Origin of the sequence: Peloplasma aerotolerans (assembly GCF_030012175.1) — a bacterium.
GTDB lineage: Bacteria > Bacillota_I > Bacilli_A > Acholeplasmatales > Acholeplasmataceae > Peloplasma > Peloplasma aerotolerans.
In genome coordinates, this window is record NZ_JASCXW010000002.1 from 1 (window position 1) to 57,671 (window position 57,671).

Consider the following 57,671-nt stretch of genomic DNA (forward strand, 5'->3'; position numbering starts at 1 on the left):
TAATACAAAATTAAAAAAACTATTATTGATTTTATTATCAATTATTGAAAAACAAAATGATTCATTTTTATCTATTATCGACGTAACAACATCGATTAAATCAAAATCATTTATACTTGAAACTATATAGTTATCTGTATCTTTATTAGCTTTTTTAATATTTGGTTTGTGCTTCTTTTCAAAATTATGCCAGTGTATTATTTTGTCATAATTTTCATCTTCAGTATAACTATATATATAATATTTAATATTAAAGTCTACATTAGAATATACTTTTTGTATAAATGTTTCTTCAGTTTTTTCAAACATCTTGTAGAGTTTATTGCTAAGTGGTTCATTTTTGCTTACACAATAATAATGATCAAAAAAATCAAAGTCCAAAAGTATAGTTTTATATCCTTTTGCTGAAAAAATTCCTTCTAAATTTAATTCCTTGATATATCGATACTCAAAGTAATTGAGGGATATTGACCCCTCTTTTTCAGTCTCATTCAAAGCCTGCTTCAGTATATCGGATTGTTTTACTTTTTCTATCTTATCAATGCTAACATTAAGCGGATTCGGGAAAAAATCATCTACTTGATAAAATTCTCCTCCTTTTATCACATACAATGATTTTTCACTGTTACTAATCTTGACGTTTCTAAGAAACGCATCAAATATTTTTTTCATTCTGTATACCCCCTTTTTTATTAAACAAACATAACAACTTCTTCGTCTAATATTGCTTTACGATCTTTCCAATCTGGCATCAGCACGGTTAGCAAATTGTAGAACTTTGAATCATGGTTCCTATGTACAAAATGTATAATTTCGTGTGCTACTACATAGGAAATACAATGTTTTGGTGCTTTAATGAGTTCATAATTCAAAAGAACTGTGTTTTTGCTTTTAAGACAAGACCCCCATCTTTTTGTCATAACCTTTATTTCTAGTGATGGTTTGGGTTTAACTACATTTTCAACTAATGGATATATTTCGTCCATCACTTCTTGAAAAACGATGTGTGCACGAGTTCTGAACCACTCATTTAAAAGATTTTCTTTGCGTTTTTTATTGTCCTTCTTTTTTACATTAATCGTTATATAACCTGGTTTCATTGTAACATATTCTTTGCTGGTTGTTTCTTCAATCTTTAATCGGTATTGCCTTCCTAGATATTTGAATGTTTCCCCACTTACATAATCCTTTTCCCCATTATGTATTGGTTTTGTTAGATCAAACCCCTTAAGTTTTTTCAAGATCCAAGAGGCTTTTGATTTAACAAAACTTTCGATTCTATCTATCGGTGTATTTAGCGGTACTGAGATATGTATGCTCTGATCCGGTTTAATGCTTAAGTTTAAGTTCTTTATGTTTTTGTATTCAAGATCAAACCAGATTTCTTTTTTCGAATACATTACCTTATGTTTTTCCATGATGCTCACCTAGTATCTTCTAAGTGCGACTGTTTTTAAATCCGCAATAATAGTATCGATTTTTGAATATGTCAATGATATAAAATACTTTTTCTTGTATTCATAAAAAAGCTCATTTAGATCTTTTGATATCTTATTATGAACTTCTTGATTATCATGCCAATCCACTTTACTATTCTTGCCGATGACATCCTCTATTCTTATTGAAAGTTCACCTATGATATCCTCATAGTCTTCAGCATCAAATTTAGAGACAATCTCACTAATCTTATCGATTTCATCTTTAACAACTCCAAAGAATGCCTGTGCATGAGGGTGATTTTTGATGATTTTAGGAAAACTTGTCCCAGAATAGCCTTGTCTAAAATCATTTTTGACTTTATTGAGTCTATCAAAATAGTCACCATCTGAAATACGTTTTTCTTTATATAGATCTAAAATTTCTTGAATACGCTCAGAGAACTTCTTATAGTATGCTGGATTTTCATCATATTTTTCTGATATGCGTTTTGTCATACGTGTGCGTATGGCATCAGCTTTCGCTCGACTGGATCCAAGTTGACCCACTTCATATTCAAATTTTTCTTCATTTAATATATCAACTGGTGCGGTTATCTTATAGACGTTTTCTGCAGCGATGTAATTATCCATCAGATTACGCATCTTAGGTTCATACTCTTTATGGTCTATTGAATCACTATAGCGAAGTTTAACTGATGCTCTTAGTTCTTGGAAGAACTTAAGTTCACGTTTGTATTTGTTTAGTTCATCTTCTCCCAAAGCATTGTAAACATGTTCTGACTCTAGTGCAATACCCATGAATTTTCCAAACAGTGATAGTGCATTGTAAAAATCATTTCTCTTTTCATCATCTTCTAATAGTATTTCATACTCTTCATTATCTCTTTGGTTTTTTATTGATTTAAAGATGTCAAGAAGTTGTGAGTATGCTTCACGCAATTTGCCAATAACGCTAATTACATCTACAAGTGCCCCTTGAATATCTTCAGGGTCATAGTTTTCTAGGCCTGATCCTGAGTATGTTTCCATTGCACTATCTAGTTCATCAATTAATCCACGATAGTCTACGATTAACCCATAATCTTTTCCTTCATATATGCGGTTAACTCGCGCAATTGCTTGAAGTAAGGTATGATCTTTCATTGGCTTATCCACATATAGAACGCTAGCTCTTGGTGCGTCAAACCCTGTAAGTAGTTTATCTACAACAATAATGATATCTAGGTCATCACCATTGACGAACTCATCTTTAATTATGTCGTCATATCGTTGAACATCAGAGTAACCTTCAAGCATTTTATTCCAAAACTTAAGAACTCTATCTTTTGGTTCGCCTTCTAAATCTTCATATCCTTCTCTTTGGTCTGGAGGAGATATGACGACAGCTGTATTAAGATCTTCATATTCATCAAAAGCTTCCTTATAGCGAATAGCATCAAACTTTGAGTTTGTCGCTAGCATCGCTTTATAGGGAGTACCTTTATAAAACTTAATAAAATGCATGTAAATATCATCAGCAATTAAGCGGATGCGTTGTTCGCTAGATGCAATATTTTCAAACTTAGCCCATTTTTGCTTAAGTAAGACTTTTTGCTTATCATTTAGATTTCTTGTAATCATTTCTATACGTTTGTCTATCGCAAGTCGATTAACTGTTTGATCTACAAACCGTCCTTCATATAATAGTGGTACAATTGTTCCATCGTTTACACCATCTTTAATTGTGTACTTATGTATCATTCGACCAAACTTACGCATGGTACTCTTTTCTTTTTTCATCAGTGGTGTTCCAGTAAAGCCTAAATAACAAGCATTAGGAAATACTTGTTTCATTTTGATATGGAGTTCCCCATATTGAGTTCGATGTGACTCATCGACTAAGACAAAGACATTCTTATCTTTGACTGGATCTTGATTTTTAGATGCTGTATCAAATTTATGTACAAGTGTCGTAATGACATCGGCTTTTTTATTCTTAATCAAATGGACTAAATTTTTCCCACTTGTAGCACGTGCAGCTTTTAATCTCGAATGATTAAAGGTCTTGTGAATCTGTGAATCCAGCTCAATTCTATCTGTAACAACGACTAACTGTGGATGCTCTTTTGCTAAATCACTTAAAAGATACTTGGCTAACATGACCATGGTAAGGGATTTACCTGATCCTTGTGTATGCCAAATCACACCTGATTGTCTGTTGCCTTCTTTATCAGTTTCTTTGATGGTTTTCATGATTTCTTTGATAGCAAAGAATTGTTGATAACGAGCAATCTTTTTCTCATTACGATCGAATAGTAAGAAATACGGGATGATATCAAGTACACGCTTTGGATGAAATAGAGAAATGATATTTTGATCTTGTATGGTTGGGATTCTATCTGTTACAGTACTAGATAATACACTTTCAAACCATTCAAGTTCATCTGATTGTTTATCTTCTTTCCAAAAGCTCCAAAACTTAGCTGGTGTCCCAACGGTTGCATATTTTGTTTCATTTTTATTTGTAGACATCACGATTTGTGCAAACTTAAAGAGCTGTGGTGCATATTGAATACCTTGATTTCTAAGCATCTGACTAATACCTTGGTTAAGCGAAACAGATGCCTTTTTACATTCAATCACAGCAAATGGAATTCCATTAATAAAAAGAACGATATCTGGACGAACATGTCCTTGACCATCTTCTCTTTCTACTGTGAATTCTTCTACAGCATGAAAAACATTATTTTCAGGATGCTCATAATCGATATAGTTCATGTTAAAAGAACGAATGCCATCTACTTTAGAGACAACCTCTTGATAGCTTTTCCCTAATGTTAGTACATCGTATATTTTTTCATTTGTTTTAATCAGTCCATCAGTTAAAGCCATATCAATATCTTGTATAGCTTTTTGAATGTTGGTAGCTGAAAAATGATGCACTTGATCTTTATACTCATATGAATTGATTTTTTCTAGTTGTGCTTGTAGTATGGGTTTCAATATCACATTATATAAATTTCCTCGAATACTTTCAGCTTCTTCGGGTTTTATAATTTCATAGCCAATACGCTCTAGTATTTCAAGTGCTGGCATCTGAGAAATATTTAGTTCATCATATCCTTGTTTATTCATACTGTTCACCTCGATTTGAAGTAGAGTGCATCATTATGACTGTACTCTTATCTTTCCGGTTAATAGTTGTTGCATAAGTCCTTTTTTCTGATTATTCAGATAATATTGCTTGGTTTCTAATAATTTAATTTTATCTTTTATTGCATCTAAAACTTTCCCGTGTTTCTTTTGATAATAAACGCTTGGTAAATAAATTTCAGCTTCTAAAAAATCATCAATACTCAAGTTTTTTCTTACAACACTTGCTCCTTGTATGGACATTGAATCAATCAAGTTTATAAATCGTTCGGTCTTGATAAGGTGTTTTACATAATTCAACTCACATCCATTGATTACAAAAACTTTATATGACGGTGAAACAATTCCGATTTCAAAGTCACTATTGTAATTTATATTTCCCATCCATGCATTTTGAGGACTCATGACAATTCGATCTTTTTTTAATATCTTATAACCGATATTATTCGCACTTGCTATTTGTCGATTAAAATAATCACTCTGTTTCACTACATTTTCTTTAGTGCTTGATAAAACATCATATTCACTATTTTTTGTTGTTTTTAAGACTTCTTCTTTTAATATATCTTTTATTTGGTAACGATAGTTTGTGTCACTTTTTAAATAGCAATTTACGTATATCAGCCTTGAGACAATTTGGTAAATTTTTTTTGTGTTCAAAATATAATCATTGTTTAAATCTATAGCACGATCCCAAGTTGCTAGAATGTTAGCTATTTTCTTTTGTTCTTCAAGAAATGGAACTTTAAATTCAATATCTCTCAGTAAAGTCCAGTCAGCACGAGGCATTTTAGATCCAGTTGAAAGATTTGAAAATCTTATGAATCTACTGGTTTGTACTAAGTAAAACAAATAATGATTATCAATAATTCTCTTATTTGCTTTCAAAACCCATATTTCCGATGAACACACTCCTTCAAAACTAGGATATGCGTATTTTCTCAAATATGGTCTTAGTTTTCCAAAAAGAACATCATTAACTTTAAACTTATTTTTGATACTCTTAAGATTTTTTGACTCAGTATATCCTATAATTTTACCGGTCTCTTGTTCTATATGTTCAAGTTCAATGCACTTATAATCTAAGTTTTCTTTTAAAGGATTATATTTTTCATTTGAAATACTTATTAGCTCATTTAAAGTGTAATAGTTCATAAATTCACCTACAACCCTAGTTCTTCTAAATACTTCTTCATCTCAGCTTCCAACTCTTCTAGCTCTTCTTTGATTGATTCAATATTTTCTTTTACTTCTTCTAAGTCAACAAGTTCTTCTTCTTCAAATGTATCAACATATCTTGGAATATTGAGATTATAATCATTTTCTTTGATTTCTTTCTTAGTTGCCACATGAGTAAATTTTTCTTCTGTTTCATACTTTTCATATGCTGCAGTAATGCGTAAAATATCTTCTTCTTTTAGTTTATTCTGATTTTTTCCTTTTTCATACATGCCATCTTGAGACGCATCAATGAATAAGATATTATCTCTAGTTCTATTTTGTTTAAAAACTAATATCGTTGCGGGAATACTTGTACCAAAGAATAAATTAGCCGGTAACCCAATAACCGCATCTAGTAAGTTCAAATCGATTATCTCTTTTCTAATTCTTCCTTCGCTTGCTCCACGGAATAAAACGCCATGCGGTAAAACAACTCCCATGCGTCCTCCTTCAGCTAGTGAATGAAGCATGTGCTGAACAAATGCATAATCCCCTTTTGATTTTGGAGGTACACCCCAATCAAAGCGTTTAAATGGATCAAGTGATGATTCCATCACAAAGTCACCATTTGATTCCCCAGAAAAACCAGATGCCCATTTATCAAGTGAGAATGGTGGATTGGCTACTACAACTTGGAACTTCATCAGTTTCCCATTTTCGATATGTAGTGGATTAGCAATTGTATCTCCCCATGCTATTTTAGCATCATCGATACCATGCAAGAACATGTTCATTCTAGCTAAAGAATGCGTCTGTCCATTTCGCTCTTGTCCATAGATTTGCGCCTTCTTTGAAGGAACTTTATCAAATGCTTTAATCAATAATGAACCAGATCCACAAGTAGGATCATAAATTCGATCGTTCTCTTCTGGTTTGACAAGTCTTGATAAGAGTTCTGACACTTCAGATGGTGTGAAGAATTCCCCACCTTTTTTACCAGCATCAGATGCAAAATTCGAGATCAGATATTCATACGCGTTTCCAATCACATCTTCTCCTAATAAACGTGATGGACGTAAATCGAGCTTACTGAAATCTTCAAGTAAATCTTTTAACATTGTATTACGTTCTTTTGTATTACCTAATATAGATTCTGAATTAAAATCTATGTTCTTAAATACACCACGTAGTTTTGTTTTGTTCGATTCTTCTACATCTGCTAGTGCTTTATTGATGATTTCACCTATATTGGAAGCATTACGATTTTGATATAGATCATCAAATGATGATGCGTCATTTAAAGTGAATCTATCTAACTTAATCTGGCGATCAGCCATTTCTTTATCACCATCATACTTTTCTAATAATTCTGTATAATGTTCTTTATATACATCACTAATATACTTCATGAAAAGCATAACTAAGATATAGTCCTTATAGATTGATGAATCAATCTTCCCCCTGAATGTATCACACGCACGCCATAGTGTTTCATTTACTTCTTTTTGAGTCCATTGTTTATTTTGCATTTTTATTTCCTCCCTTTATGATTCTTTTTGTTAGTTCCTTATTATATAATTCTTTTTCTAAAGTCAATTGTTGATGCAGCCTTTTTTCTTTAATCATTAAATCACTTATTTTAGATATTGTATGTTGTTCGCTCGTTGAAACCAATGGAATTTGAGTTTCTCGAATAGTTTGCATTCTAATCACCGGTATGGTTATTCCCATAGCGTTTTTAAAATATGACTGCTTAATCGTATCGCTATTTAGCATGAAACTTAAATAGCCAGAATCAATTTCTTTTTGATTCAGTCTAACTATTGCAAATAATGATGGTATCACAAAGCCTGCCTGTTCGGCTTTTACTTGAATAGCCGTGTATGGATTACTAAGACGTATTAGTATATCGTTTTCTTTGGTGATGTAGCGATCATCAAGCAGTTCAATACTGTTATAGTCATCTAAATATTCTAGATTTATCCATCCATCATCTTCAAAACTCTTTAAAGTGATCACTTTGTAAACTTTAGCTATCTCGTTTTTGGTTTGAGCTTCTTTTCTTCTAAGCACCAATCCTGCACTGATGTCACAAACATTTGATAGTTCAATCAATCTTTCCATCTTTTTTCACCTCCGATATGTCATTTATCATCTACAACAAAATTATATCATCATCGAGAACACTTTGTCAAGCACAATTTTTTTGTTGCAGTTATAAAATGACAATTGTCACAAAAATGAAGATTTGGATAAACTGTCTATCTCTGAAATAGCATTTACCACATATACCACGCGTACCACGCCTAAAAGATGAGACAGCCTCTAAAACTTATATCAACATAAGTTGGGATTTTTATACCCTTCTTAAGACTTCTCATAAACTTCCTTTTTTGGGTTGTAATTTTGCTTATGTTGCCATAAGTTTTGTAAAAACAGGCGTTGACACCCTAAATTAGGAAAAATGAGATTAATTTTTGGTTTTTTGCTTGCTCAAATCAATGATTTTGTACCAGCAAATGCTCTTAGCTTCTAACTCTTTTAATGCCTTTACAAAGACAAAAAAAGCCCCTATCTCTACTTGAGATAAGGACACTGATAGCGATGGTGACCCGTAACGGTTTCGAACCCCTATCTATTTTATTTATTATACTGCATTTCTAACAATTCTAAACCCAACATTGATTGCTGTGCGATCTTTATAATATGTATGCGTTTGACCTGCTTGGATATAATAGATGTTCTGGATTGTAATGTCAAAACTACCACTTCTTACAACTTTAACCCATCCATAGGATGTAAATGCCCACTCAAAAACATTCCCACTCATATCATACATACCCAAGTGATTGGGTAGGAGTTCACCAACTGGATGTGTTGTTCCATTTGAGTTTAAGCCATACCAAGCAACTGCTTGGGTTGCTTCTTCGTTGCTTGTATTTGCGGTTGCACCACTGGCATAATTACCTGGTGTCCAATAACGTCCACCGACTAAAATGGACCCGTCAGTAGATTCTATATCATTTTTCCATCTTGCTGCCATTTCCCATTCGGTATTGGTTGATAGTCTAAAACCATTGTTATTGGTTTGAATAGCTGAATCAACGACTGCTCCGTTTGTATGCCTTGAATCTTTAATGATTAGTTCACTTGGTGTTCTATAAACAGGTTCAAGCTCCATCATTTCTGAATAGGCATTTGTCCACACAACCACATCACGCCATGACACACCTGTTACAGGTTCACGCATGCTTTCAGTAGGCTCAGCACCCATCATACCATCATGTCCTTCTCTACCTTGATTTTGGAAATAGTAACCGTTTGCTTCAGCCCAAATACGTACTTCATACCATGCCTCATAGGTGGTCGCGTAAATGGCCATCTGATAACCACCTGCAACGGTTGCTCGGCCGTAATCATTTGTACCCACGGGTATTAGATAGTCAACGCCTGGTTCACCAACCGTAACCATTGGTAATAATGCTTCGTCCTCCTTAAGTGCTTCTCTGACATAATTAAACAAATCATTATCTACATGCTCTGGAGGCATCACACCTCTTTCAATGAAATTTTCAACCACTCTGTCCCAGCCTTTATGTCTTTTTTCCTCTTTTTCTCTAGGTTCATCAACGGTGTCTTGACTTTGCGGCTCTTCTGCTTGTCTTTGTTTAGCTTCAACAGAAAAGCCCTCTAAAACAAAAAATACCATCAATAGTAAAACCATGATGAAAAATCTGGTTGCTGCCATTTTGCCTTTTCTCATGGAGCATCCTCCTTTTTATTTAATTTGATATGTATACGTTTGTGTTCACCTTATAATTATCATATAGTGTACTGTTTGTCAACTTTTTCTATAAATCATTCTGGTGCTAAGCTAATGTAAAGTTGCTGTTTTTTTAATTCGCTTAAAATGAGATAAAACTTAGATCAACATAAGTTGGCATTTTTACACTATTTTTAAGACTTTATATTGAAATCCTTAGTTGAGTTTTAATTTTGCTTATCTTGTCATAAATTTTGCAAAAAAAACATTGACTCCATAAATGGTTGTTATGTGTAAATTTTAGGTTATTTTACCGGATGTAAACTCTGGTTTGAAACACTATAAACATGATTGGAATTTCAATATATAAAGCGCTTTACAAAGATAAAAAAAGCCCATCTCATTGAGGAGATGGACGACACTAAAATTGTTGGTGACCCGTACGGGGTTCGAACCCGTGAATGCATGCGTGAAAGGCATGTGAGTTAACCGTTTCTCCAACGGGCCTAAAGGTGGCGGAGTAGGAGAGATTTGAACTCTCGCGCCAGTTTCCCGACCTACACCCTTAGCAGGGGCGCCTCTTCAGCCACTTGAGTACTACTCCATAACCTATTCTATATGTCGCTTTCGCGCTAATATAGAATAGCGTATTTTTATCTTATTGTCAACCTATTTATTATCTTTTAACATCGTTAATCCGACTTTTCCTCTGTTTAAATCAATATTCAATACATAGACAGTAACAATGTCCCCTACATTTAAGACATCCTTTGGATGTTTAATGTAATGTTTTGCTATTTTGGAGATGTGTAATAACCCATCTTCTTTTAATCCAACATCGATAAATGCTCCAAAGTCTACAACATTTCTAACGGTACCTTGAAGTTCCATTCCAACACTTAAATCTTCAAGTTTTAAGATATCACTTCTAAGAAGTGGTTGTGCGAATTGGTCTCTAGGATCTCTTAATGGTGCAATAAATGCATCCAAAATATCATCTAGAGTATACTTATCAACTTTAAGTTCATCTTGAAGTTTTTTTCTATCGATACCGTCAATTAACAATTTAACGATATCCTTGCCAAACATATCACCAGTAATTTTATACATCTTCATAATCTGTTTAGCAACACCATAACTCTCAGGGTGAACTGCAGTCATATCAAGTGCTTCATCACCTTCTGGAATTCTTAAGAATCCTGCGGATTGTTCAAATGTTTTCGCACCTAATTTGGGTACACCTAGGATATCATTTCTATTTCTAAATTTACCTAATTTATCTCTATATTTAACAATATTCTGTGCACTTGTTTTGTTTAACCCAGAAACATACATTAATAATGCTTTACTTGCTGTATTAACATTGACGCCAACTTGGTTAACTGCTTGAGTAACCACAAAGTTTAAAGAATCATTTAATTTCTTAGGTGCAACATCATGTTGATACTGACCAACACCAATACTCTTAGGATCTATTTTAACCAATTCTGATAATGGGTCTTGTAGACGTCTTGCTATGCTTGCTGCTGATCTTTCTTCAACAGAAAAATCAGGGAATTCTTCTCTTGCAAGTTCACTTGCTGAATAAACAGATGCTCCAGCTTCATTAACAATAACATACTGAACTTTCATTTGTGTACTCTTCAAGAGTTCAGCAACGAAACTTTCAGTTTCTCTACTAGCTGTACCATTACCGATTGCAATGATTTCTACTTTATATTTATGAATAAGTCTAATCAGTTCTTTTTGTGAATCTATAATTTGTTTATCACTAATAGATCCTCCCATGGTTTTCTCATGTGGGTAGATCACACCTTTTTCCATCACTGTGCCTTGCTCGTTGACAACACTTAATTTACAACCTGTTCTAAATGCCGGGTCAATACCTAAAACGACTTTACCTTTTAGTGGTGGTTGTAATAAAAGCTTTTGTAGATTGTTTGAAAAAACTTCAATGGCTTGTTCTTCGCCTTTTTCAGTTAACTCACTGCGAACTTCTCTTTCTAAACTCGGATAGATAAGTCGTTTTAGTGCATCCTCAATAGCTTCTTTCATATAAGGGGTAACTGGTGAGTTTTCATTTCTAATTAATTGTCTTTCTAAAAACGCAGTCATTCTTGTTTTATCAACATCAATTTTACATGTAATGACCTTTTCGTTTTCAGCTCTATTAATCGCTAAAATACGATGAGGTTTCATTTTGCTTACAGGTTCATTGTAATCATAATACATCTCATATGTTTTTCTTTCATCAACTGCATTTTTCTTAACACTTGTAACAACAAGTCCTGAATTTTTCATTTCTTCTCTTAGTGCTTTTCTATAATCCGCTTCATCTGATATAAATTCAGCAATAATATATTTAGCCCCTTCGATAGCTTCTTCAACAGTTGGAACTTCTTCTGTGATATATTTCTTAGCTTCTTCAACGACATCATCCATTAAAAACATCATCATCCAGGTTGCTAGTGGTTCAAGACCTTTAGCAATCGCTTCTGTAGCTTTTGTCTTTTTCTTTTCTTTATATGGTCTATACAAGTCTTCAACTTCTACAAGTTTACTTGCTTGCATAATTTCTTGTTTCAAATCATCTGTCAACATGCCTTTTTCATCAATTAAGCGAACGACTTGTTCTTTTCGATCTAATAGATTATTTGCGTACTCCCAAGTCTTAAAGATCTCATTGATTTGCTCTTCATCAAGACCTCCAGTCGCTTCCTTACGGTATCTAGCAATAAAAGGAATCGTATTGCCTTCATCTAACAAATTAAGGACTGAAACGATTTGTTTTTCAGAGATTCGTAATGCTTTCTTTATTTCTAAAATAATTTGTTCGTTCATTTTTCTCTCCCTTTAATAGCACAAAAGGGCAATGCCCTTTTTTATGATTAAGCTTATGATTGAAGCTTATTGACTTCAATAACGATATGGTTAGTTAAAACCCATGTTTCGAATTTATTATCATCAGCTTCAACTTCAAAGATGACGAGCATATTATCTCTATTTTGTTCTAATGCTAAATGTGTTAACTTAGGTTGCTCAAATAAATTAGCATTACCGGTTGCATCCATATCAACAAATAGGAATGCTGTATTTTCTAAATCATCGACACTCATAACTGCTTCATAGATTGGATTACTAATTTTACTGCTTCTATAAAAATAGAAATATATATGTGTTTCACCATCAATTAATGCCTTAAGGTCTTCATATTCTGCTTTTCCATCAAGTTGTGAAAAATCTCCATAAACACCGTGAACTTCATCATATCCAGCAAGAATAATTAGTTCAGTTGCTGTAATATGCATATAATCATCATAGGGTCCTGCTTCTGGTTCACGATTCATAAAATATTGAACAATGAAAATGATAGTAACGACAACAATTGCAATAGCAATAATTGAGATGCCTAATCTAAAGAATAAGATTTCATTTTTAGTTGCTTCACGCTTTGGATTTGTCTTTGCAAGTTCTGTTTTGCTTTTAGCATTTTTTTGTGATGGTTGATTAGTTTTTTTCTTCTTTGGTTGTACCTTTTGTACACGCGCCATAATGTCACATCCTATCCATTAGAATTATACCGAATTACCCATAAAAACACAACACTATGGATAAATATGTTAAAGTTTCTCAATCATCACGTATGCAATGGCATGCATATCGGTATGTGTGATGGTGATATGAATAATTTCTTGATTTGAAAAGTACTCGGTTTTAACAAACGGTGTCCCGTTTTCTTCATTTAAAATAGAGAAGTCTGTATAATTTGTCTTACCATGACCTTTACTAATTGCTTTAAACAAAGCTTCTTTTGCTGCAAAACGACCTCCAATAAATGATAACTTCGTGTTTTCTGCAGCGATATTCTCATATAACTTTTTTTCTTCAGGGCTCAAAATACGATCAATAAATCGGTCACTGAGTAGTTCTTTAATTCGATTTAAATCAACTAAATCTATACCTATGCCTAAGATCATCTTTATTTTCTTCCTTCCCTGATTTGCTCCGCCATTTGCTTAATTTTAACCAACCGGTGATTAAGTCCTGACTTACTAATGGTTTCACCATAAGTTTCTTCATATATGTCGGTTAGTTCTCTTAAACTGACTTCTGGATTATCTTTTCTTAATTTCATAACTTTTTTGATTTTTTCATCAATATGATGTTCAGGAATAAATTTCTCTATGACTTCAATATCTTCTAATTGCTCATTTGCAGCAATAAAGATTTTCTTCTCATTTGCAATCTCACAATTCATAATTCGATTGATTGAATTATTAAAGTCTCTTTTAATTCTAATATCTTCAAACTTAAAGACTGAGTTTTGTGCTCCCATAATTTGAATCAAATCACTAATACCTTCAGCATCTTTTAAGTAAACAATATATCCATTTCGTCTTTTTGTTATTTTCGCATTTAAATCAAAACTATTCATGAGTTGTTGCATAAACACAATTTGATCTGAGTTTCTTGCAAATATTTCTAAATGATATTCAGCAGTTTTAGGATGGTTCACTGAACCTCCTGATAAAAATGCTGCTCTTAAATATGCTTTTTTCGTTTCAGGAGATTGTGTAATCAGTTCTTGACTTTCGACTGGATTTTCAAAGTAACCATGTTCATTCACAATATCTTCTACTTTGGATTCAATTCTAACAATAATGGTTTGCCTTTGTTTGAGTTTATTTTGTTTTTGGGTAATAAGACTTGTCTTTGCTTGATAAAGGGTTCTTACAAGCTGTAAAAACCGTTTAGCAACGGTTGGATTGTTGGTTTTGAAATCAAACATCTTTAGTTTGTTTTCAATATGAAATTCGGTATTGAGATTTAAGAACGCAGAAAACTCTGCAAGTTGTTCTTCAAACCCAACCGGAATGGTTACCAATTCCTCTTTTACAGTTCTAGCAAAACTCATATTACTCCCAAGATTCTATATATTTTAATGCATTTTGTGCAGCAACTGCTCCGTCACCAGTTGCTGTAACAACTTGACGAATTTGTTTTACAATCACATCACCAGCTGCATAAACACCTGGAACTTTCGTTTCCATTTTTTCGTTGGCAACGATATATCCATAATCATTTGTTATACCTAAATCTTTAACCATTTCAGTTACAGGTATTAAACCAACATATTCAAAGACACCATCGGCTTCAATTTTCTCTTCGTTACCATCTTTATCAGTAATGATAACACCTGTAAGTCCTTTTTCATCACCTAAGAATTTTTTAACTAAAGAACTATATCTAAAATCCACATTTTTAAACTTTCTAAGAATATCTTGTGATTTTTTATCTGCAGTTAAATCCTCTAAGTTTTGTACAACAGTGACATGCGTTGTAAAACTTGCAAGGTATGAAGCTTCTTCAACTGCACTGTTTCCGCCACCAACAACAATAACTTTTTTACCTTTATATAGTGGTCCATCACAAATTGCACACCAACTAATACCATTCATTGCAAATTGATCTTCATTTTCAACACCTAGTCTTCTAGGTACAGTACCAGAAGCTACAATAATAGCTTTTGTTTCATAAGTTTGATTATCTGTTGTTACTTTTTTAATATTGCCGTCTAATTCTACTTTCGTGATTTCTTCATAAATCACTTCAACGCCTATATCATAAGCATGATCAATCATCATCGTAGCAAGTTCATAACCTGCCATCTTTTTTGACCCTGTGTAGTTTTCAATTTCATTGGTGTTCACAAGTTGTCCACCTGGAGCTCCCTTTTCAAACATAGCAACTTTCAAGTTTGCTCTTTGGGCATAAATACCTGCGGTGATACCTGCTGGGCCAGCACCAATAATTAATAAGTCATATAACATTTTTGCTTCTCCTTTTTATACGAAATCTTTTAAGTTAGTTAGTTCATCGATGACAAATTCTGGTTGCTCATTAAGACATGCTTTTAAACGGTGACTATAGGTCACTGCACATGATGAAATACCAGCCTTTTTTGCTGCGATGATATCATTTTCATGATCTCCTACATATACTGTGGTTTTTTTATCTGCATTAAATAATTCCAATGCTTTTTCAACGGGTTCAGGATTTGGTTTATGATGAATAACATCCTCATATCCAATTAAACCATCAATATAATCAATCAATCCTGTAAGTTCAAGATGATAAAGTGCAACTTTTCTCATCTTGGATGTAACAATGCCTATTGTACAGTTTTTACTTTTTAAATACTTCAAAGTTTCAACTGCGCCAGGATAAGCTTTCAATCCATTTTCTATTTTTTGATTAGATATAAGTCTATAGTGCTCAACTATTTTATCAACTTCATCTTGATCATCCGTATAAAACCCAAATGTTTTATACAAGGTTTGTCCTAATAAGTTTGTAAGTTCTTCATCTTTTAATTCGAGATGTGGAAAGAATTTATCAAGTGTTTCTTTAAATGTGTCTAATATAATTTCGGTGGTTTGAATGAGTGTTCCATCTAAATCAAGCAGGATTGTTTTCAATCTTAACCTCTTCTTCAATTAATACATCCACATAATAAGGTTGATCTATATAATAGTATTTCTTCGCTACAATAATTGCAACACCACCAAGCATAAATAGCGTAAGCGATAAAACGATATTTGCAGGTAATCCAAACATTCTTAATGCATCACCTGGATGTCCCCCAGTTCTAAGTGGTTCAATTATTGCTCCACGTCCTAATCCATACCAAATCAAATATAAACCGATGGTATCACCAATCCTAAACCATCTTTTTCTTCTTGCAACAAGTAAGAATACAAGACCCATAAAGTTCCAAATACCTTCATACAAAAATGTTGGATGATGATAGTTTCCAGCAATAAACATTTGTTCTTTGATAAATCCTGGTAATATGTTTAAAATAAATTGGCTTTCAATAATTGGTCCGTACGCTTCTGCATTCATAAAGTTTCCCCAGCGTCCAACAATTTGTCCGACAAGAAAACCAATTGCTAACATATCGGCCAATATCCAAAAATTAATCTTCTTTTTCTTAGTAAATATAACCACAAATATGAATGCGGTGATAACGGCTCCATGAATAGATAGTCCACCACTTGTTATATTGATAACATCAATAAATGAATTATAATTAGGCGTTGGATCAAAGATAACATAATATAATCTAGAACCTATAATTGATAATGGAACTGCATAGAGTAATGCATCAAATAAAATCTCTGTATCCCAACCGACTCTTTTAAATTCCCAATAGGTTAAAAACGCTCCTAAAGATATTCCAGTTAAAATAAAGACAGCATACCACGCGATTTGAGCAAATCCCAAATCGACAGCTATATTATTATAAGGCGTTCCAGTTTGTGTTGCAACAGCTAATATAATCATTAGCATGAATACAGCAAACGCACCTCCATAAATGTAAAAAGCTTTTTTGTTTTTCTTAAAGTAATCAATCATCTTCGTCCTCTTCCCTTCCTAGTCCGCTTGCCTTAAGGGCAACCGCTTGTGTTAATTCGAATGCTGCATTATAACCTAAGAATTTTAGTTTTTGATTCATTGCTGCACTTTCAACAAGTGTTGCAATGTTTCTTCCTGGTAATATTGGAATTGTTATTTTAGCAACATCAGTATTAAAGATTTTAATCGTGTCCGTTTCAATACCTAAACGATCATAATCTTTAGCTTTTTTCCAATGTTCTAGTTCAACCACTAATTTAATTTTTTTGTTTTCACGATAAGCACCGGCACCAAACATGGATACAACATCAACAATACCGATGCCTCTAACTTCAATAAACTTTTCTAATATTTTTGGTGCACTACCAATTAAAACACCTGGTGCTGCTTCAAAAATATCAACTCGATCATCACTGATTAAAATGTGTCCACGTTTAATTAATTCTAAAGCTGTTTCACTTTTACCGATACCACTTTTTCCTGTAATTAAAGTTCCCATACCATGAATATCTACCAAGACACCATGTAAACTTGTTCTTGGTGCTAGTTTACTATGAAGATATTGATAGAGTTGTCCACTTAAAGGTGTTGTTCTCACCTTGCTCTTCAAAATCGCAACATCATAACGGTTTGCTAATTCAAGAAACATTTCTTCAATCTCAACATTGATTGAAAAGATGACCCCTGGAGGTTTCTTCATAAAAATATCTTCAATTCTTTGTCTTCTGATATCGTATGGTAACAACTTCATGAAATGATGTTCTTTTGATCCGATTAAAATCATACGGTCTGAATCAAAGAAGTCAAGAAACCCTGCAAGTTCAACACCTGGTCTACTTAACATTTCAGATTTAATTTCACGGTTTAATGCTTTTTTATCTGATAAAAGCTCGAGGTCTAAATCTTGTATCAAATGTTTGATTTTAAGTTTCATTTTTTACCTCCACCTAAAAATATAATTCTATCGTTATACAACCATCTTCTTAAGTAGGTTGCAAAAACAAGTCTTAAGATTGAAAATGAGAATGCGAATATAATAATATTTTCTACGTTCGTAAAATGAAATCCATCAACTATGATCATATCAATCATATATAAGATTAATATTTGAACGGTAACAGATAATAAGCCCATTGATAAAATCATTGCTCTTGCTAGATATTTAAATAATAAAATCTTAGCAAAGTTCTCAATAAGTGTTAGCAACATGAATGCCATAATAAATCCTGTGACATTCATTGCAACTAAAGGTTGATTAATCCCAATTGTTAAACCAAAGACTACAGCTGCTATCAAAAAATTTACACCTAAAGATAAAACCATATGAATCATATAATTTCTATGCAACAGAAAACCAAGGCTAACCGAAACCTTTTTAGAATGCTTTCTTTTCTTTAGTTCATCTAGCAAAGCTAGCATTTCTTCTTCATCAAGTTTATTTGGATCTTTATCCTTATTGTCATTTGAACTCATAGACATGCCCCCAACATCATTTATTATAACAAAAATAGTTTAGTTTTTGTTATTTTAAAGCATTTATTAAATACTGCCCCGTATAACTTTTCTTTACTTTTGCGACTTGTTCAGGTGTTCCCAATGCAATAATATCTCCACCTGCATCGCCACCTTCAGGTCCAAGGTCTATAATATAGTCTGCATTCTTTATGATATCAAGGTTATGCTCAATGATAACCATCGTTGCACCTTCGTCAACAATTTTATGCAATACTTTAAGTAATCTCTTAATATCATCTGTATGTAATCCTGTTGTTGGTTCATCAAGTATATAAATGGATGATGAAGTAATTCTTCGATATAACTCGCTGGCAAGCTTAACACGTTGAGCTTCACCACCAGATAATGTAGTTGCTGATTGTCCCAAAGTAATATAGTCTAATCCAACATCAAATATTGTTTGCAATTTTTGATGTATTTTAGGGTGATTCTCAAAGAAATGCAATGCTTCATCAATCGTCATTTCTAAGACATCTGCTATATTTTTGCCTTTATATTTGATTTGTAAGGTTTCATGGTTATATCTTTGTCCACCACATACTTCACAAGGCACATAAACATCTGGTAAAAAATGCATAGATATTTTTTTTAATCCATCCCCACCACATGCTTCACATCTACCACCTCTTACATTAAATGAAAAACGTCCTTTTTTATACCCTCTAGCTTTTGCTTCATTGGTTTGTGCGTATAAATCACGGATATCATCAAACACACCTGTATAAGTTGCCGGATTACTTCGAGGTGTTCTACCAATAGGTGATTGCGAAATATCAATAACACGATCAATTAAGTTATGATCGTTAATCGCTGTATGTTCTCCTGCTTTATCTTTTGTCTTATAATACTTTTGTTGCAAACCTTTTAGAAGTATCTCATTAACTAAAGATGATTTTCCAGATCCTGAAACACCAGTGACAACGGTTAGTTTTCCAAGTGGAAAACCAACACTAATATCTTTTAAATTATTAGCTTTCGCTCCCATAACTAAAATATCTTGGCCTGTACCTTCTCTTCTAGTTCTTGGAACTTCTACTTTTTCTAAACCTTTTAAATATCTTCCTGTAATACTATCAGGGTTATCCATAACTTCTTGTGGTGTACCAGCAGCAACCACTTTTCCACCATGTTTACCCGCTCTAGGACCAATGTCAATTAAGTAATCACTTGCAAGCATCGTTTCATGATCATGCTCAACAACGATTAAAGTATTTCCTAAATCTCTCATTTTCTTTAAAGTTTCAATAAGCTTTGCATTATCTTTTTGGTGTAGACCTATTGAAGGTTCATCAAGAACATATAATACACCAGTAAGTTTAGATCCAATTTGTGTAGCAAGCCTGATACGTTGAGCTTCACCACCAGATAATGTACCCGCTTGTCTAGAAAGGGTTAAATAACCTAAACCTACATCTTGTAGGAAGGTTAATCTTGAAATGATTTCTTGAAGAGCAAGTTTAGCAATTTGTTGCTGCTCGTTATTTAGGACTACATTTGATAAAAAAGTGATTGTATCATCTATGGAAAGAGATGTAAGTTCATACATGTTCTTTCCACCAATTTTTACTGATAATGCAGCTTCATTAAGTCTTGCTCCATGACAGGTTGGGCAAACAGATTCAGTCATGAAGTTTTCAATCCATGTTCTTACCCAATCGCTTGTAGTTTCACGGTATCTTCTGGTTAAGTTAACGATTAAACCTTCATATTTATCGACTTTCTCATGAATTCTTCCCGAAGTAGATTTCAACCGATAATGTATTTTTTCTCTAGACCCATATAAAATCATATTCAAATGTTTTGGATTTAACTCTGAAACTGGAATACCCATATCAATCTTATGATAACTGCAAAACTGTTCAAGCATAAGTGTATTTAAGTTACCGTCATCATTATTTTTATAAGGAATCAATCCTCCGTCACTTAAGCTCTTTGAGGGATCAACAACTAAATCGGGTGAAACTTCTAGTTTTAATCCTAATCCATTACAATCAGGACAAGCACCAATCGGTGTATTAAAAGAAAAAAGCCTTGGTTCTAAGTCTGGTATTGTAAAGTTAGAATCATTACATGAATAGGTTTGTGAAAAATGGAGCATTGCATCATCATTGACCATAACTCTTGTTTTTCCATTGGCAAATTTTGCAGCCAGTTCTAAAGCATCATATAAACGACTTCTTAATCCATCTTTTATAATCAAACGATCGATAACTAAAAAGAAGTCATGATTCTTATTTTTATCCAATTCAGGCATTTCTTCTAATAAATAGTTTTCTCCATCAATATATGCTCTAGTAAAACCTTCTTTCATATATTGTTCAGAAAGTCTTTTGAATGTCCCTTTTTGTCTTTCAATAACAGGGGACATGACTAGAATACGACTGCCTTCTTTAAGATTTAAAACACGAAGTGTCATTTCTTCAATCGATTGTTTTGTTAAAGGTTCGTCAGTACCAGGACAATAAGGCGTTCCTACTCTAGCATATAACAAGCGAAGGTAGTCATAAACTTCTGTTACTGTACCTACAGTAGATCTAGGATTATTAGATGTCGTCTTTTGATCGATACTTATTGAAGGTGATAGTCCTTCGATACGATCAACATCTGGCTTTTCAAAATTACCTAAAAATTGTCGTGCATATGCTGATAAAGATTCCATATAACGACGTTGTCCTTCTTGGTATAGTGTATCAAACGCTAATGAAGACTTCCCGCTACCAGAAATACCCGTCATGACGACGAGTTTATTTTTTGGAATATCAATATCTATGTTTTGTAGATTATTTTCTCTAGCACCATGTACTTTAATTAGATCCATCAATCATCACCTTGAATTCTTCTTCATCAATAACTTTCACATTAAGCTCTTTTGCTTTTTTAAGTTTGGATCCAGCATCCTCGCCTGCAACGACAAAATCAGTCTTTGCACTGACAGAGGAACTCACTTTCCCCCCTAATTTTTCGATTAGATCGGCTGCCTGATCTCTTGTAAAAATAGAAAGCTTTCCAGTTAATACGATTGTCTTATTGTTAAAAATATGTTTTATAGTCTCTTCTTTTTCATATGTCATATTTAATCCGAGTTCTTTAAGTTCGTTAATCATTTCTTGATGTTTAGGATTTGCAAAATAATCAGTGATGCTCACTGCGATTTGCTCACCAATTTCATGGATGTTCATCAAATCTTTTATTTTCGCATCCATTAAATCTTCGATGGTTGGATAGTGTTTAATTAATGTCTTAGCAACTTTTGCACCAACATGTTTAATACCTAACCCAAAAAGTAGTTTGTCAAAACTTTGTTTCTTGCTATCTTCAATCGCTTGAATCAACTTCTCTACTTTCTTATCCGCAAAACCTGGTAAATCTTTTAATTCATTTTGATAATTATGTAATAAATAGATATCAGGTATTCGATTTAAGTATCCTAAGTCGTGCAATGTCTCAACAACTTTTTCTCCTAAAGTATCTATATCCATAGCAACTCTACTTGAAAAATGTATTAAGCTATTAATATTTTTACCTGGACAATCAGGATTGCTGCAATAATGATCTGCTTCTCCTAGTTTCCTAACAACAGGTGCCCCACACACTGGACAATTATGAATCATTTCAAAAGGTTGTTGTTTTACTCTTTTTTCTAAAACGACATTTAAGACTTCTGGAATAATTTCTCCAGCTTTATGTACAATGACTGAATCGCCTACACGAATATCTTTAGCCAGAATATAGTCTTCATTATGAAGTGTTGCACGTGCAACAGTTGATCCAGAAATAGAAACAGGTTCCAATTCTGCAACAGGAGTAACAACACCTGTTCGACCAATTTGGAAAGTTATATCTTTTAAAACAGTTTCAACTTGTTCTGCTTGAAACTTATAAGCTGTTGCCCATTTTGGAAACTTAGAAGTAAAACCTATGCGGTCATATAAATCAAACTCATTAACTTTAATAACGACACCATCAGTTTCATATGGTAGCATTTTTCTTACTTCATCATATTTTCCAATTTGAGATATCAGTTTTTCTATAGTGTTTACATGTGAATAGTTAGGATTCACTTTAAACCCTAATGTTTTCAAAAATGATAATACTTCTGTTTGAGAACTCACATACCTAGAGGCCTCAACAATCATATATACAAAGATATCTAAATTTCTTTTCGATACAACTTTAGAATCCAATTGTCTAATCGTTCCTGCAGCTGCATTTCTAGGGTTAGCAAACAATGCTTCATCGTTTGCCAATCTTTGTTCGTTTAACTGTTTAAAACTTTTGTGTGGCATAAAAATTTCACCACGCACTTCGATATCAATAGGTTGAGTCAAACGAATCGGTAAACTCTTTATAGTTTTAACGTTATCGGTAACATCCTCACCTACAACTCCATTACCTCTGGTTGCTGCACGCACAAAAAGACCATTCTCATATACGAGACTGACCGCAAGTCCATCTATTTTTAATTCCGTAGCGAATGAATAGTTATCAACGACTTTTTTAATACGTTCATCAAATTGTCTTAACTCATCAAAGTTAAAGACATTAGAAAGACTCATCATCGGAATGCGATGTGTCACTTTTTGAAATCCTTCTAAAACAGCTCCACCTATCTTTTGGGTAGGTGAATCTACTTGTTTATTTTCAGGATATTTTTCTTCGAGCATGATAAGTTCTTTTAAATATTGGTCATATGCTTGATCTGATATTTTTGGTTGATCTTTTGTATGATAATCTTCGTTTGCTTGGTTAATAATCTGAATCAACTCAGTCATTCTTTGTTTGATGTCCATTGAAATCACCCAATGATATTATACCATTATTACGGTTAATTTTGATGGTTTTGACGCCACTTTCTCGAATAAATATAGATGATGTAAAACTGTGGTAATCACTGTTTGTTTTAACGCTTGTCAAATATAGATAATGTCTTGCTCTTGTCATAGCAACAAACATTAATCTTCTTTCTTCATCTAGTTGAGTTTGATCATATTTTCTAAGCGATGGAAGAACACCATGTTCTAGCCCAATAACGATGACTGCATCAAACTCTAATCCTTTAGCTTTATGTATCGTCAAGAGTTGAACACCTGATTTAGTATGTTCATTGTTTTCATCATAAGTTTGGTATAAAATATCATTTTCATCTAAAACTTTTTGAAGTTCATAAGATCTAAAATGGTTCCGATATAGGACTGCAATTTCTTCATCTTGTATTTTTTTTCTTCTTAAATTTTTAATCACTTTTAGTATAGAAAATGACTCTTCAATTTGATTAAAAAAAATAAGATGAACAACGAAATTTTTAGATATATTGCTTGGAATCAACTCTTTTTTATACTTTCGGTTATTTCGCCTAATCAGGCGATTTGCATGGAATATAATATTTTGATTTGAACGATAATTAATTGATAATGTATATATTTTTGCGCGAAATTCTTTTACGAATTTATAAATGATTTTACTGTTTGCTCCACGGAATGAAAAAATGCTCTGATCCGGATCCCCAACAGCTAAGATGCAAGTATGTTTTTTAACAAGTGTTTTCAACAGTTGGTACTGCAATAAGTTGGTGTCTTGAAATTCATCTATAAATATATAGTTATAATCATATGAATGACTCTTATGGCTAATTAAGTTATAGAAATCTATGAGCAAGTCATCAAAGTCTTTAGCATTGTTTTCTTTTAGTTGGTTTTGATATATCTCATATTTTGCTGGCTTTTTGTTTTGGAATAAACTGTTTTTATATTTTGTGATTTCAAGCAACTCATCTTTTCTAAATGATATTGAGTCTTCATTGATCATCATAAAATTTTGTTGATAGTCTTCTATTAATTTCAAATAACAAAATTGATGAAACGTATGAATATGGACATCAATATTGTGAAGTCTTTCTTTCATCTCAAAAGAAGCTTTTCTCGTAAAAGTGATTGCAAGTATTTTATGTGCAGGTGTTCCTTGGTCAATTAAATGTTTGATACGTTCAACAATAACTCTCGTCTTACCACTTCCAGCTCCGGCTAATAAAAAAAGAAAGCGTTCATTTGTATAAACCACTTTCTTTTGTTCTTCGTTAAGTTCCATCATATCACCCAACTTATATTAGTTAGATGGTATTGTATTTACTTCATTATTTTTCGAATTGCTGGATGGCTTTCGAGAATTCTCTTAATACCGTGAGGCATCGCAAACGCTATGGTTGCGATGTCATCATCTACCCGAATCACGACACCGATTCCAAAGACATTATGTTCAACTTTATCTCCTTGCTTAAGTAAGTGAGATACATAATCTCCTTCATATATTGTTTTAGGTTGATCTAGTTTAACTCTAGATTCTTGAATAAATCTAGAAGGATAACTATAACGCATCGAACCATAAACCATACGCTTATCAGCATATGACATATATAACTTTTCTTTAGCTCTTGTAATTCCAACATAGGCAATTCTTCTTTCTTCCTCAAGTTCTGCAGGTTGCATCAGTACTCGATCACTTGGAAAAATATTTTCTTCCATAACAACCATAAAGACAACTTTAAACTCTAGTCCTTTAACCTGATGGTATGTTGAAAGTTTCACATGATTGAATTCTTCGACATCTTGATCTTGGTCAGTATATAACGCAATTTGATCTAATTGTTCAGTAAGTTTTTCAACAAAAGATCCTTCGTAATAAATATCTCCTCTAGTAAATACGGATTGAAGTTCTCTTAAGTTATTGATTCTATCATCACTGATTTCACTACCTTCAGCTTTAAGCATTTCAAGATATCCAGTTTTTTCCATAAGATATGGCGTGATTTGTGATAACTCAACCATATCGCTAAAATCCCGACTCATTTCTAGAATGAGTTTCTTAAACTCTAGCAAACCACCTTTAGCTTGAGGTGTGACTTTAACATAATCAATCGCATCAAACATGGAGACGCCTAGTTCTCTTGCTTGTTGTTCTAGTTTTTGTAAACTAACTAAACCAATGGATCTTTTTGGAACATTAACAATCCGTTTTAAGTAGAAGTCCTGAGATTGATCTAAAATGACGCGGATATACGCAATCGCATCTTTAATCTCTTTTCTTTCATAAAATGATAGTCCACCATATATGATATATGGAATACTTGATTTAATAAATGAATCTTCAAATAATCTTGATAGTGCATTGTTTCTGTATAAGACTGCAATATCATCATATTGATAACCACGTTGAGTTAGTTTATGTATTTCATTAACAACAAAAAACGTTTCTCTATAATCTGATTCTGCATGATGATATATGGGTGGTTCTCCAACACCTAAATCACTTTCTAGATTTTTAGCACTTGGTCTATCAAAATTGTATTGTATCAATTGGTTTGCTGCTTTTAAGATCTGATTGGTTGAACGATAATTTTGTTCTAATATAATCTTTTCAGCACCAAAGTCTTTTTCAAAGAGTTTTGCATTTTCATAATTCGCGCCACGAAATGCATATATACTTTGATCTGGGTCTCCAACTACAAATACATTTTTATGTTTTGTGCCTAGTATTTTTAATATTTTATATTGTATAGCATCAGTATCTTGAAACTCATCAACTAGTACATGTTCAAAGTGAGATTGATATCTTTCTCTAACTGATGGTATTTCTTCTAATAATTCTAATGTATATAACAACAAATCATCAAAGTCTAATAATTGATTTTCTTTTAGATAATCTTGGTATTTTTGATAGATCTTTTCTTCGTCTGTTCTTTCGAATCCATCCATGCGATTACTTTTGTATAAAGAAATAAGATTTTTAAGAAGTCTAATCGAATACTCTTTTGTGTCTAATCCAAGCTCCTTGATTTGGTCTTGTATAATCTTTTTTCCGTCATCTTCATCAATAACAGTAAAATTGGGTCGATAACCATATGGTAGTTCAGCAATATGATTTCTTAAAATTTGTAGTCCGAAAGCATGAAATGTGTATAACCATACGCTCATTGCGTGTGGACCTGTCATTTCAATAACTCTTTGTTTCATCTCTCTTGCCGCTTTATTTGTAAAAGTCACTGCTAAAATACGTTTAGCTTCAACACCATTCATGATTAAATATGCAATTCTTGATGTTAATGTCTTTGTTTTACCTGTACCAGCGCCGGCAACAACAAAAAGCGGTCCACCCGGGTGGATCACCGCTTTTAACTGCGATTCATTTAAAGTAGCTAGCCAATTCATGGCGCACCAACTTCCTTATTTGTAAGAACTCTTTAATGGTACAGTTTCATTAAATATGAGATCATCATCTTTACTTTCTTTATCTGTACAAAAATATCCATTTCTCATAAATTGAAATTTATCAAGTGGTTGAGTTGTTAACAATGCATGTTCCACATAACCTTTTTTAACTTCCCAAGAATCATCGTTAAAACGATCTAGTAAATCCATATCGTCATCACCTTCAATCATTGGTCCAAAGAAATTAAAGGTTGCTTTATTAGCTGTAGTAGCTTCGACGAAATGAATCGTTCCATTAGGTTTTCTTTCATTAAATCCACTACCACTTCTCGTATTCACATCATAAGTTGCTAATACTTCAATAACTTCTCCATCTTTATCGAAGACAACATCATTAGCTTTAATAAAATATGCATGAAACAATCTAACTTCATCACCAACTGATAATCTTTTATATTTATTATTAGGTTTAGTGACTACAAAATCATCTTTTTCAATATACAAGTGTCTAGAAAAAGGAATTTTCCTTGTTCCCATTTCAGGATGTCCTTGGAGGTAATCAACTTCAATAAGTTCGACTTTATCTTCTTCGTAATTTGTAATCGTTACTTTAAGTGGATCTATAACTGCCATGACACGTTTTGCTTTTTCTGCTAAATCGTCACGGACTGCTGCTTCAACCATATCATAACCAGCCGTTGAATTAACTTTTGATAATCCTGTTGATAAGATAAAATTCTTAACAGCTTCAGGTGTAAACCCCCTTCTACGCAATCCCGAAAGCGTAGGCATTCTAGGGTCATCCCAACCAATGACTTTATTGGTTTCAACAAGTTCTCGTAAAAATCTTTTACTCATAATAGTATTTTCTATATTTAGACGACCAAACTCAATTTGTCTTGGTATGTTAGGCATTTCTGTTTCTTTAATAAACCAATCATATAGCGGTCTGTGGTCTTCAAATTCTAAACTGCATAAACTATGTGTAATTCCTTCAATTGCGTCTTCTAGGGGGTGTGCATAGTCATACATGGGATATATACACCAATTCTTGCCAGTACGGTGATGTTCAGCAAATGATATTCTATAAATCGCTGGATCTCTCATGTTCATATTTGGAGATGCCATATCAATCTTAGCGCGCAAAACACATTCACCTTCCTTGAATTTCCCTTCCTTCATTTGATGGAACAATTCAAGATTCTCTTCAACTGTACGATTTCTGTATTTAGAAGGTTTACCAGGTGTATTGATATTACCTCTATCTTTAGCCATTTCTTCAGCTGTTGAGTGGTCAACATAAGCTAACCCTTTTTTAATTAATATAATTGCTCTTTCATACATTTCATCAAAATAATCAGAAGCAAAAAATATGTTTTTAGGCTCATAACCCAGCCATTTGATATCTTCGATCATCGATTGAACATAAATATCATCTTCTTTAACTGGATTTGTGTCATCAAAACGAAGGTTAGTATAACCTCCGAAAGTTTTAGCAAGCTCAAAATCGGTCACGATAGCTCTAGCGTGTCCGATATGTAGAAAACCATTAGGTTCAGGTGGAAATCTTGTTATAATCTCAGTGTGTTTTCCACTAGCTAAATCTTGTTCAATGATTGTTTTAATAAAGTTGGAATTGTTTTCCATAAAATTCACCTCTTTGTCTTACTTATTATATGGTGAACTACTCCCACCACTTAATGAAAACCATTAGAAGTGGGGGCTTCTTGGGTAAAACAGACCCGTGTCTATTAATTTACCAAGCTATTGCGTCTGTTCCATACGCTTTTGTTACATATGCTATTAGACCTTGAACACCGATGTTAATCGCTGCATTTAGGTCTCTATCCATCTTTTGTCCACATACACAAGAGTATGTGCGTTCAAAGAGTTTTATATCTTACTCTTCGCCACACTGACTGCAGGTCTTTGTTGATGGATAATATTGATCAATCTTGATTAAGGTCTTTCCTAAATCCTTTGCTTTATACTCAAGATATCTTGTGAATGTACCAAATGATGTATCATAGATGGACTTTCGTTCTAAAAGGAGTAGATTCCACATTTTTCTGACACATCCAAATGTTTGGTTGATCAGATAAGTTTGTTTTTTTGTAGGTTTAAGTCTATAGACATAACCTTTCATGGTTTCATTCACGTTACCCACCTCCTTTTACATCGATAATCTATACTTATATTATATCATGTAATGATATACGAGGGCATGTTATTTATAGATAATTTAAAGAAAAAATGTGAGTTTCATTCATCTTTCACTTAATGCTTTGAAGAGGGAGTTTTCTGAAACATGTTAGATAAAAAATCGGCTGAATGTTTCAACCGATTTTTATTCTAGTTTAATTGATTACGGATTGATACCAAATATGTCTTCATAATCTAAATCTGTTCCTTCAAACGCTTCAACCAAATCATCAAACAATTGTTGTTGTTCTTCATCAGATAATCCTTCTAATGTTTCAAGGAAATCTTCAATAGCTTGTTCTGGGTCACCTTCAGGATCATTTAAATTATTGATAACATCATTGATTGCGTCATTCAATTCTGGTGAATACTCTGGATTATCAACGATAGCATCTAATACATCTTCAATTGCATTTTGGATGTCTTCTAGTGGTATTCCATCATTAAGTGTTACATAAATTCTTAATTTGGAATTAACCATTACGACATTTTCAATTGACATACCTGCAGCACTCATTTGTTCATCAAAATTTTCAAAAACAAATGCACCATCTTTAATCATTTCGTTATCGCCTAACATTGTAAGGATATTACCGATATGTTCTTCAGTAAGCGTAACCTCTCCAGCAGTTAATGCATTTAAATTAATCTTTAAGTCATTGCCATCCATTTCTGGAGTCGCATCAATTTTGATGATCGTCTGGAATCGCTTGGTGTTATCGCCAATATCTTCAATAATCAAAGGTATATTGATTGTAAACACATCACTCATTGTGACGTATGGAACTAAAGCTGACATCTTATAATTTTCAAACAACTCTATTTCTTGCATAACTCCACTGCTTACTTGTTGCTCTCTTAAGAAATATTCAAACATACGATTCAATGTAAATGCATTTAATTCAATAAATGGACTAGTTGTTGTTGTTAGTGATGATAAAATAAGTGCATTTGCTTTAGATGCTAAAATTGCTTGTAGGTGAACATCATCAATAATTTTGTCCAGTGTATTTAATACAAATGGAGGTGTGTCATCTTTTGTTTTACCTAAAGCTAATGAAGCTCTAAACTCTTCATCTTTAAACCCAATATCCAACAGTTCGTTTTCTTCAATAAACGCCATTAATGATTTAATCATTGCTGCTTGTTGAGGATCTGATACTTGTTGTTCAATCAAATTTTTGACATCTATCCTAATTTCTCTTTGTTGAGGATCGAATGTAGCAAGCCCATCTAATTGATCATCTATAATACCTTTGATGTCTTGTCCTGTAATTTGCTCAGCAGCCCAACTCACAGTACTAAATAACCAAGCTAGTGGCATATTACCAACTGTAAGTTTATCTAATTTTAAGACAACTTCATCTGTATCAGCGGTTAACTTGAATGCAATAAGTACTCTTGTTTTATAAGTAAAGTTTGATACAAAAATATGCATCCCGGATTCGATTTCGATAATATCATCTTCAAATCGTACCCAAGAACCCTGATAACCAAAAAAATCTTCTTTCAATACGTAATTTTTTTCATCATCTGATGCATTATCATTTAAGTAATTTTCGTTAATTCCAGTAAACTGTGCTTTTAGTAATCCATTAGCGTTAGATTGTGCAATTCCTACACCAACCGTTGAATCAGTATCATTGGAAATTAAGAATGTATCCATTTCTTCTTGGATCATGCCTGTTAAGGAGACACCATCACCAATATCTTGAAAGTCTTCAACCGGTATTTCAACGCTTTTGTACAATAATGCTAAAAATATAGCTGGTACAGCTAACATGATCAGTATTGGCATTACGATTAATTTAAATAGGAATTTCATGTGTATCACTCCCTTGTATATATACTATATATTAATCTATTGTTTGAAAAAACACAATGCTTTCGCAATCATATTGTATTTTATAAAAATAGATTAAAGGAAAAAACTCTAATCTTTGTTTTGGTTGGTTTATTGGTCTTCGATACTTAATGTGGAATCCCCACCAAGAAGATAATTAGGTAGTGCTCCTTTTAGTAAATACTGATGATAAGCTGCTGCACCAATCATCGCTGCATTATCAGTACAAAATTCCATACTTGGTATAATAATTTCTTTTTCTGGAATTTCATTGAATATTCTATTTCTTAAACCTTTGTTTGCTGCTACTCCACCAGCAACGATAATCTGACTGACATTATAGTTAGTAGCTGCTAATTTGGTTTTTTCGATAATTACATCTAAAACACTTGCTTGAAATGATGCACACATATTCGGAATATTAATGGCTTCATTTCTTTGTTGTGCATTGTGCACCAAATTGATGACTGCACTTTTTAAACCTGAGAAACTAAAATTATATTCGGTTCGATCAAGAAAAGGTCTTGGTAAATCATAAGTGTCCTTACCTTGCGAAGCTAGTTGATCAACTATTGGTCCCCCAGGATATGACAATCCTAATGTTCTAGCAACTTTATCATATGCTTCACCAACAGCATCATCTTTTGTTGTTCCTAAAAGTCTGAAATCCATATGTTCTTTCATGTATATTAGTTCAGTGTGTCCACCACTAACTAATAAAGCAAGTGCAGGAAACTTGATATCATGCTCAATGTTTGCTGCATAAATATGTCCAACAAGGTGATTCACACCAATGATTGGTTTTTGATGCGCAAACGCAAATGTTGTTGCTGCATTAATACCAACTAGTAAAGAACCAATCAATCCCGGGCCTTTTGTTACAGCCACTAAATCTATATCATCTATTTTAATGTTTGCATCAGTTATCGCTTTATCGAAAACACGTGTAATGTGCACAACATGGTTTCTTGATGCGATTTCAGGGACTACGCCACCAAACACTGCGTGAATATCTATTTGAGATAAAATAATGTGTGACAACACTTCTTTACCATCTCTTACAACAGCAACACTTGTTTCATCACAACTACTTTCAACGGCTAATATTACCATGTTTACACCTCCTTTATATAGACGATTGCATCTTCTTTTTCATAATAATTTTTGCGAATATGAGATTGGATGAATCCAAATTTTTCATAGAACTCTATAGCATTTTTGTTACTCTTTCTTACCTCTAGAACAAGTGTCTTTACACCTAAACTATTCAAATGCTCAAGACCAAATAACAAAAGTTTAGAACCATATCCTTGATGTTGATGCTCTGGATCAATAGCAAAATTCATCATTTCCGAATTTTCATCAAACGCTCTAAAACCTATGTATCCAATGAATTGATTGTGTTCCTCAATTACAAAATAATGAGAGAATGGATTTAACATAAATTCATCATATAAAAAGGTTTCACCTAGTGTCTGAGTGAATACTTTATTTTCTAGATTAACAATATGAACGATATCGTTAGGTATTGCTTTTCTGATCATGTAAGGTTTCCGCTTCTGTTCTTCTAAGATAATTAGGTGTTAAATCATCTATATTATCAACTATTGTTGAATGCTCTATAATTCTTTTTGGGTTTATTTCAAAATGTCTATCATCAATAAAAACAGTTCTTGCAAGTTTATATTCTGGTAGTTCAGATAAATCACTTAACCTGCGATATCCATCAGGCAAGATAACTTTGCCATTCTTGTAAACTGCAGAAAAAACATGACCTCTTCTTGCGTCAATTAACGCTACAACTTTACCCTCATAACCACTTGTCATAAAATATAAACTACTAACTGTTCTTAAAGTTATTTGTTTTGTATAAGCAAGCATTTTACCAACAGTGACTGCAATCCTTAATCCTGTATAAGATCCAGGACCATATCCAATGATAATTTCTTGAATATCATCTATTTTAATTTTATTGCGTCTTAATACTTGGTCGATGCGATCAACCAAGTATTTTGCATGATCTCTAGTTGCTATTCGAATACTAAAATCAATTAAAATATCGCCTTTTGAATATCCAACAAACATAACATTGGTCGATACATCGAATAATAATCTTTTCATATATAATCCACCGCTCTTTTGCAAGGATATCCAACACAAGTCATCGTAAACTCTCTTTCATAATCTGATGTTTTGTTTATTTTGACTAATAAATAATCTCTAGGTAATAAGTCTTCAACTTGAAATGGCCATTCTACAACAATCATGCCTTGGCCGTCAATATATTCTTCTAAATCAAAATCACTTCCTACACCATCAAGACGATAAAGGTCTAAATGATAGAACGTTCTTTTATAATCATTTGTCTTATATTTTTTCATAATCGTGTATGTTGGACTATTAACGATTTGGGTTACACCATAAGCTTTCGCTAAGCCTTTTGTAAAAGTTGTTTTACCAGATCCCAATTCACCGTCTAACAAAATGACTATTTTAGGTTCATTCTTTAAAAGTAAACCAAGCTCATATCCCAGAGCTTCGGTTCCTTTTTCTGAATTACTGTTTTTTATCTTCATTTGATCCCTACTTTATAATGTTTTCGTATCCTTTTTTCCCTAATAAAGCAAACATGTTCTTTTTATATGCCTCAACGCCAGGTTGATTAAATGGGTTTACGTCGATTAGATATGCTGACATTGCACAAGCTTTTTCAAAGAAATAGATAAGGTATCCAAAAGTAAAACTATCAAACCTTGGTATGTTGATTAATAAATTGGGTACCATACCATCTTTATGGGCCATCATGGTTCCCTTTAGTGCTTGTTCGTTAACATATGATAATTTTTTACCCTTAAGATAATTGAGTTCATCAAGATCTTGTTCTTCTTCAGGAATCAAAATATCTTTGCTAGAATGTTTAACTTGAATGACAGTTTCGAATAAATGACGTTCACCATCTTGGATATATTGACCTAGTGAGTGAAGGTCAGTAGAAAAACCAGCACTTGCTACAAACAAGCCTTTATGATCTTTGCCTTCTGATTCTCCAAATAGCTGTTTCCACCACTCGTTCAAGTATAGCAAATTAGGTTCATATCCAACAAGCATTTCGACCTTTTTATCTTGTTGATATAACAAATAACGAGTTGCAGCGTATAAATATGCTTCGTTAGTCGTTAAGCTTGGATTCATAAAACGATCATAGGCTTCTTCTGCACCTTTTAACAATTGATCAGTATTAATACCCGCAGCTGCTAGCGGTAATAACCCAACAGCAGTTAATACGCTAAATCTACCACCAACATCATCAGGAATAATAAACATTTCATATCCATTTTCTTTAGCAACAGTATATAAAGCACCTTTTTGTCGATCTGTAGTTGCATATATTCTTTCTTTTGCTTCATCTTTACCATATTTCTCTTCTAATGCTTTTTTGAGTATTCTAAATGCGATTGCTGGTTCTGTGGTTGTTCCAGATTTCGAAATGACATTAATCGAAAAATCTTTATTTTTTAGATATTCAAGTAGATTAGCTAAGTATATTCCAGACATTTGATGTCCAGCAAATATAATTTCTAACTGGTTTTTCTTAAACGGTTCGTTTAAAAATTCTAGTCCTGCTTTAGCACCAAGGTAAGAACCTCCAATACCAATAACAACTAAAACTTCGCTTTGTCTTCTTATTTTTTTAGCTGCTTGAAGAATTCTTGCATACTCATTACGATTATAATTGATTGGTAAATCTAACCAGCCTAAAAAATCATTACCTGCGCCTAATTTTTCGTGGATAACATGATGTAATTCTGTTATTCTTCCTTGTAAACTTTCTGGTTGCTCACTCAAAAATGAGCGTGCATCATTTAATAATAATTCAATGTGTGCCATGCTCCTAACCTCTATTCTTTGTTTTTTCGATCCAATGTGGCAATGCCTTGGATAACGAATGAAATCCTTTTTTAATTTTTACCATCTTTTGTATTTTCGGATGGACTGGGTGTGCCTTTTTATAGCTGAGTTTTAATCTTTTGTTTTCTTCATCAATTTCCAATACACTAACTTCAACTTCTTCACCCACACATAAAATTTCTTCTATGGATGATACAAATTGATCAGATAATTCAGAAATATGAATGAGTCCACTGTACTCACCATAAGAAACAAAGACACCATAGGGCTGAATACCCGTTATTTTGCAAATAATTTGATCATTTATTTTCATATCAAAAACCTCGTCAACATTATATCATATTTTGAAATGTGGTATAAGAAAAAAACGCGTTGTTCGCGTTTTATTCGTAAGCTAAATAAATGCCCAAACCGCCGAGTCCAACATGAGCTGAGACAACAGGACTGATGACCCCTGTAATCTTAACATCTACGTTTTCTCCTAGTTGGAAAATTTCATGTTGTAGTTCTTTTGCTTGTGCGCTTTGATCTACATAAGCAATTCTGACAACGACTTTTCCAAAGTCCATAAGTTTTTTAGCTTCATTCACTAAATAGAGCATAACGTTTTTTGAACTTCTAACTTTATGTTCTAAATCGAGAACGCCTTTTCTAAACCTTAAAATCGGTTTAATCTTTAAAATGTTGCCTATAGTAGCCTGAACGCGACCAAGTCTACCATTTGCTACAAGTGTTTGTAAATTATCTACTGTAAATATAAGTGATCCTTTGTTTTTCAGTTCTTCAAGATACACCAATGCATCTTGAACATTGTGTCCTTCATCAAGAAATTCGATTAACTTTTCAGTTAGATACATACCACCATTAATGTTTGTTTCACTATCAACTACATGAATTTTATTGTTTTCCATAATGGTTTTGCCTAAATTCGCACTATTGTTAGTTCCGCTTAAAGATTTAGCAATTGTTAGACATATAACTTCATCGTAGTTAATAAGTTGTTTCTCATAAGCTTGCATAAAGTGCTCTGGAGAAGGTTGACTTGTTTTGATTGATTTCTTGCTTTTTAATGCATCAACAACTTGATTAGGTGCTAACTGACCATCAATAAATTCTTTTCCGTCAATAATAACTTTTAAAGCAACAACTGATATATTGTTTTCTTTAACATATTTGCTGTCCAATCCAAATGTTGAATCGACAACTAGTCCTACTGTTCGTTTCATTTTCCCACCTCATATTATATTATTTTTTGAAGTATTGAAAAAAAACGACATGAGCCGTTTTTTAACTTAGTCTACAGTTACCACAGCAATCACACCAGGAACATTTTCTAATAACATGGTCTCGATGCCTTGTTTTAATGTTACATCAAGCGCCATGCATCCATCACATGCTCCAAGCATTTTCACATAAACGATGCCGTCTTCGACATTGATGACTTCAATGTCCCCGCCATCTCTTTGTAAATACGGTCTTACTTTATGTATCAAGTCTAAGACTTGTTGTCTTGTATCATCCATTTGATTCACCTATCCTTTTTCGTCTTCAGTATATAATATTTATGCTCTTTATTCAATCAAATACACTTTATTTCTCTTTAATTCTCTTTAGCACATAATGCCCACAATTCATGTTGCACGATTCATTTAAGTAGTCCGGGATTCTTTTGTATCCATTTGGACTTTTAGGATCTGAATTAAATCCTTTGATACGTAACATACTTGATGACATATCACCAACTAAATAAGTGTAGCGATCAAAAGCAACATCGACATAGCGTTCTTGAAACTTAAGTAAATCAAAAGCATCCCGATGATTCTTTATGAGTTCAAATTGTCCGAATTCTGTATCTATAATCATTTTTTACACCTTCTTTAGCAAAACAACTGCTTCTGCAGCGATTGCATCTTCTTTACCTATTGCATCCATTTTTTCATATGTGGTTGCTTTTACACTGACTTGATCTGGAGATATATTAAGTGATTTAGCAATATTTTGTTTAATCTCTTTGATGTAAGGATTGATTTTGGGTTGTTCTGCATAAATCGTCGTATCTATATTACCAATTTCATAACCCTTTTGTCTAATCATATCATAAACTTGAATCAATATTTTCATTGAACTGATGTCTTTGAACGTCGAACTCGTGTCTGGATAAAACGTACCAAGATCTCCTAGCCCTAATGCACCAAGCATTGCCTCGGAGATGGCATGTAATAAAACATCGGCATCACTGTGTCCTAAAAGTCCTTTATGGTGTGGTAATTGAATACCTCCTAAAATAAGCGATCTATTATCAACGAGTTGATGAATATCGAAACTATGTCCAATTCGCATAGGTTCATCTCCTTCTAAATGTAGTTTAACATATAAGAAATCTTGTGGGTAAGTCACTTTAAGATTCGGTTCTGTATTAAATACAACATATATTTTCTCTTCTGGATAGAAAGCTTGGTACAAAGAAATATCATCATCATATGCTAGATCGTTTCTAATATACGCATATCTTATTTTCTCTGTTAGAAATGCTTGTGGTGTTTGAGACAACAGATATTCATTACGATTAAGACTTGATGTAACCTCGCTTTGCTCGTATTTTTTAAGCGCACTCGTTAATTTTTCTGCGAGCAATACAGCATCATGATATTCTAAAGCTTTTTCAACTTCTAATACCATTTGCTTAGAAATGAGTGGTCTTGCTGCATCATGAATGTAAACGTATGGTGTTTGGACTTCTTTCAACCCCAACATAACACTTTCACTTCTTGTTTTTCCACCGATAACTAATTTGATGTCCTCTGAAACATATTGTTTGATATCGTTGATGTCATCTTTTGAAACGACTAAAACGATTTTATATCCTAAGGATAAAAAAGTCTCTAATGAATACATAAACAGAGGCTTGTTGTGAATCGGATATAAAATTTTCGATTGACTGGTTCCAGCCCTGCTGCCGGTTCCAGCAGCAACTATAAGTGCAGTATTCATTTTTACCCCTTGATGTATCTATCTAATTTTTGATCATGTTCATTGATACTAAAGTCATCAATTTCTTGGAAATCATAGATGACACCAACTACATGACTTGGACGATGTTTCGCTAAAAAATAATCGTAAAAACCTTTTCCATATCCTACGCGATATCCTTTTTTCGATATTGCTAAAGCTGGTGTAAGGATATAATCGATTTGATCGTCAATAATATCTCCATTAATAGGTTCTGAAACACCAAAACTACTAGCAGCAAATTCTTGGTGTGGATAATATTTAATGAAATGCATACCATCATCCATAATTTTAGGGAATGCAAATGTTTTTTTAAGATTTAACAATTCAAGCAAATTGACTTCATTTCGCATAGGATAAAAAATAGCAACACATTTTGCGTCTATATAATCTTTATCATGTTTGATTTGTTGGATGATATGACGGTTTTTCTTTATCATTTCTGAGCGATCAAACTTACTTCTCATCTCCAACATTTGTTTTCTTATCTCTTTTTTTGTCATGACACAATATCCTTATAGTAACAACCATGCGCGCTAAACTGTGGGTTCTCAGCAATTTTCAATGCTTGTAGAGAAGCTTGGTATAGTTGATGCTCATCATGCGCATCACTACCACCAATTGCTATACCTGCAAACACTTCAAGTTCAGCAGAAATCGATCCATATTGCATTGTTAGGTTTAAGAATGTCTTATTTGATTTAATGCCATTTGCTAGAACATCCATTTTTCTTGGATCAGTAATTGTAATGGCAAACTCAATACCTGACACTCTAAAAATATCTCCACTTTCAGTAACAAAGGTTGTTCTTAGTTTCTTAATATATTCAGCCATCAGCATATTTCCGACTTCACGTCCATGCGTTTCATTAATCTTAGGCATATTTTTTAATCTAATCAAAACCAATTGGAAATATCTATTATCTTTGAATAACTTATTCATCGATACCATCATTTCATTATGGTCTTTTAATTTGTCTAACTCATCTATATTACTTGCTAAATAATGCTTTGTCTTCATTGGATTTAATGTACCCATAATAACAGCACTATGTTGGTCTTCAAATAGTCTTATACCTTTTTCTTTAAACCACATATAACGGTTATTAACCATGATGCGATAAGATGTAGAATACTGTTTTTTATTGATGCTTAAATCGCCTATCAAAGCCAAATACTTCTTCAGGTCCTCCGCTTCAATCATACGTCGAAAATCTGTTAAATCTAAGGTGTTCCCAGGAAGATTAAGCATGCGAACTAATGCATCGCTTGCCCAAATTGTTCTTTCATCTAAATCTATATAAAATAAACCTTCTTCGCTAATTTGAAGTGTTGCTATAAACTTGTGTCTAATACTTTCTAATTCGGTGCTTCTATCATTCAACTCTTTTTCAACAGCTAGTAGATCAAAATCCGTTTTCTTTTCACCAACACAAATTCTGCCCTTATATTTCCCTAATGCATAAACGGGTTGCATCACCATATGTAAAATGACAGGATTACCATCAAAATTTAAAAATGTCAATTCTTGAACTTCGCTATCACCAGCTTTTGCATTTTCTTTATATTCTAAAAAATAATTTTCTAAGGCTCTGTTATTTATGTCATTTCCATTAAACTTTGTAAATCGTATAGACTTATTCAATACACTAAAAAACTTTTTACCAATGATATCTTCTTTCTCCAAATTAAGTTCATGTAATAAACTTGAAGACATATCACGGACACGTTCTTTTGCATCAACAACATAATAAGCATTCCATCTGCTATTTTTAATTGATTTAACGAATAACTGATAATGGTTCGCTTTTAAAGTAGCGGTCTTAAATGTCGAATAAAGTACTAATAAAAATACGAAATAGACAAAGAAGTTGAACCCTACATATATATTCTCATACATGGAGTTACCAATAATCATAGATTCATATATAACAAAAACCATCACTGCGATGGTAATGTTAAAAAAAGCGAGTATGAGTCGGTTTTTTAAAACTTTTTCACTTTGTATACTTTGAATAATTACAAGAAACAATGTGAAGAAGGTAATGATTAATGGATATATAGGATGTTGTAAAAGCATATAATCACCACGCAATATTTGGAAGTACATAAGCAAAGAACAAAATGATTAATGTAATAATCACAGATACTACATACGTAAACCATTTGTTTTTACTAAAATATATAGAAACTTTTTCTGCAAAGTTTCTGTTCGCAAAAGCCTTCAGAGGCTCTAAAAATATATTCATTATTCTCTTCATCATGATACCCTCATTTCATGAACATATTGATGTATTCCATCAATTTGTCGCGATCATTGATTTTTAGCATGATGCCTTCAACTGCTATTGAAACATGACCTGTCTCTTCGGAAACAATTACCGTTAAACTATCTGTCATTTCACTAATACCTAAACCAGCACGGTGTCTAGAACCCATCGTTTTATCGAAGTTTTCATTATCAGATAATATAAAGTATGCTCCAGCACACAAGATACTATCACCACGAATAATGACACCACCATCGTGTAATGGTGTATTAGGTGTAAATATATTGATTAAAACTTCTTTAGATACTTCACTATTCATCATAATTGCACGATCAGCATATTGATCAAGTGTATTATGTTTTTCAATCGTAATTAAAGCTCCAATATTTTGACTTGATAAATACATCGCTGCGTCAACGATTGATTGCTTTGTTTTTTCACTACCCATGACGAGTGTTTCAGATCTTGCATCTGCTTTCCAAACAACTTCTAAAGATCTTCTTATATCCGGTGCCATAATAACAATCATCAAAATAGGCATCCATTCAGCCAAATATGTTAAAACAGGTGTACTAATTAACAAATTAAACTGATTCGCAAAATACGCAAGGATATACACAAACAAAAAGGAGATTGCTATAGATAGCATTCTTTTGTTACTTACTAATACTTTGACTAGGAAAAAGACCAATACCCAAACGATATAGGCATCAACAATCACTTTCCAAATTGGAATTCCAAATATCATACCATCGCACTCCTTTTAAACTAACTTTATTATATCACAACATCAAAGTGCTATAAAAGAAAAATGGGTTTAATTTTTACATCAAATGAATTATTAAAATCTAATATCCAAAGCCTTAATAAACAGTTTGTTATTGCATATTTTAGCGTATCGAACTATAATAAGAATGATATTAGTGTATTCAACTTATCCAATTTTTACTTTTGAAAGTCATTTGAATACATATGAGGAGGTATCAACATGATTAAACTACGAAATGAAGTTGAGATAAACATTGTTTAAATGCCCCCTAAGCAGATAATTATGATTCAAAGCAATTGAAACATTAACAGATCCTTAGGCGCATTTCATATGGTCTTATTGTATAAGGCAGAATGAAAAGCACTTTTTTTATAGGTGCAAGACTTACGCCTATCAGCACGATAGAGAAACATGAGGTATATATGGATCAAGCATTATTAGTTGGTTTAAGTTATAAAGAAACCACAGAACAAACATTAAATTCATTAAACGAGCTAGAGCATTTGGCTTTAGCATTAGACATTCAGACAAAAGATAAAGTTATTCAAAATGCAAAGACAATATCATCGAGATTTTATATTGGTAGTGGTAAAGTACAAGAAATCAAAAAAATGATTGAAGTCCTGGATATTGATATCGTTATTTTTGACGATACACTGTCTCCTGCACAATTGAAAAACTTAGAAAAAGAGTTAGAAATACAAATCATTGATCGAAGTTTTTTAATACTTTCAATATTTGCCGAAAGAGCTCAAAGTAAAGAAGCTGTATTAGAAGTATCACTAGCACAAAAAATGTATATGTTACCTAGACTTGTAGGATTAAACAATTCACTTTCAAGACAAGGTGGAGGTAGTTATAACGCAAAGGGTCCTGGTGAAACAAAACTTGAATTAGATCGTAGAAAATTATTAAACGATATATCTTTAATTAAGGCTGAACTAGCAAAAATCAAAGCTGAAAAACAGATTTCTAGAAAGCAACGTATAAAAAATAGAATACCTGTGGTTGCCTTAGTAGGATATACGAATGCAGGTAAATCATCTATTATGAATAGCTTAAGTGATTACTTACATCATGACTCAGAACATGTATTAGAAAAAAACATGTTGTTTGCTACATTAGACACAAAAGCGAAAAGACTTCAAAAAGATAACAATCAACCATTTATATTAGTTGATACAGTTGGTTTTGTTTCAAAACTTCCACATGAGTTGATTCGGTCATTCGAATCAACATTGAGCGATGTTGTTAGTGCAGATCTACTACTTCATATCGTAGATGGTGCCTATTTCAATCAGTTACAAATCGATACTACAAAACAAGTATTAACCGAGATTGGTGCTGACCATATTGAAAGATTATTAGTTTTAACAAAAAAAGAAATTGCATTGAGCACTCCGCAAATACAAGAAGATTACATTTTTGTGTCCAATCGAACAAAAGAGAATATTGATGCTTTGGTCGATGCAATTTATGGTCATATTTACAAATCAAATCGTATTCAATACTTAAGAATTCCTTTTGATAAAGGACAAATTTATTCCCAAATAAAAGAAAATAATACTGTTTTAGAAACAAAGTATGAAGAAGACGGTACATATGTTAAGGCTATTTTAACGCCTGAGCAAACGGATTTATTGAAGCAATATATTATTAGTAAAGATTAAATTTAATATGTGCTAAAAGAGGTTATTAACTATGAATAGCCTCTTTTTTTATGTTTATATATGTGTTTGTGCTATTGAAAGTCTCTTCCAATTGATAAATGCGTACGCATCGTGAACTAAAAATATAACAAAACAAAGAAATATTGGGACATATGATATATCAGTCAATGATGTTATTCCCCATAAAACAATGAGTACAAGATCGTTTGCTATATAAAAAAGTGCATAAAATCTTGATCTAAAAATCATAAACATGGATGCTAAAAAACTTGTTACTATTGAAAGCGTACTTATAAAAATATATGGTGTTTGAAAATAGTTAAGTATGAAATAGAAAAGAGTTGTTACCAAAGGTGTAATGACAATTAGAAAAATAATGTGTTTTCTTTGAATGTGCCCCACTGATACAGTTGCTTTGTCAACATGATAGGGATGCTTCATCCATGATATGAATGCAACCAGTGCACTCGGCAAAGTCATGAGTGCATAAGTTATTGTTTCACTGTAATATCTTAGCTGCAAAGAAACCAGAGAATAGCTTAAACTAAAAATCACTACTAAAATTTGACCAAGTGGTTCTCCTTTAGCCAAATATAAAAGTGCGGTCACACCAATGATAGTTATACCTAAATAAAGAAGATTCGATCCACTTATTATAAAAGATAAAACTAATACTATTACTGAAATTACCCACAAAATAACTTCTGACTTTTTAAATGATACCCTATACAATTTCTTCATCTTCTATTTCCCCATAAAAAATAAGCATCACTTCTATACATCTTCTAAGACCTAACGATGTATAGACTTAATGCTTATCGCACGAACTACCCGGTGGCAGTTCTTTTTTTCTTCAATTTTATTTTTTTACTTATTCAACTTGTTTTGGTTGCTTTTTAAGATTCAGTAAGCCTAATGCAAGTAGGAATAAACCTGGTGCTAAAAATATAAACAATAATACATGAATAAGCATTTCATTTGTTATCAGATTGGATGCGAATATGAACACTCCAATAGACACAAATAGTAGTGATAAGAAAAATAACCACATTTTTTGTTTCTCAGCACTGAAATAACCACCTATCAAACCAACAACCCCGTGAACATAAATAACAAGACCTATCCATAATGAAGGACTACCTCCTGTATTGGTTATAAACATAATACTTACTAATAAACCGATTATTAATTCAAGGATTAATAAACTTAGAATTAATTTTGATTTAGGTTTCTTGAGTCCTGGATAAATGAGTAAAACAACAATAGCTAAGATCATTAAACCAATTGCGACATTTTTGATGTTTTCACCAATATCTGGTTGAATAAAAACAAAAACAATACCTAAAACGATGAGTATAACTCCAATGACAATATTTACGATTGGAAATTTTTTCATTTGATCTAACATGAATCATCCCTCCTTATATACTTATTATAACACTTACTAAATTTCTTTATTTAAAATGTTTCTTAATGATATTCATTCACATCATTTCACTTAAATAATTGTTTTCTTTTAAATCAATTAAAACCTTGAGTTCTCTTTCAATCCAAGTTGCTTGGTCCTGAAAATGACTTAAAGCTTGTTTATTATTTTCAATGGCTTCTTCTAATGTAACGAAACATAAATGATATCCATATTCAACTTCATAGTCATCTAATTTTGTTTTGCTGATATCTGATGAGACATTGCAAGTGTAGTATTTCGATTCCATATGAAATACTTCTTTATCATTAAAAGTAGACTTTCGTTTTTCTATGTACATTCCATAAGGTTTTACTGATTCTTTGATAATATTTAATCCTGTTTCCTCAGTGGTTTCTCTAATCAGAGCATCAATTTCAGACTCTCCATCTTCAATACCTCCACCTGGAAATTTATATTCCCCATACTTAATACTTTTAACTAATGCTATAAGATTATCTTTAAATATAATGGATCTAACTGCTCTACGAAAATATGTGGTCTCATTCATTTCATAATTTTTTTTATCAAATTGCTCAATAATTCTCATACATACCATCCTTGTTTGATTAAAAGAAACAAAAGAGTTGAGGTAACTTTCGTTTATTTTATGACTTGTTTTCTATAGTTATAAATGACGCCACCAACAGAACTTTTGTGCTTGAAAACTTCAAATCCTCTATTAAGTAATTCCTGATCTGGTTTGGTTCTAACAATATCATCATCACCATTACAAATAACGATATAACCACTATTTTTGATGACTCTGGTCATTTCTTGAATTTCTTGCTCATAGTTATCACCAACAACATGACCGCTAATGACTGCGTCAAATGTATTACCTTCATAAGGTATCGATTCAACAAACCCATCTAAGACTTTCACATTGGTGATATGATGATCCTTAATATAATCTCTCATATATTCTCTAAGCATATCTACAGGTTCGCTTGCATATACTCTTTTTGCATGCTTAGCAGCTGCAAACGTTAAGCGACCTGTACCTGCACCTAAATCTAGAACAACCATATCTTTTAAATTAATAAGTTCATTTAAGTATTTTTCATCCCAAGCATAGATATAATTACAATTAAGTTGCATCATATGAGGTTCAGTATAAATGATGTCTGTTTCCATGGCTTCCATGAGTTCTATTTCTTTTTTTCTTAATTCTTCTTTACTTAAGTTAGTATAAGCTCCTTCTAAAAGTCTTGCTATACCTTTTTTAGTTTCAGGTGCCCTTTTGGTAATATACCAACATAGTTTTGGGTTATCTTTAAGCAGAGCACCTAAAACACGCGATAAATCTTTTAACTCAGAAACTTCAATTGTTTCATACTTCTTAAAAATCATTTTTAATAACCAACGATCCATTAAGAAAAAGTGATCTATTGAAAAATCTTTGCCATCAATCCAATCGTATCTTGACATTTTTTTCTCCCAACTATTCTTTATTTTTCAATCACTCAAAAAATGCGTTTAAATGTTCAACGACTTCATTTCTTGTCTTCGATTGAGATAATTTTTTCCTAAGCGAACTAGAGTTCTCCATTCCTTTTAAATACCATGGTCCATGACTTCTCATTTCAAGTACAGCTGTTTTTTCACCTTTTAAGTCAACCAATGAGTCAAGGTGTTCTATAATCATTTTCTTAATTTCTTGATTGGATGGTCTTTCTAGTATCGTTCCATCTTTAAGATATGCATCAATCTCTCTAAATATCCAAGGATTGCCTAAAGCTGCCCTACCAATCATGACTGCATCACAACCTGTATACTCTAGCATTCGTTTAGCACTTGGTCCATCTATAACATCCCCATTACCAATAACAGGTATATTAACATTTTCTTTAACAGCTTTGATAACTTCTAAATCTGCATATCCACCATAACCTTGAGATCTTGTTCTTGCATGAACAGTGATTGCGGATGCTCCAGCTGCTTCAATCCTTTTAGCAACTTCAACAGCGTTGACATTTTGATGATCCCAACCACTTCTTATTTTAACCGTAACTGGTTTGCTAACCTTTTTAACAATTTCCTTAACAATTTCATATATTTGATCAGGGTTCTTCATTAGAGAAGCTCCAGCTTGTGCCTTGATGGCAACCTTAGGTACTGGACATCCCATATTAATATCAATAATATCTGCATTACTGTTTTGATCAATATATAAAGCAGCCTCGACCATTGTATTTAAATCTGATCCAAATATTTGTTGAGCCATTGGTTTTTCTACATCTGTCATATATAATAATTTAATTGTTTTTTCGTTATTATATAGTAACCCTTTATCAGAAACCATTTCAGCAAAAACTAATCCCGCTCCATATGTTCTAGACAATATACGAAAAGGACTGTTTGATACACCAGCCATTGGTGCTAAAATGATTTTATTTTCAATTTCTAAATTTCCTATTTTAAAAGACATGAAATCACCCGATTTATTGTATCATAGGTTTACATAACTTTCAATTATGCTACAATAGATAAGTAAGGAGATGACCTCATGAAAGACTATGCTTTAATCGCTTATGCTTATGATAAAACAGTAAGAATATATGTTGCTACATCAACAAATCTTGTTGAAGAATCGAGAAGAATCCATAAGACTTGGCCAACCTCAACTGCTGCGTTAGGTCGTTTTTTAACAGTATCTGCAATGATGGGATTAATGTATAAAAAAGAAGAACGTATAACGCTTAGGATTAAAGGAGATGGGCCAATAGGTTCAATGCTTGTTGAGGCAAACAGCCTAGGTGAAGTTAGAGGAGAAATTGGTAATCCTAACGTTTATTTAAAATATGAAAATGGTCCGAAAAAAGGCAAACTCAACGTAGGTGCTGCAATCGGTGAGGGTTTCTTGCATGTCACAAAAGATTTAAAGATGAAAGATTTCTTTACGTCTTCATCAAGATTGCAGACAGGTGAAATTGGAGATGACTTTACATATTACTTTGTGGTTAGTGAGCAAATACCTTCTTCTGTTGGTGTTGGGGTTTTAATAGATATCGATCAAAGTGTTTTAGCAAGTGGTGGATATATCCTTCAGCTAATGCCAAACGTATCTGAAGAGACCATAAGCAAATTAGAAGAAATCATTTCTACAATACCTTCAATGACTCGCTTAATTCAACAAGGTAATACTCCAGAAGAAATATTAAAAATATTATCCAATCATACGGAACAAATATTAGAGAAAAAGGAAATTTTTTATGTTTGTCATTGTTCCAAAGAAGGCTTTAAAAAGTCATTATCCACTTTAGATGATCAAGAACTCAAAGACATGATTCATGAAGATGAACAAGCTGAAATCGAATGTCATTTCTGCAAGAAAAAATATGTGTTTAGCAAAGAAGAACTTCAAGAGATCCGCAAGACCAAATCTAAATCAAAATCAAAGTCCAAATAAAAGAGAACTCACATATGGTGAATTCTCTATTTTTTTATTTCTTCTTCTTTGAGTTCTTACGCATTTTGCTAAGACCTCTAAAAATCTTAAGGTTTAAAACATCTACTAATCCTTCTGCCCAGTATAAGTTATATTTTCCGGCACTAAATAATGCAAGCATTTGAATTGGTGTTTCCATTAAGGTTTGCTTGATAAATTCTCCCATCCACTCATCTTCCATATGTGCGGTTGCCTTAGAACTTTCTTTCATAATCTTTTTAGTAATGCTTCTGCCAACAAATGTTTTCTTCGTATCCTCTAGTGTAGATGATAAGGTATACGGTCTTCCTTTTTTAATATGTTTGGGTGGTAACTCACCTTGATAGATTTTCGCAAAATCCGTTGTTTCGTATGTATATTTGACATAGCTTAATTCTGGATGCTTAACTTTTTCTCCATCAAGTTCTACTGAAAATGAGTGAATGATATCTTCAACATTTTTTGAGATGTTAATCAAATATTCACCTTGTTCAATCATAAACTTTCTTTTATAAATATCAAAATATTCAAATGCACTTTTTGGTAAAGTCAATGTGACTGTTTTAGTTTCATCTGGATTTAATTCAACTTTCTCAAATTGTTTCAACTCATATTTAGCACGGTAAACAGTAGTCTCCTTATTTTCAATATAAATTTGAACAACTTCTTTACCCTTAATATCTCCAATGTTTTTAAGATCCATAGAAATAACGAATGCATCTTTGTTTTCTTCAATTCCAAAATTTGAGTATTCAAACTTTGTATAGCTTAATCCATGTCCAAATGGGAAATGAACTCTTTGATTGTAACTTTGATAATATCGATATCCTACATAAATAGATTCATCGTAGTAAACAGAGTTGTTATCATTTGTTAGCTGTACATTGCATATCTTAATATCATCTATAAAAGTTTCAGCTAGCCTTCCAGATGGATTTGCTAATCCGTAAAGCAAATCCATAATAGCAAGACTTGAAGCTTGCCCACCTAAATACGCAAGTAAAATAGCTTTCATCGGTGGTTTAAAATGAAGATTCATAACCGAACCACCCATTGCTACAATAGCAATGTTTGGATTTATTTCTCTAATTTTCATCAATAAGGAAACTTGATTTTGTGGAAGGTTCAAAGTTTTTCTATCGAAACCTTCAACTTCATGTGATTCTGGTAATCCTAATAAATAAACTATTTTCTCTGCATTTTGTGCGATTTTCAAAGCTTCTTCAATCATTTGTTCATCATCTACATCTTTTTTAATTGAATAGCCTTTAGTTATTTGAATGTTCTTAGAATAATTTTTATAGATATCTGATATTTGATCTAATCGTGTTGGATTAATGTGAGAACTTCCGCCACCCTGATATCTAATGTCATCAACAAATCCACCAATGATAGCAACTTTATCTTTTTTATCTAGTGGTAGTATCCCTTCGTTTTTAAGCAAAACCATAGATTCTCTAGCAATAATTCTTGCTTCTTCATGATGTTTGTCAGGGTTATACTTCTTATCCTCAATCTTATGATAACTCTTAGCGGTTTGAACTAAACGTTCATAGGAACGATCAATTGCTCTTTTTAGAACATCATCACTCTCTACGGCTTTTAAAACTTGTTCACTTCTATATCCCATACTTGAAGGCATTTCTAAATCTGTGGATGCCTTAACGCTTTCTATTCGATTATGTACTGCACCCCAGTCGCTAACAACAATACCTTGGAACTTCCATTCTCTTCTTAAAATATTATTTAAAACTGGACTTTCAGTTGCATAATGTCCATTAATTTTATTATAGCTTGCCATAACACTTGCTGGTTTTTCTTTAATAACTCTTTCAAAAGCTTTTAAGTAAATTTCTCTTAATGCTCGATCATCAACAACACTGTTAATGAAAAAGCGATTCTTTTCTTGGTTGTTGCAAAAGAAGTGTTTTACTGATGTTCCAGTTCCACTAGTTTCCATTGCCTTAACAAAAGCTGCGCCTAATTCTCCTGATAAATAAGGATCTTCTGAAAAGTATTCAAAGTTTCTTCCACATAAAGGACTTCTTTTAATATTGATGCCTGGACCCAATACAATATTAACCTTGTTTGCTTGAGCTTCTTTGGCAATCAATTTAGCCATCTTTGCAATCAAGTCACGATCAAAACTACATGCCGTAAGACTTGCTGTTGGAAACGCCGTAGCAGGTATGCTACCTTTCAATCCTAAATTATCAGTCGATTCAACTTGCTTTCTCAAACCGTGAGGACCATCTGCCATCATGATCGAAGGAATTCCTTTTAGAGATTTGGTATGCCAAACATCCTGTCCATCAAGTAATGCTACTTTATCTTCTATGGCTAGTTTCATAAAATGTCCACCTCTTCTATATTTATAGATTCAATATCTATTATACTCTTTCTTTAACTAAGTGTCTTGTCATATCTAATAACGACCCACAATGACAAATGAAATTATAAACAAACTAACTTTCAAAATGTCTGATATTTCTTCTAATTTACCTAGTTAATTTAAATCGTTTTTGTTTTAATCTTTTCTTCTAACTTAAAATGTTTTATATTTTTATTTTTTTATTTTTTTTTACTCAATAATAATTTATATTTCATAGCAAAATCATATTTTTCATGTATTGAAGTTTATGTTTAATGGCCTTTTTTTGCCATTTAATGGTATTACATTCAAATATTGCTTCTGACGTGTCTTTTTCTTAATTTGTAGCATTAACTACTTTTCATTTTAGCCATTTTTGGTTTTGAAAACACACAAATTTATACAAATTTTTTGATATCTTTTGAGACAAATCTTCTCGTGTTTTTTTTATCATATTCGATACTCAGTTTATTTTATATTCTATCATCCAAGAAAAAAAGCTAACTCATTTTGAATTAGCTCGTCCTATTTAATTAAAATGTTTTTAATGCTTCTAATAATTCTTTAAGTGGGAGCCCAACGATTGTAAAGAAGTCACCTTTATAGTGATCAACTAGACTGCCACCTTCACCTTGAATACCATAAGCTCCAGCTTTATCCATAGGTTCTTTGGTCTTTACATAATTTTGAATTTCTAAGTCACTTAAGTTTTTCATGGAAACTTCTGTTTCACTAACAAAAGTTTTAATCTTTTCCCCTCTAATTAATGCAACTGCTGTATAAACAACATGACGATCTCCTGATAAAAGCTTAAGCATTCTACACGCATCTTCCTCATCAATGGGTTTGCCTAAGATTTGTTCCTCATAGACAACAATCGTATCTGCACCAATAACAGTATCTTCGGGATGGTCTTGAGCAATATGCATTGCTTTCATTTTTGCAAGTTCAGTTACATAATCAACAGGTTTTAATTTTTCATCAACAACTTCTTCTAAATGACTAGGTATAACGATAAAATCAAGTCCTGCATCTTTTAGGAGTTTTGCTCTTCTTGGTGAACCACTGGCCAATATCAACATAGTTTGACCCCCTTTATCGTTCTTAATTATAACACATCTTATAAGATATTTAGCAATTTATTTGTATGCTCGCATGATATAATAATACTATAGAAATGAGGAACTTAAATGAAACACATTATTAATCACTTGAAAAATCAACTTAATGTCAGTGTTAAAACTCCACTTATTGTATCGGTAAGCGGCGGTATTGATTCTATGGCATTATTGACTTTACTAGTTGAATCACCTTATAAAATTATAGTTGTTCATTTTAATCATCTAAAGCGTGAAGAGTCTGTTATTGAAAAAGATCTTGTTGAAGCCTATTGTAAAAACCAAGATATTCCATTTCACTATTATACGATTGAAGCATCAGAAGGAAACTTCCATCATCATGCTCATCATTTAAGAAAATATTACTTGATTGAAGTTGCTAAAATGTATAAAACTCCTTATATATTGACAGCTCACCACCTAGATGATTTGTTCGAAAATATATTAATAAAACTTACTCGTGGTAGTAACCTACTAGGTTATGCTGGTATGCAAATGATTCATCAAGATGGTAAGTATATTTATGTAAAACCTTTTTTATATACAAGCCGTGAGGAAATCAAAAAGTATGTAGAACAAAACGGAATCAAGTTTCTTGATGATGCCTCAAATGAAGAAAACTACTATTTGAGAAATAGATATCGTCATGCGATTGTTCCTATTATGAAACAAGAAAATGAACAATTGCTTGATCAAATTAAACAATACAACCAACAAGTTTCAACTGCATTTCACTTTATTCGAAAAACAACCAAATCTCTTGTATCGAGTAAAATGATGATAAGCATTGATTCATTTAAGACTTGGGATACCGCAATTCAAGATGACAGTATTGCCTATTTAATTGAGCATTATAAGTTGTCATTGTCCTATGAAATCATTAAGAAAATTAAAGATATGTTATTATCTAGTCAACCTAATCAAAATTTTACATTAAGTAATGATTATGCCTTTGTTAAAACATATAATGAAGCTTGTGTTAAACAAGTCTCTGACATAAAACCTTTGAAAATAGAGGTCAAAGAAGGGGATAATAAACTTAAAAGTGTGGCTATTTTCACATTTTTAAATAAAACCGATGTGAATACAACGGATTTTACGAAATTATGTTATAATAAATTAGCATTTCCACTCTGGATTAGACACCGTGAAGATGGAGATACATTGTCCTATGACTATGGTCATAAAAAATTAAAGAAGTTACTAATCGATTCAAAAGTGCCTATGGAAGAAAGAAATCGTTTATGGGTACTCACTGATAACGAAGACCACATATTATGGGTTCAAAACTATTATGTTAATGAAACCATGGGGGACAAAAATTGTTTCTATATCAAATTAAAAGAGGTAAAAAAACATGCATAACGACATTGCACAAATCTTAGTATCAGAACAGGAAATTAAAGAAATTTGTGTCAAACTCGGAAAACAATTGACAAAAGATTATCAAAATAAAAATCCATTACTTGTAGGATTGCTTAAAGGGTGTATGCCCTTTATGGCTGATTTATCAAGACAAATCGACCTGAAATTCGAAATGGCATATATGTCTGTATCAAGTTACCATGGTGGTATTGCATCATCTGGTGATGTTAAAATAAAAATGGACCTAGATATCTCAATCAAAGGTAGAGATGTATTAATTGTTGAAGATATTGTTGACACAGCAAATACAATTGTTACAATCATAGAATTATTCAAACATCGTGGTGCTGCTTCTGTTAAGATGGTGACCCTCCTCGATAAACCGGATGGTAGGTTAAGAGAATACCAACCTGAGTATGTAGGCAGAGAAATACCAAAAGCATTTGTTGTTGGATATGGACTTGACTATAACGAGTTATACAGAAACCTTCCTTATGTAGGTGTATTAAAACCAGAAATTTACAATCAAAAATAGCAAAGAGGTACTTTTATGAATCCAAACCCAAGAAGACAGGATCCAAAGAAAAAAATTGAATATCGTAAAAAGCCTGATTATCTAATCATGCTCTTTACTCTGATTATCGTTATTGGAGTTTTCTTATTTTTAAGAGATGCACTTCAAGGTGAAGTTGCGACATTAAACACTAGCGAAATCACACAAGCTGCTGAATCAAACTATATCGCATCTATAGAATATACGCCAGTTGGTGGCGATAATTATTACTTAGTGCAAATTAAAGGTACTTTTAGAGATGGAAGTGCTGCAGTAACATTTTATGGCACATCCAGTTTTGAAGGTATTATTCATATAGATGATGCCCAACAAATACTTATAACCGTTGAGAATAACGGCGGAGCAACAACGATAACACCAAGGTCTGGTATTACCATTTGGACTGTGTTAATTAATTTGGTTCCAATTATATTGGTACTCGTTATCTTATTTATCATCTTTAGAAACGCAAATAACCAAAATAGTAAAGCATTTGACTTTGCTAAAAATAGAGCTAAGCTAAATCGTGAAAAAGCAATTACATTTAAAGATGTAGCTGGTATGGATGAAGAAAAGCAAGAAATGGAAGAGTTAATTGACTTTCTTAAAGCGCCTAAAAAATATGTTGATATGGGTGCAAGAATCCCTAAAGGTGTACTTCTTGTAGGTTCTCCAGGTACTGGTAAAACACTACTAGCACGTGCTGTATCAGGAGAAGCAAATGTTCCATTCTTCTCAATATCAGGTTCAGATTTCGTTGAAATGTTTGTTGGTGTTGGTGCTTCTCGTGTACGTGACTTGTTTAAAGTCGCAAAAGAGAATTCGCCTTGTATTATCTTTATGGATGAAATCGATGCTGTAGGTCGTCAACGTGGTGCTGGTCTTGGTGGCGGACATGATGAAAGAGAACAAACGCTAAACCAACTACTTGTTGAAATGGATGGATTCACTACCAATATGGGTATTATCATCATGGCAGCTACTAACCGTCCTGATGTATTAGACCCTGCATTACTACGTCCAGGTCGTTTCGATCGTCAAATAACAATTAGTTTACCTGATGTACGTGGACGTGAGGCAATCCTAAAAGTTCACGCTAGAAATAAAAAACTTGATCCTAAGATTAAACTTAGTGAATTTGCATCTAGAATTCCAGGATTTAGTGGTGCTGATATAGAAAACTTATTAAATGAGGCTGCTCTACTTGCAGCAAGAGATAATAGAACACTGATTGCTGAACAAGATATGGATGAAGCAATTGACCGTGTTATGATGGGACCGGCTAAGAAGAGTAGAAAATACTCTGTCGATGAAAAACGTACAGTTGCTTATCATGAAGCAGGTCATGCAGTTATTGGTCTTAAACTTGAAGATGCGAATATCGTCCAAAAAGTTACTATTATTCCTAGAGGGCGTGCCGGTGGTTATAACCTGATGGTCCCTATTGAAGAAAAGTTCCTTGAAACTAAAAAATCACTAATCGCAAGAATCACTTCTTACCTTGGTGGTAGAGTTGCTGAAGAAATCATATTTGACACTGTAACAACTGGAGCATATAATGACTTCCAAGTAGCAACTAGAATTGCTAGATCAATGGTAACTGAGTATGGAATGAGCGATTTAGGTCCTATTCAATACGAAAGTTCTGGAGGGAATGTCTTCTTAGGAAGAGATTACTTCAAAGAAAAGAACTTCTCTGATCAAGTTGCACATGAAATCGATAAAGAAGTCAGACATATCATTACACAATGTTTTGAAAAAGCTAAAAACATTATTGAGTCAAACCGTGATTTACTAGACTTAATTGCTAAGTATTTAATTGAAGTTGAAACTTTAACTAAACAAGATATCGACGAGATTGTTTCTACAGGAGAATTATCTTGGTGGAAAGAGAAGAAAGAGTTGAATGGCGATGCGGCTTGATAAGTTTTTAAAAGTTGCACGCATTATTAAAAGACGAACTGTTGCAAAAGAAGCTGCAGAGAAATCTAAAGTTGAAATAAACGGTAAAGTCGCTAAACCTTCTTCTACGGTTAATGTTGGAGATGTCTTAACCCTTCATTTAGGTCTAAAAATAATTAACGTGAAAGTAATGAGTTTAGAAATGAAGAAAGACCAACTCATGTACGAACTTTTGTCAGAAGAAAAACGGCCATAACTATAATTATGGCCTTTATTATGATATAATATCTTGGATTAGGATTAGGAGGATAAATTCATGTATCCAGAAGATTTAAAAGAACAACAAATCGTGCGTAGAGAAAAAGCACAAGAATTAAAAAATAGAGGTATTGACCCATTTGGTCATAAATACGAACGTACACATACAAGCAAACAAATCTATGACTTGTTTGATGCTTTTGATCATGACCAATTAGAAGAAAAAAATGAACATGTTTCTATCGCAGGTAGAATCATGTTAAAAAGAGGTCAAGGTAAAGCCGGTTTTATGCATATCCAAGATAGAGATGGACAAATACAAGTCTATGTTCGCCAGGATATGATTGGTGAATCAGCATATGAAACATTTATATCTTCAGACTTAGGAGACATCGTTGGTATTAAAGGTGTTGTTTTTAGAACAAAAACAAACGCTTTAACGATAAAAGCTACAGAATTTACTCATTTAACCAAAGCACTTCGTCCTTTACCTGATAAGTTCCACGGATTACAAGACAAGGAAGAGGCAAGACGTCGTCGCTATGTTGACCTAATCGTTAATGAAGAATCCAAAAGAGTCGCGATGTTAAGACCAAAAATTATTCGTTCAATTCAAAAGTTTTTTGACAATAAAGGCTTTATTGAAGTAGAAACACCAGTATTGCACAGCATACTTGGTGGAGCAGCTGCACGTCCATTCGTTACACACCACAACACTTTAGACATGGATTTCTATTTAAGAATAGCAACCGAACTACCATTAAAAAGATTGATCGTTGGTGGTCTAGAAGCTGTATATGAAATCGGTAGATTGTTTAGAAACGAAGGGATGAGCGCAAAACACAACCCTGAGTTCACGACGATTGAAGCTTATCAAGCATATGCAGATATGCAAGATATGATGAATTTAGTTGAAGACTGTCTATCTACAGTAACATATGATATCTTAGGAACTTATGATATTCAATATAGTGATCAAACCATTCACATGCAACGCCCTTGGAAACGTTGGCATATGGTCGACGCGATTAAAGAACTATCGGGGGTAGATTTTTGGAAGCAAATGTCACTTGAAGATGCTAAGGCTTTGGCTAAAAAACATGATATTCATGTTGAAAAACATTTTAGTTATGGACATATCGTTGAAGCATTCTTTGAAAGATATTGTGAGGAACAAATCATACAACCAACTATGGTTTATGGACATCCAATTGAAATCAGTCCATTAGCTAAGAAAAACGAGCAAGATCCAAGATTTACTGATCGTTTTGAATTGTTCATTATGAAGAGTGAATACGCAAACGCATTTAGTGAACTCAATGATCCAATTGACCAAAGAGAACGATTTGAAAATCAAGTTAAAGAAAAAGATATGGGTAATGAGGAAGCAACCGAAATGGATATCGATTTTGTCGAATCATTAGAATATGGCATGCCACCTACAGGTGGTCTTGGTATTGGGATTGACCGTTTCGTCATGTTACTCACAAATACTCCAAATATTAGAGACGTTATATTATTCCCACATTTAAAACATCGTTAACCAAAGTAAAGGCAGCTCAAGCGAGCTGCCTTCCTTTTTTATATTTTTTTAACTGGTTTCGCTTCAATATATCCACGATGACTTTGTGGTTCTAATTGGAACGATGGATGTTTATCATCCCACTCATATCCATATAACTTAGGATCAAATACTGCAATATGATCTTGGATTACTCCAATTTCTTGCATAAAGTTTACATCATCATATGGTTCACCTTGAAAAATCATCATTTGACATGCATCAAGTTCAACGACATCAAAATCGTCAGGTATTTGTTGATGATAATCTAGATTAATTTCAACACCTTGCACATACTCTGACGTATTAGGTTTAACTAAATGTTTTGGTAACCAGAATCCAGCTGGTTCATATAATGCATCAGGAATACTCGCTAAAATACCCCACACATCACAACCAACTTCTTCGCAATAAGGAAAATAACTTTTGGCTTTTATTCCTCTTTTAATAATTGCCTTTCTTTTAGGTCTTTCTACAACTTGAACAAATACAGTTTTACTCTTCATAATTTTTACCTCTTCCTTTAATTTTAGGACGTGTCTACTTAATACACTATAAGGTATGAAGTATTGAACAGGTATTGGATTCTTCTGATATTTTTTTGGTGAAACACCAAATGTTTTACTAAATGCTCTTGTAAATCCCTCATGATAATCAAATAAATAATTTAAACTAATATCAATGATTTTAATCTTCTTCTTGTGTCTCATTGTTTTAGCAGCATCCGTTAATCTCATTAAACGTATATAATCAAATAAGTTCTGATCAGTTAACTCTTTGAATAAACGTTCTGTATGAGATGGTGAATAGCCAGAAACACGAGACAATGTTTTAAGCGTTATTTCTTCATTTAAATGATTATTGATATAGTCTTGAATTTTTTGAACTGCATTCAGTTGTTCAATTGACTTCATATGTATCACATCCACTTATAGTTTAATAGGTAAATCGAATAATTTCTTGACTTCAATCACTATAATATCATTAATTTGATACTTTATTAAGCATTCATGTCATTATTATTTCTCTAAACAACTTCAAATAGAATAATATGATAAAATAACCTTAAAGAAGGGGTTATGCTATGACACAAATAAAAGCAACTAACTTACAAAAGGTGTACCATGTTGAAAAACTTACCTATCCAGTTTTAAAGGGCATTGACTTATCTGTTAAACAGGGTGAGTTTGTTTCTATATGCGGTCCTTCTGGATCCGGTAAGACAACACTACTCTATACTTTAAGTGGTCTAGAACCTTATACTGGTGGCAGTGTTGTTTTATTTGATAAGGAACTCAACTTATATACCGATTCAGAAAAAGCAAAAATGAGATCTCATGACATCG

Annotated in this window: 52 protein-coding genes, 2 tRNA genes and 1 pseudogene (1 of these 55 running past the window's edge); 8 read left to right on the plus strand and 47 right to left on the minus strand. The window is 32.8% G+C overall.

Annotated features, from left to right (window positions below; genetic code table 11):
* From QJ521_RS00970 to cdaA, 39 genes and pseudogenes are all read right to left on the minus strand, one after another.
* The coding region (locus tag QJ521_RS00970; RefSeq protein ID WP_282838533.1) for a hypothetical protein at nt 1–672 on the minus strand (672 nt) is incomplete at its 3' end.
* Nucleotides 673–692: 20 nt separating this feature from the next.
* Nucleotides 693–1,418 (minus strand): M48 family metallopeptidase, encoded by a 726-nt coding sequence (locus QJ521_RS00975; protein WP_282838534.1) that lies wholly within the window; start codon nt 1,416–1,418, stop codon nt 693–695.
* Nucleotides 1,419–1,427: 9 nt separating this feature from the next.
* On the minus strand, nt 1,428–4,553 hold the full coding sequence (locus QJ521_RS00980; protein WP_282838536.1) for a type I restriction endonuclease subunit R: 3,126 nt from the start codon (nt 4,551–4,553) through the stop codon (nt 1,428–1,430).
* 33 nt (nt 4,554–4,586) lie between these two features.
* Entirely contained in the window at nt 4,587–5,726 is a 1,140-nt protein-coding gene (locus tag QJ521_RS00985; RefSeq protein ID WP_282838537.1) for a restriction endonuclease subunit S, read from the minus strand.
* A gap of 8 nt (nt 5,727–5,734) precedes the next feature.
* Entirely contained in the window at nt 5,735–7,261 is a 1,527-nt protein-coding gene (locus QJ521_RS00990; RefSeq protein ID WP_282838538.1) for a type I restriction-modification system subunit M, read from the minus strand.
* On the minus strand, nt 7,251–7,856 hold the full coding sequence (locus QJ521_RS00995; protein ID WP_282838540.1) for a restriction endonuclease subunit S: 606 nt from the start codon (nt 7,854–7,856) through the stop codon (nt 7,251–7,253). Before QJ521_RS00995 ends, QJ521_RS00990 begins: the two co-directional genes overlap by 11 nt.
* A gap of 523 nt (nt 7,857–8,379) precedes the next feature.
* Nucleotides 8,380–9,495, minus strand: coding sequence for a formylglycine-generating enzyme family protein (locus QJ521_RS01000; protein ID WP_282838541.1), 1,116 nt, complete (start codon nt 9,493–9,495; stop codon nt 8,380–8,382).
* Between the two features lie 431 nt (nt 9,496–9,926).
* Nucleotides 9,927–10,002, minus strand: a tRNA-Glu gene (locus QJ521_RS01005).
* Between the two features lie 6 nt (nt 10,003–10,008).
* Nucleotides 10,009–10,099 (minus strand) — tRNA-Ser (locus QJ521_RS01010).
* Between the two features lie 65 nt (nt 10,100–10,164).
* A complete protein-coding gene (locus QJ521_RS01015) occupies nt 10,165–12,336 on the minus strand; it encodes a Tex family protein (protein ID WP_282838542.1) in 2,172 nt (723 codons plus the stop codon).
* 53 nt (nt 12,337–12,389) lie between these two features.
* The gene (locus tag QJ521_RS01020; RefSeq protein ID WP_282838543.1) at nt 12,390–13,046 is read right to left on the minus strand and encodes a hypothetical protein; all 657 of its coding nucleotides are present in this window, start codon (nt 13,044–13,046) and stop codon (nt 12,390–12,392) included.
* 69 nt (nt 13,047–13,115) lie between these two features.
* Nucleotides 13,116–13,472, minus strand: coding sequence for a holo-ACP synthase (gene acpS / locus QJ521_RS01025; RefSeq protein WP_282838544.1), 357 nt, complete (start codon nt 13,470–13,472; stop codon nt 13,116–13,118).
* A gap of 2 nt (nt 13,473–13,474) precedes the next feature.
* Entirely contained in the window at nt 13,475–14,410 is a 936-nt protein-coding gene (gene whiA, locus QJ521_RS01030; RefSeq protein ID WP_282838545.1) for a DNA-binding protein WhiA, read from the minus strand.
* 1 nt (nt 14,411) lies between these two features.
* Nucleotides 14,412–15,326 carry an NAD(P)/FAD-dependent oxidoreductase gene (locus QJ521_RS01035; RefSeq protein ID WP_282838546.1) on the minus strand — a complete coding sequence of 305 codons (915 nt, stop codon included), beginning with the start codon at nt 15,324–15,326 and terminating at the stop codon, nt 14,412–14,414.
* Between the two features lie 15 nt (nt 15,327–15,341).
* The gene (locus tag QJ521_RS01040) at nt 15,342–15,974 is read right to left on the minus strand and encodes an HAD family hydrolase (protein WP_282838547.1); all 633 of its coding nucleotides are present in this window, start codon (nt 15,972–15,974) and stop codon (nt 15,342–15,344) included.
* A complete protein-coding gene (gene lgt / locus QJ521_RS01045) occupies nt 15,955–16,914 on the minus strand; it encodes a prolipoprotein diacylglyceryl transferase (RefSeq protein WP_282838548.1) in 960 nt (319 codons plus the stop codon). The genes QJ521_RS01040 and lgt overlap by 20 nt, the downstream gene beginning before the upstream one ends.
* Nucleotides 16,907–17,848 carry an HPr(Ser) kinase/phosphatase gene (hprK, locus tag QJ521_RS01050; protein WP_282838549.1) on the minus strand — a complete coding sequence of 314 codons (942 nt, stop codon included), beginning with the start codon at nt 17,846–17,848 and terminating at the stop codon, nt 16,907–16,909. Before hprK ends, lgt begins: the two co-directional genes overlap by 8 nt.
* Complete coding sequence (locus tag QJ521_RS01055; RefSeq protein WP_282838550.1) at nt 17,845–18,387, minus strand: hypothetical protein; 543 nt, start codon at nt 18,385–18,387, stop codon at nt 17,845–17,847. The genes hprK and QJ521_RS01055 overlap by 4 nt, the downstream gene beginning before the upstream one ends.
* 49 nt (nt 18,388–18,436) lie before the next feature.
* Nucleotides 18,437–21,247, minus strand: a complete 2,811-nt coding sequence (gene uvrA / locus QJ521_RS01060) for an excinuclease ABC subunit UvrA (RefSeq protein WP_282838552.1) — start codon at nt 21,245–21,247, stop codon at nt 18,437–18,439.
* Nucleotides 21,234–23,219: an NAD-dependent DNA ligase LigA gene (ligA, locus tag QJ521_RS01065; protein ID WP_282838553.1), complete on the minus strand. Its 1,986-nt coding sequence runs from the start codon at nt 23,217–23,219 to the stop codon at nt 21,234–21,236. Before ligA ends, uvrA begins: the two co-directional genes overlap by 14 nt.
* The gene (locus tag QJ521_RS01070) at nt 23,194–24,513 is read right to left on the minus strand and encodes an ATP-dependent helicase (RefSeq protein WP_282838554.1); all 1,320 of its coding nucleotides are present in this window, start codon (nt 24,511–24,513) and stop codon (nt 23,194–23,196) included. Before QJ521_RS01070 ends, ligA begins: the two co-directional genes overlap by 26 nt.
* Nucleotides 24,514–24,551: 38 nt before the next feature.
* Complete coding sequence (locus tag QJ521_RS01075) at nt 24,552–26,630, minus strand: ATP-dependent helicase (protein WP_282838555.1); 2,079 nt, start codon at nt 26,628–26,630, stop codon at nt 24,552–24,554.
* Nucleotides 26,631–26,645: 15 nt separating this feature from the next.
* Nucleotides 26,646–28,277 (minus strand): glutamine--tRNA ligase/YqeY domain fusion protein, encoded by a 1,632-nt coding sequence (locus tag QJ521_RS01080; RefSeq protein ID WP_282838556.1) that lies wholly within the window; start codon nt 28,275–28,277, stop codon nt 26,646–26,648.
* 109 nt (nt 28,278–28,386) lie between these two features.
* Nucleotides 28,387–28,776: pseudogene (locus QJ521_RS01085) on the minus strand (helix-turn-helix domain-containing protein).
* A 219-nt stretch (nt 28,777–28,995) separates the two neighbouring features.
* Nucleotides 28,996–30,657 carry a KH domain-containing protein gene (locus QJ521_RS01090; protein WP_282838557.1) on the minus strand — a complete coding sequence of 554 codons (1,662 nt, stop codon included), beginning with the start codon at nt 30,655–30,657 and terminating at the stop codon, nt 28,996–28,998.
* 129 nt (nt 30,658–30,786) lie between these two features.
* Nucleotides 30,787–31,788 carry a tRNA (adenosine(37)-N6)-threonylcarbamoyltransferase complex transferase subunit TsaD gene (gene tsaD / locus QJ521_RS01095; protein WP_282838558.1) on the minus strand — a complete coding sequence of 334 codons (1,002 nt, stop codon included), beginning with the start codon at nt 31,786–31,788 and terminating at the stop codon, nt 30,787–30,789.
* A gap of 2 nt (nt 31,789–31,790) precedes the next feature.
* Nucleotides 31,791–32,219: a ribosomal protein S18-alanine N-acetyltransferase gene (gene rimI / locus QJ521_RS01100; RefSeq protein WP_282838559.1), complete on the minus strand. Its 429-nt coding sequence runs from the start codon at nt 32,217–32,219 to the stop codon at nt 31,791–31,793.
* Entirely contained in the window at nt 32,197–32,796 is a 600-nt protein-coding gene (gene tsaB / locus QJ521_RS01105) for a tRNA (adenosine(37)-N6)-threonylcarbamoyltransferase complex dimerization subunit type 1 TsaB (RefSeq protein WP_282838560.1), read from the minus strand. Before tsaB ends, rimI begins: the two co-directional genes overlap by 23 nt.
* Entirely contained in the window at nt 32,793–33,251 is a 459-nt protein-coding gene (gene tsaE / locus QJ521_RS01110; RefSeq protein ID WP_282838561.1) for a tRNA (adenosine(37)-N6)-threonylcarbamoyltransferase complex ATPase subunit type 1 TsaE, read from the minus strand. Before tsaE ends, tsaB begins: the two co-directional genes overlap by 4 nt.
* A 7-nt stretch (nt 33,252–33,258) precedes the next feature.
* Nucleotides 33,259–34,563, minus strand: a complete 1,305-nt coding sequence (locus tag QJ521_RS01115; RefSeq protein WP_282838562.1) for a glucose-6-phosphate isomerase — start codon at nt 34,561–34,563, stop codon at nt 33,259–33,261.
* Nucleotides 34,564–34,567: 4 nt separating this feature from the next.
* Nucleotides 34,568–34,897 carry a S1 RNA-binding domain-containing protein gene (locus QJ521_RS01120; RefSeq protein WP_282838563.1) on the minus strand — a complete coding sequence of 110 codons (330 nt, stop codon included), beginning with the start codon at nt 34,895–34,897 and terminating at the stop codon, nt 34,568–34,570.
* A 70-nt stretch (nt 34,898–34,967) separates the two neighbouring features.
* Entirely contained in the window at nt 34,968–35,810 is an 843-nt protein-coding gene (locus tag QJ521_RS01125; protein ID WP_282838564.1) for a DegV family protein, read from the minus strand.
* A 66-nt stretch (nt 35,811–35,876) separates the two neighbouring features.
* Nucleotides 35,877–36,107 (minus strand): NifU family protein, encoded by a 231-nt coding sequence (locus QJ521_RS01130; RefSeq protein WP_282838565.1) that lies wholly within the window; start codon nt 36,105–36,107, stop codon nt 35,877–35,879.
* 67 nt (nt 36,108–36,174) lie between these two features.
* Nucleotides 36,175–36,447 carry a YutD-like domain-containing protein gene (locus tag QJ521_RS01135; RefSeq protein ID WP_282838566.1) on the minus strand — a complete coding sequence of 91 codons (273 nt, stop codon included), beginning with the start codon at nt 36,445–36,447 and terminating at the stop codon, nt 36,175–36,177.
* 3 nt (nt 36,448–36,450) lie between these two features.
* A complete protein-coding gene (ispF, locus tag QJ521_RS01140; RefSeq protein ID WP_282838567.1) occupies nt 36,451–37,575 on the minus strand; it encodes a 2-C-methyl-D-erythritol 2,4-cyclodiphosphate synthase in 1,125 nt (374 codons plus the stop codon).
* A gap of 2 nt (nt 37,576–37,577) precedes the next feature.
* A complete protein-coding gene (locus tag QJ521_RS01145; protein ID WP_282838568.1) occupies nt 37,578–38,096 on the minus strand; it encodes a 5-formyltetrahydrofolate cyclo-ligase in 519 nt (172 codons plus the stop codon).
* Nucleotides 38,093–39,673: a diguanylate cyclase domain-containing protein gene (locus QJ521_RS01150; RefSeq protein WP_282838569.1), complete on the minus strand. Its 1,581-nt coding sequence runs from the start codon at nt 39,671–39,673 to the stop codon at nt 38,093–38,095. The genes QJ521_RS01145 and QJ521_RS01150 overlap by 4 nt, the downstream gene beginning before the upstream one ends.
* 4 nt (nt 39,674–39,677) lie before the next feature.
* Nucleotides 39,678–39,857: a hypothetical protein gene (locus tag QJ521_RS01155; protein ID WP_282838570.1), complete on the minus strand. Its 180-nt coding sequence runs from the start codon at nt 39,855–39,857 to the stop codon at nt 39,678–39,680.
* A gap of 7 nt (nt 39,858–39,864) precedes the next feature.
* Complete coding sequence (gene cdaA / locus QJ521_RS01160) at nt 39,865–40,611, minus strand: diadenylate cyclase CdaA (RefSeq protein WP_282838571.1); 747 nt, start codon at nt 40,609–40,611, stop codon at nt 39,865–39,867.
* Between the two features lie 443 nt (nt 40,612–41,054).
* Between cdaA and hflX the strand changes: the two genes are divergently transcribed.
* Nucleotides 41,055–42,302, plus strand: coding sequence for a GTPase HflX (hflX, locus tag QJ521_RS01165; RefSeq protein ID WP_282838572.1), 1,248 nt, complete (start codon nt 41,055–41,057; stop codon nt 42,300–42,302).
* A gap of 54 nt (nt 42,303–42,356) precedes the next feature.
* Here the strand turns inward: hflX and QJ521_RS01170 are convergent, their stop codons facing one another.
* From QJ521_RS01170 to dusB, 5 genes are all read right to left on the minus strand, one after another.
* Nucleotides 42,357–43,043: a nicotinamide mononucleotide transporter family protein gene (locus tag QJ521_RS01170; protein WP_282838573.1), complete on the minus strand. Its 687-nt coding sequence runs from the start codon at nt 43,041–43,043 to the stop codon at nt 42,357–42,359.
* Between the two features lie 130 nt (nt 43,044–43,173).
* Nucleotides 43,174–43,710, minus strand: a complete 537-nt coding sequence (locus QJ521_RS01175; RefSeq protein ID WP_282838574.1) for a hypothetical protein — start codon at nt 43,708–43,710, stop codon at nt 43,174–43,176.
* A 76-nt stretch (nt 43,711–43,786) separates the two neighbouring features.
* Nucleotides 43,787–44,317 carry an NUDIX hydrolase gene (locus QJ521_RS01180; RefSeq protein ID WP_282838575.1) on the minus strand — a complete coding sequence of 177 codons (531 nt, stop codon included), beginning with the start codon at nt 44,315–44,317 and terminating at the stop codon, nt 43,787–43,789.
* A 53-nt stretch (nt 44,318–44,370) separates the two neighbouring features.
* Complete coding sequence (locus tag QJ521_RS01185; RefSeq protein WP_282838576.1) at nt 44,371–45,198, minus strand: class I SAM-dependent methyltransferase; 828 nt, start codon at nt 45,196–45,198, stop codon at nt 44,371–44,373.
* A 31-nt stretch (nt 45,199–45,229) separates the two neighbouring features.
* Nucleotides 45,230–46,198, minus strand: coding sequence for a tRNA dihydrouridine synthase DusB (dusB, locus tag QJ521_RS01190; RefSeq protein ID WP_282838577.1), 969 nt, complete (start codon nt 46,196–46,198; stop codon nt 45,230–45,232).
* A 78-nt stretch (nt 46,199–46,276) separates the two neighbouring features.
* On the opposite strand from dusB, the gene hslO reads away from it, so the two are divergent.
* A complete protein-coding gene (gene hslO, locus QJ521_RS01195; RefSeq protein WP_282838578.1) occupies nt 46,277–47,179 on the plus strand; it encodes an Hsp33 family molecular chaperone HslO in 903 nt (300 codons plus the stop codon).
* A gap of 34 nt (nt 47,180–47,213) precedes the next feature.
* On the opposite strand, the gene QJ521_RS01200 is transcribed toward hslO, so the two are convergent.
* Nucleotides 47,214–49,547 (minus strand): beta-glucosidase, encoded by a 2,334-nt coding sequence (locus tag QJ521_RS01200; RefSeq protein ID WP_282838579.1) that lies wholly within the window; start codon nt 49,545–49,547, stop codon nt 47,214–47,216.
* Nucleotides 49,548–50,101: 554 nt separating this feature from the next.
* On the minus strand, nt 50,102–50,650 hold the full coding sequence (locus QJ521_RS01205) for a Maf family protein (protein WP_282838580.1): 549 nt from the start codon (nt 50,648–50,650) through the stop codon (nt 50,102–50,104).
* Nucleotides 50,651–50,758: 108 nt separating this feature from the next.
* Between QJ521_RS01205 and tilS the strand changes: the two genes are divergently transcribed.
* Genes tilS through lysS form a run of 5 tightly spaced genes read left to right on the plus strand, consistent with a single transcriptional unit; the run spans nt 50,759 to nt 56,307 of the window.
* A complete protein-coding gene (gene tilS / locus QJ521_RS01210) occupies nt 50,759–52,051 on the plus strand; it encodes a tRNA lysidine(34) synthetase TilS (protein ID WP_282838581.1) in 1,293 nt (430 codons plus the stop codon).
* Nucleotides 52,044–52,586, plus strand: coding sequence for a hypoxanthine phosphoribosyltransferase (gene hpt, locus QJ521_RS01215; RefSeq protein ID WP_282838582.1), 543 nt, complete (start codon nt 52,044–52,046; stop codon nt 52,584–52,586). Before tilS ends, hpt begins: the two co-directional genes overlap by 8 nt.
* A 15-nt stretch (nt 52,587–52,601) precedes the next feature.
* Nucleotides 52,602–54,527, plus strand: coding sequence for an ATP-dependent zinc metalloprotease FtsH (gene ftsH / locus QJ521_RS01220; RefSeq protein ID WP_282838583.1), 1,926 nt, complete (start codon nt 52,602–52,604; stop codon nt 54,525–54,527).
* Entirely contained in the window at nt 54,517–54,762 is a 246-nt protein-coding gene (locus QJ521_RS01225) for an RNA-binding S4 domain-containing protein (RefSeq protein ID WP_347568069.1), read from the plus strand. The genes ftsH and QJ521_RS01225 overlap by 11 nt, the downstream gene beginning before the upstream one ends.
* A gap of 60 nt (nt 54,763–54,822) precedes the next feature.
* Nucleotides 54,823–56,307, plus strand: coding sequence for a lysine--tRNA ligase (lysS, locus tag QJ521_RS01230; protein WP_282838585.1), 1,485 nt, complete (start codon nt 54,823–54,825; stop codon nt 56,305–56,307).
* A gap of 38 nt (nt 56,308–56,345) precedes the next feature.
* Here lysS and QJ521_RS01235 read toward each other — a convergent pair whose 3' ends face one another.
* On the minus strand, nt 56,346–57,239 hold the full coding sequence (locus tag QJ521_RS01235) for a helix-turn-helix domain-containing protein (RefSeq protein ID WP_282838586.1): 894 nt from the start codon (nt 57,237–57,239) through the stop codon (nt 56,346–56,348).
* Nucleotides 57,240–57,409: 170 nt separating this feature from the next.
* On the opposite strand from QJ521_RS01235, the gene QJ521_RS01240 reads away from it, so the two are divergent.
* Nucleotides 57,410–57,671, plus strand: partial view of an ABC transporter ATP-binding protein gene (locus QJ521_RS01240; protein ID WP_282838587.1) — the 5' portion only. The gene runs 416 nt beyond the window's last position; 262 of the gene's 678 nt are visible here — the first part of the coding sequence; it begins with the start codon at nt 57,410–57,412; the stop codon falls past the right edge of the window.

Excerpts from the sequence above, each read along its gene's own strand:
- QJ521_RS01090 (WP_282838557.1), bottom strand. The coding sequence starts at position 30,657 with ATGAAATTCCTATTTAAATTAATCGTAATGCCAATACTGATCATGTTA.
- QJ521_RS01130 (WP_282838565.1), bottom strand. The coding sequence starts at position 36,107 with ATGGATGATACAAGACAACAAGTCTTAGACTTGATACATAAAGTAAGA.
- QJ521_RS01225 (WP_347568069.1), top strand. The coding sequence starts at position 54,517 with ATGCGGCTTGATAAGTTTTTAAAAGTTGCACGCATTATTAAAAGACGA.
- ispF (WP_282838567.1), bottom strand. The coding sequence starts at position 37,575 with ATGAATACTGCACTTATAGTTGCTGCTGGAACCGGCAGCAGGGCTGGA.
- lysS (WP_282838585.1), top strand. The coding sequence starts at position 54,823 with ATGTATCCAGAAGATTTAAAAGAACAACAAATCGTGCGTAGAGAAAAA.
- whiA (WP_282838545.1), bottom strand. The coding sequence starts at position 14,410 with ATGAGTTTTGCTAGAACTGTAAAAGAGGAATTGGTAACCATTCCGGTT.
- QJ521_RS01145 (WP_282838568.1), bottom strand. The coding sequence starts at position 38,096 with ATGACAAAAAAAGAGATAAGAAAACAAATGTTGGAGATGAGAAGTAAG.
- dusB (WP_282838577.1), bottom strand. The coding sequence starts at position 46,198 with ATGTCTTTTAAAATAGGAAATTTAGAAATTGAAAATAAAATCATTTTA.
- QJ521_RS01200 (WP_282838579.1), bottom strand. The coding sequence starts at position 49,547 with ATGAAACTAGCCATAGAAGATAAAGTAGCATTACTTGATGGACAGGAT.
- QJ521_RS01175 (WP_282838574.1), bottom strand. The coding sequence starts at position 43,710 with ATGTTAGATCAAATGAAAAAATTTCCAATCGTAAATATTGTCATTGGA.
- acpS (WP_282838544.1), bottom strand. The coding sequence starts at position 13,472 with ATGATCTTAGGCATAGGTATAGATTTAGTTGATTTAAATCGAATTAAA.
- QJ521_RS01000 (WP_282838541.1), bottom strand. The coding sequence starts at position 9,495 with ATGAGAAAAGGCAAAATGGCAGCAACCAGATTTTTCATCATGGTTTTA.
- tsaB (WP_282838560.1), bottom strand. The coding sequence starts at position 32,796 with ATGAAAAGATTATTATTCGATGTATCGACCAATGTTATGTTTGTTGGA.
- QJ521_RS01170 (WP_282838573.1), bottom strand. The coding sequence starts at position 43,043 with ATGAAGAAATTGTATAGGGTATCATTTAAAAAGTCAGAAGTTATTTTG.
- QJ521_RS01035 (WP_282838546.1), bottom strand. The coding sequence starts at position 15,326 with ATGTTATATGACTTATTAATTATTGGTGCTGGCCCAGCAGGTATCACC.
- hslO (WP_282838578.1), top strand. The coding sequence starts at position 46,277 with ATGAAAGACTATGCTTTAATCGCTTATGCTTATGATAAAACAGTAAGA.
- QJ521_RS01150 (WP_282838569.1), bottom strand. The coding sequence starts at position 39,673 with ATGCTTTTACAACATCCTATATATCCATTAATCATTACCTTCTTCACA.
- QJ521_RS01135 (WP_282838566.1), bottom strand. The coding sequence starts at position 36,447 with ATGATTATAGATACAGAATTCGGACAATTTGAACTCATAAAGAATCAT.
- ftsH (WP_282838583.1), top strand. The coding sequence starts at position 52,602 with ATGAATCCAAACCCAAGAAGACAGGATCCAAAGAAAAAAATTGAATAT.
- QJ521_RS01155 (WP_282838570.1), bottom strand. The coding sequence starts at position 39,857 with ATGATGAAGAGAATAATGAATATATTTTTAGAGCCTCTGAAGGCTTTT.
- QJ521_RS01070 (WP_282838554.1), bottom strand. The coding sequence starts at position 24,513 with ATGGAACTTAACGAAGAACAAAAGAAAGTGGTTTATACAAATGAACGC.
- QJ521_RS00980 (WP_282838536.1), bottom strand. The coding sequence starts at position 4,553 with ATGAATAAACAAGGATATGATGAACTAAATATTTCTCAGATGCCAGCA.
- cdaA (WP_282838571.1), bottom strand. The coding sequence starts at position 40,611 with ATGATATTTGGAATTCCAATTTGGAAAGTGATTGTTGATGCCTATATC.
- rimI (WP_282838559.1), bottom strand. The coding sequence starts at position 32,219 with ATGATCAGAAAAGCAATACCTAACGATATCGTTCATATTGTTAATCTA.
- tsaD (WP_282838558.1), bottom strand. The coding sequence starts at position 31,788 with ATGGTAATATTAGCCGTTGAAAGTAGTTGTGATGAAACAAGTGTTGCT.
- QJ521_RS01125 (WP_282838564.1), bottom strand. The coding sequence starts at position 35,810 with ATGAAACGAACAGTAGGACTAGTTGTCGATTCAACATTTGGATTGGAC.
- tsaE (WP_282838561.1), bottom strand. The coding sequence starts at position 33,251 with ATGAAGATAAAAAACAGTAATTCAGAAAAAGGAACCGAAGCTCTGGGA.
- hpt (WP_282838582.1), top strand. The coding sequence starts at position 52,044 with ATGCATAACGACATTGCACAAATCTTAGTATCAGAACAGGAAATTAAA.
- QJ521_RS01055 (WP_282838550.1), bottom strand. The coding sequence starts at position 18,387 with ATGAGTTCAAATGACAATAAGGATAAAGATCCAAATAAACTTGATGAA.
- QJ521_RS01205 (WP_282838580.1), bottom strand. The coding sequence starts at position 50,650 with ATGTTGATATTGGCCAGTGGTTCACCAAGAAGAGCAAAACTCCTAAAA.
- QJ521_RS00975 (WP_282838534.1), bottom strand. The coding sequence starts at position 1,418 with ATGGAAAAACATAAGGTAATGTATTCGAAAAAAGAAATCTGGTTTGAT.
- QJ521_RS01115 (WP_282838562.1), bottom strand. The coding sequence starts at position 34,563 with ATGGCACACATTGAATTATTATTAAATGATGCACGCTCATTTTTGAGT.
- hprK (WP_282838549.1), bottom strand. The coding sequence starts at position 17,848 with ATGAAACTTAAAATCAAACATTTGATACAAGATTTAGACCTCGAGCTT.
- QJ521_RS01080 (WP_282838556.1), bottom strand. The coding sequence starts at position 28,277 with ATGGAAAACAATTCCAACTTTATTAAAACAATCATTGAACAAGATTTA.
- QJ521_RS00995 (WP_282838540.1), bottom strand. The coding sequence starts at position 7,856 with ATGGAAAGATTGATTGAACTATCAAATGTTTGTGACATCAGTGCAGGA.
- QJ521_RS01180 (WP_282838575.1), bottom strand. The coding sequence starts at position 44,317 with ATGAGAATTATTGAGCAATTTGATAAAAAAAATTATGAAATGAATGAG.
- uvrA (WP_282838552.1), bottom strand. The coding sequence starts at position 21,247 with ATGGATCTAATTAAAGTACATGGTGCTAGAGAAAATAATCTACAAAAC.
- QJ521_RS01235 (WP_282838586.1), bottom strand. The coding sequence starts at position 57,239 with ATGAAGTCAATTGAACAACTGAATGCAGTTCAAAAAATTCAAGACTAT.
- QJ521_RS00990 (WP_282838538.1), bottom strand. The coding sequence starts at position 7,261 with ATGCAAAATAAACAATGGACTCAAAAAGAAGTAAATGAAACACTATGG.
- ligA (WP_282838553.1), bottom strand. The coding sequence starts at position 23,219 with ATGGACATCAAACAAAGAATGACTGAGTTGATTCAGATTATTAACCAA.
- hflX (WP_282838572.1), top strand. The coding sequence starts at position 41,055 with ATGGATCAAGCATTATTAGTTGGTTTAAGTTATAAAGAAACCACAGAA.
- QJ521_RS01020 (WP_282838543.1), bottom strand. The coding sequence starts at position 13,046 with ATGGCGCGTGTACAAAAGGTACAACCAAAGAAGAAAAAAACTAATCAA.
- tilS (WP_282838581.1), top strand. The coding sequence starts at position 50,759 with ATGAAACACATTATTAATCACTTGAAAAATCAACTTAATGTCAGTGTT.
- QJ521_RS01015 (WP_282838542.1), bottom strand. The coding sequence starts at position 12,336 with ATGAACGAACAAATTATTTTAGAAATAAAGAAAGCATTACGAATCTCT.
- lgt (WP_282838548.1), bottom strand. The coding sequence starts at position 16,914 with ATGATTGATTACTTTAAGAAAAACAAAAAAGCTTTTTACATTTATGGA.
- QJ521_RS01120 (WP_282838563.1), bottom strand. The coding sequence starts at position 34,897 with ATGAAAATAAATGATCAAATTATTTGCAAAATAACGGGTATTCAGCCC.
- QJ521_RS00985 (WP_282838537.1), bottom strand. The coding sequence starts at position 5,726 with ATGAACTATTACACTTTAAATGAGCTAATAAGTATTTCAAATGAAAAA.
- QJ521_RS01185 (WP_282838576.1), bottom strand. The coding sequence starts at position 45,198 with ATGTCAAGATACGATTGGATTGATGGCAAAGATTTTTCAATAGATCAC.
- QJ521_RS01075 (WP_282838555.1), bottom strand. The coding sequence starts at position 26,630 with ATGAATTGGCTAGCTACTTTAAATGAATCGCAGTTAAAAGCGGTGATC.